Annotated in this window: 53 protein-coding genes (1 of these 53 running past the window's edge); 17 read left to right on the plus strand and 36 right to left on the minus strand. The window is 30.2% G+C overall.

Annotation, left to right across the window (positions count from 1 at the left end; genetic code table 11):
• From Q1A46_RS17495 to murQ, 4 genes are all read right to left on the minus strand, one after another.
• A partial coding sequence (locus tag Q1A46_RS17495) for a hypothetical protein (protein ID WP_299681940.1) occupies positions 1 to 4,176 on the minus strand: 4,176 nt, incomplete at its 3' end.
• Positions 4,177 to 4,432: 256 nt separating this feature from the next.
• Positions 4,433 to 5,479: a D-alanine--D-alanine ligase gene (locus Q1A46_RS17500; protein WP_299681943.1), complete on the minus strand. Its 1,047-nt coding sequence runs from the start codon at positions 5,477 to 5,479 to the stop codon at positions 4,433 to 4,435.
• Positions 5,479 to 5,715, minus strand: a complete 237-nt coding sequence (locus Q1A46_RS17505; protein ID WP_299681946.1) for a DUF6095 family protein — start codon at positions 5,713 to 5,715, stop codon at positions 5,479 to 5,481. Before Q1A46_RS17505 ends, Q1A46_RS17500 begins: the two co-directional genes overlap by 1 nt.
• Positions 5,708 to 6,526, minus strand: coding sequence for an N-acetylmuramic acid 6-phosphate etherase (gene murQ, locus Q1A46_RS17510; protein ID WP_299681949.1), 819 nt, complete (start codon positions 6,524 to 6,526; stop codon positions 5,708 to 5,710). Before murQ ends, Q1A46_RS17505 begins: the two co-directional genes overlap by 8 nt.
• An 88-nt stretch (positions 6,527 to 6,614) precedes the next feature.
• Between murQ and Q1A46_RS17515 the strand changes: the two genes are divergently transcribed.
• On the plus strand, positions 6,615 to 7,445 hold the full coding sequence (locus Q1A46_RS17515) for a mechanosensitive ion channel family protein (protein ID WP_299681953.1): 831 nt from the start codon (positions 6,615 to 6,617) through the stop codon (positions 7,443 to 7,445).
• Between the two features lie 72 nt (positions 7,446 to 7,517).
• Here the strand turns inward: Q1A46_RS17515 and Q1A46_RS17520 are convergent, their stop codons facing one another.
• On the minus strand, positions 7,518 to 9,743 hold the full coding sequence (locus Q1A46_RS17520; RefSeq protein ID WP_299681956.1) for an NADP-dependent isocitrate dehydrogenase: 2,226 nt from the start codon (positions 9,741 to 9,743) through the stop codon (positions 7,518 to 7,520).
• A 174-nt stretch (positions 9,744 to 9,917) separates the two neighbouring features.
• On the minus strand, positions 9,918 to 10,265 hold the full coding sequence (rplS, locus tag Q1A46_RS17525; protein ID WP_299681959.1) for a 50S ribosomal protein L19: 348 nt from the start codon (positions 10,263 to 10,265) through the stop codon (positions 9,918 to 9,920).
• Between the two features lie 260 nt (positions 10,266 to 10,525).
• Between rplS and Q1A46_RS17530 the strand changes: the two genes are divergently transcribed.
• Together Q1A46_RS17530 and Q1A46_RS17535 are read left to right on the plus strand one after the other, a co-directional pair.
• Complete coding sequence (locus Q1A46_RS17530; protein ID WP_299681962.1) at positions 10,526 to 11,206, plus strand: phosphatase PAP2 family protein; 681 nt, start codon at positions 10,526 to 10,528, stop codon at positions 11,204 to 11,206.
• Positions 11,206 to 12,699, plus strand: coding sequence for a glycosyltransferase family 39 protein (locus Q1A46_RS17535; RefSeq protein ID WP_299681965.1), 1,494 nt, complete (start codon positions 11,206 to 11,208; stop codon positions 12,697 to 12,699). Before Q1A46_RS17530 ends, Q1A46_RS17535 begins: the two co-directional genes overlap by 1 nt.
• On the opposite strand, the gene trmD is transcribed toward Q1A46_RS17535, so the two are convergent.
• Positions 12,700 to 13,380 (minus strand): tRNA (guanosine(37)-N1)-methyltransferase TrmD, encoded by a 681-nt coding sequence (trmD, locus tag Q1A46_RS17540; protein WP_095071036.1) that lies wholly within the window; start codon positions 13,378 to 13,380, stop codon positions 12,700 to 12,702.
• A 275-nt stretch (positions 13,381 to 13,655) separates the two neighbouring features.
• Between trmD and Q1A46_RS17545 the strand changes: the two genes are divergently transcribed.
• Positions 13,656 to 14,015, plus strand: a complete 360-nt coding sequence (locus Q1A46_RS17545) for a hypothetical protein (RefSeq protein ID WP_299681980.1) — start codon at positions 13,656 to 13,658, stop codon at positions 14,013 to 14,015.
• Positions 14,016 to 14,086: 71 nt separating this feature from the next.
• On the opposite strand, the gene Q1A46_RS17550 is transcribed toward Q1A46_RS17545, so the two are convergent.
• Together Q1A46_RS17550 and Q1A46_RS17555 are read right to left on the minus strand one after the other, a co-directional pair.
• Complete coding sequence (locus Q1A46_RS17550; protein ID WP_299681983.1) at positions 14,087 to 15,361, minus strand: hypothetical protein; 1,275 nt, start codon at positions 15,359 to 15,361, stop codon at positions 14,087 to 14,089.
• Complete coding sequence (locus Q1A46_RS17555) at positions 15,361 to 16,266, minus strand: RimK family alpha-L-glutamate ligase (RefSeq protein WP_299681986.1); 906 nt, start codon at positions 16,264 to 16,266, stop codon at positions 15,361 to 15,363. The genes Q1A46_RS17550 and Q1A46_RS17555 overlap by 1 nt, the downstream gene beginning before the upstream one ends.
• Between Q1A46_RS17555 and Q1A46_RS17560 the strand changes: the two genes are divergently transcribed.
• The gene (locus tag Q1A46_RS17560; RefSeq protein ID WP_299681989.1) at positions 16,265 to 17,563 is read left to right on the plus strand and encodes a hypothetical protein; all 1,299 of its coding nucleotides are present in this window, start codon (positions 16,265 to 16,267) and stop codon (positions 17,561 to 17,563) included. The genes Q1A46_RS17555 and Q1A46_RS17560 overlap by 2 nt on opposite strands.
• Positions 17,564 to 17,742: 179 nt before the next feature.
• Here the strand turns inward: Q1A46_RS17560 and Q1A46_RS17565 are convergent, their stop codons facing one another.
• From Q1A46_RS17565 to Q1A46_RS17580, 4 genes are read right to left on the minus strand one after another with little or no spacing between them, the layout of a single operon-like run.
• Positions 17,743 to 18,402 carry a pyridoxamine 5'-phosphate oxidase family protein gene (locus Q1A46_RS17565; RefSeq protein ID WP_299681992.1) on the minus strand — a complete coding sequence of 220 codons (660 nt, stop codon included), beginning with the start codon at positions 18,400 to 18,402 and terminating at the stop codon, positions 17,743 to 17,745.
• Between the two features lie 3 nt (positions 18,403 to 18,405).
• Positions 18,406 to 18,948, minus strand: coding sequence for an N-acetyltransferase (locus Q1A46_RS17570; protein ID WP_299681995.1), 543 nt, complete (start codon positions 18,946 to 18,948; stop codon positions 18,406 to 18,408).
• A gap of 4 nt (positions 18,949 to 18,952) precedes the next feature.
• Positions 18,953 to 19,543, minus strand: coding sequence for a DJ-1/PfpI family protein (locus tag Q1A46_RS17575; protein ID WP_299681998.1), 591 nt, complete (start codon positions 19,541 to 19,543; stop codon positions 18,953 to 18,955).
• Position 19,544: 1 nt separating this feature from the next.
• Entirely contained in the window at positions 19,545 to 20,063 is a 519-nt protein-coding gene (locus Q1A46_RS17580; RefSeq protein WP_299682001.1) for a DinB family protein, read from the minus strand.
• Between the two features lie 82 nt (positions 20,064 to 20,145).
• Here Q1A46_RS17580 and Q1A46_RS17585 point away from each other — a divergent pair, with 82 nt between their 5' ends.
• A complete protein-coding gene (locus tag Q1A46_RS17585; protein WP_299682004.1) occupies positions 20,146 to 21,636 on the plus strand; it encodes a PLP-dependent aminotransferase family protein in 1,491 nt (496 codons plus the stop codon).
• On the opposite strand, the gene Q1A46_RS17590 is transcribed toward Q1A46_RS17585, so the two are convergent.
• The 3 genes from Q1A46_RS17590 to Q1A46_RS17600 all read right to left on the minus strand — a co-directional run bounded on the left by Q1A46_RS17590 (position 21,596) and on the right by Q1A46_RS17600 (position 26,315).
• Positions 21,596 to 22,468: an RluA family pseudouridine synthase gene (locus tag Q1A46_RS17590; RefSeq protein WP_299682007.1), complete on the minus strand. Its 873-nt coding sequence runs from the start codon at positions 22,466 to 22,468 to the stop codon at positions 21,596 to 21,598. The genes Q1A46_RS17585 and Q1A46_RS17590 overlap by 41 nt on opposite strands.
• A 222-nt stretch (positions 22,469 to 22,690) precedes the next feature.
• Positions 22,691 to 23,035 (minus strand): 5-carboxymethyl-2-hydroxymuconate Delta-isomerase, encoded by a 345-nt coding sequence (locus Q1A46_RS17595; RefSeq protein ID WP_299682010.1) that lies wholly within the window; start codon positions 23,033 to 23,035, stop codon positions 22,691 to 22,693.
• A gap of 19 nt (positions 23,036 to 23,054) precedes the next feature.
• Positions 23,055 to 26,315, minus strand: coding sequence for a S41 family peptidase (locus Q1A46_RS17600; RefSeq protein ID WP_299682013.1), 3,261 nt, complete (start codon positions 26,313 to 26,315; stop codon positions 23,055 to 23,057).
• 270 nt (positions 26,316 to 26,585) lie between these two features.
• Here Q1A46_RS17600 and Q1A46_RS17605 point away from each other — a divergent pair, with 270 nt between their 5' ends.
• On the plus strand, positions 26,586 to 28,832 hold the full coding sequence (locus Q1A46_RS17605; RefSeq protein ID WP_299682017.1) for an IPT/TIG domain-containing protein: 2,247 nt from the start codon (positions 26,586 to 26,588) through the stop codon (positions 28,830 to 28,832).
• A gap of 32 nt (positions 28,833 to 28,864) precedes the next feature.
• Positions 28,865 to 29,914, plus strand: a complete 1,050-nt coding sequence (locus tag Q1A46_RS17610) for a hypothetical protein (RefSeq protein WP_299682020.1) — start codon at positions 28,865 to 28,867, stop codon at positions 29,912 to 29,914.
• Between the two features lie 74 nt (positions 29,915 to 29,988).
• Here the strand turns inward: Q1A46_RS17610 and Q1A46_RS17615 are convergent, their stop codons facing one another.
• From Q1A46_RS17615 to Q1A46_RS17660, 10 genes are all read right to left on the minus strand, one after another.
• Positions 29,989 to 30,408 carry a VOC family protein gene (locus tag Q1A46_RS17615; RefSeq protein WP_299682023.1) on the minus strand — a complete coding sequence of 140 codons (420 nt, stop codon included), beginning with the start codon at positions 30,406 to 30,408 and terminating at the stop codon, positions 29,989 to 29,991.
• 65 nt (positions 30,409 to 30,473) lie between these two features.
• Positions 30,474 to 31,037 (minus strand): TVP38/TMEM64 family protein, encoded by a 564-nt coding sequence (locus Q1A46_RS17620; RefSeq protein WP_299682026.1) that lies wholly within the window; start codon positions 31,035 to 31,037, stop codon positions 30,474 to 30,476.
• Between the two features lie 445 nt (positions 31,038 to 31,482).
• Positions 31,483 to 31,812, minus strand: a complete 330-nt coding sequence (locus tag Q1A46_RS17625; protein WP_299682029.1) for a YbjQ family protein — start codon at positions 31,810 to 31,812, stop codon at positions 31,483 to 31,485.
• A gap of 55 nt (positions 31,813 to 31,867) precedes the next feature.
• A complete protein-coding gene (gene ggt / locus Q1A46_RS17630; protein ID WP_299682032.1) occupies positions 31,868 to 33,547 on the minus strand; it encodes a gamma-glutamyltransferase in 1,680 nt (559 codons plus the stop codon).
• 38 nt (positions 33,548 to 33,585) lie between these two features.
• Positions 33,586 to 34,170 carry an acyl carrier protein phosphodiesterase gene (locus Q1A46_RS17635; RefSeq protein ID WP_299682035.1) on the minus strand — a complete coding sequence of 195 codons (585 nt, stop codon included), beginning with the start codon at positions 34,168 to 34,170 and terminating at the stop codon, positions 33,586 to 33,588.
• Positions 34,171 to 34,223: 53 nt separating this feature from the next.
• Positions 34,224 to 35,882, minus strand: a complete 1,659-nt coding sequence (locus Q1A46_RS17640) for a hypothetical protein (RefSeq protein ID WP_299682038.1) — start codon at positions 35,880 to 35,882, stop codon at positions 34,224 to 34,226.
• Positions 35,883 to 35,898: 16 nt separating this feature from the next.
• Positions 35,899 to 37,107 (minus strand): DUF4249 domain-containing protein, encoded by a 1,209-nt coding sequence (locus tag Q1A46_RS17645; RefSeq protein WP_299682041.1) that lies wholly within the window; start codon positions 37,105 to 37,107, stop codon positions 35,899 to 35,901.
• A 3-nt stretch (positions 37,108 to 37,110) separates the two neighbouring features.
• Entirely contained in the window at positions 37,111 to 39,837 is a 2,727-nt protein-coding gene (locus Q1A46_RS17650) for a TonB-dependent receptor domain-containing protein (RefSeq protein ID WP_299682044.1), read from the minus strand.
• 3 nt (positions 39,838 to 39,840) lie between these two features.
• Positions 39,841 to 40,530 carry a hypothetical protein gene (locus Q1A46_RS17655; RefSeq protein ID WP_299682047.1) on the minus strand — a complete coding sequence of 230 codons (690 nt, stop codon included), beginning with the start codon at positions 40,528 to 40,530 and terminating at the stop codon, positions 39,841 to 39,843.
• Positions 40,531 to 40,737: 207 nt separating this feature from the next.
• Entirely contained in the window at positions 40,738 to 42,201 is a 1,464-nt protein-coding gene (locus tag Q1A46_RS17660) for an aminoacyl-histidine dipeptidase (RefSeq protein ID WP_299682050.1), read from the minus strand.
• Between the two features lie 123 nt (positions 42,202 to 42,324).
• Between Q1A46_RS17660 and recR the strand changes: the two genes are divergently transcribed.
• On the plus strand, positions 42,325 to 42,942 hold the full coding sequence (gene recR / locus Q1A46_RS17665) for a recombination mediator RecR (RefSeq protein WP_299682052.1): 618 nt from the start codon (positions 42,325 to 42,327) through the stop codon (positions 42,940 to 42,942).
• Between the two features lie 60 nt (positions 42,943 to 43,002).
• Here the strand turns inward: recR and Q1A46_RS17670 are convergent, their stop codons facing one another.
• The 10 genes from Q1A46_RS17670 to Q1A46_RS17715 all read right to left on the minus strand — a co-directional run bounded on the left by Q1A46_RS17670 (position 43,003) and on the right by Q1A46_RS17715 (position 49,498).
• Positions 43,003 to 43,395, minus strand: coding sequence for a lipocalin family protein (locus Q1A46_RS17670; RefSeq protein ID WP_299682055.1), 393 nt, complete (start codon positions 43,393 to 43,395; stop codon positions 43,003 to 43,005).
• 190 nt (positions 43,396 to 43,585) lie between these two features.
• Entirely contained in the window at positions 43,586 to 43,975 is a 390-nt protein-coding gene (locus Q1A46_RS17675; protein ID WP_299682058.1) for a lipocalin family protein, read from the minus strand.
• Between the two features lie 135 nt (positions 43,976 to 44,110).
• Positions 44,111 to 44,473, minus strand: coding sequence for a lipocalin family protein (locus Q1A46_RS17680; RefSeq protein ID WP_299682061.1), 363 nt, complete (start codon positions 44,471 to 44,473; stop codon positions 44,111 to 44,113).
• Between the two features lie 11 nt (positions 44,474 to 44,484).
• The gene (locus Q1A46_RS17685; protein WP_299682064.1) at positions 44,485 to 44,970 is read right to left on the minus strand and encodes a lipocalin family protein; all 486 of its coding nucleotides are present in this window, start codon (positions 44,968 to 44,970) and stop codon (positions 44,485 to 44,487) included.
• Positions 44,971 to 45,013: 43 nt separating this feature from the next.
• A complete protein-coding gene (locus Q1A46_RS17690; RefSeq protein ID WP_299682067.1) occupies positions 45,014 to 45,610 on the minus strand; it encodes a CopD family protein in 597 nt (198 codons plus the stop codon).
• A 3-nt stretch (positions 45,611 to 45,613) separates the two neighbouring features.
• Entirely contained in the window at positions 45,614 to 46,633 is a 1,020-nt protein-coding gene (hemH, locus tag Q1A46_RS17695) for a ferrochelatase (protein ID WP_299682070.1), read from the minus strand.
• Between the two features lie 10 nt (positions 46,634 to 46,643).
• The gene (locus Q1A46_RS17700; RefSeq protein WP_299682073.1) at positions 46,644 to 47,240 is read right to left on the minus strand and encodes a hypothetical protein; all 597 of its coding nucleotides are present in this window, start codon (positions 47,238 to 47,240) and stop codon (positions 46,644 to 46,646) included.
• A 12-nt stretch (positions 47,241 to 47,252) separates the two neighbouring features.
• Positions 47,253 to 47,771, minus strand: coding sequence for a TrmH family RNA methyltransferase (locus Q1A46_RS17705; protein WP_299682076.1), 519 nt, complete (start codon positions 47,769 to 47,771; stop codon positions 47,253 to 47,255).
• The gene (locus Q1A46_RS17710) at positions 47,772 to 48,614 is read right to left on the minus strand and encodes a serine aminopeptidase domain-containing protein (protein WP_299682078.1); all 843 of its coding nucleotides are present in this window, start codon (positions 48,612 to 48,614) and stop codon (positions 47,772 to 47,774) included.
• A gap of 2 nt (positions 48,615 to 48,616) precedes the next feature.
• Positions 48,617 to 49,498 (minus strand): helix-turn-helix transcriptional regulator, encoded by an 882-nt coding sequence (locus tag Q1A46_RS17715; protein ID WP_299682081.1) that lies wholly within the window; start codon positions 49,496 to 49,498, stop codon positions 48,617 to 48,619.
• 212 nt (positions 49,499 to 49,710) lie between these two features.
• On the opposite strand from Q1A46_RS17715, the gene hemA reads away from it, so the two are divergent.
• The 8 genes from hemA to Q1A46_RS17755 form a co-directional block, all read left to right on the plus strand.
• The gene (gene hemA / locus Q1A46_RS17720; RefSeq protein ID WP_299682084.1) at positions 49,711 to 50,979 is read left to right on the plus strand and encodes a glutamyl-tRNA reductase; all 1,269 of its coding nucleotides are present in this window, start codon (positions 49,711 to 49,713) and stop codon (positions 50,977 to 50,979) included.
• On the plus strand, positions 50,963 to 52,549 hold the full coding sequence (gene hemC, locus Q1A46_RS17725) for a hydroxymethylbilane synthase (protein ID WP_299682087.1): 1,587 nt from the start codon (positions 50,963 to 50,965) through the stop codon (positions 52,547 to 52,549). The genes hemA and hemC overlap by 17 nt, the downstream gene beginning before the upstream one ends.
• A gap of 3 nt (positions 52,550 to 52,552) precedes the next feature.
• The gene (gene hemB / locus Q1A46_RS17730) at positions 52,553 to 53,536 is read left to right on the plus strand and encodes a porphobilinogen synthase (protein WP_299682090.1); all 984 of its coding nucleotides are present in this window, start codon (positions 52,553 to 52,555) and stop codon (positions 53,534 to 53,536) included.
• 210 nt (positions 53,537 to 53,746) lie between these two features.
• The gene (hemL, locus tag Q1A46_RS17735) at positions 53,747 to 55,036 is read left to right on the plus strand and encodes a glutamate-1-semialdehyde 2,1-aminomutase (protein WP_299682093.1); all 1,290 of its coding nucleotides are present in this window, start codon (positions 53,747 to 53,749) and stop codon (positions 55,034 to 55,036) included.
• Positions 55,037 to 55,046: 10 nt separating this feature from the next.
• A complete protein-coding gene (locus Q1A46_RS17740; protein WP_299682096.1) occupies positions 55,047 to 55,511 on the plus strand; it encodes a protease complex subunit PrcB family protein in 465 nt (154 codons plus the stop codon).
• A 1-nt stretch (position 55,512) separates the two neighbouring features.
• Positions 55,513 to 56,538 carry a uroporphyrinogen decarboxylase gene (hemE, locus tag Q1A46_RS17745; protein WP_095071101.1) on the plus strand — a complete coding sequence of 342 codons (1,026 nt, stop codon included), beginning with the start codon at positions 55,513 to 55,515 and terminating at the stop codon, positions 56,536 to 56,538.
• Positions 56,539 to 56,565: 27 nt separating this feature from the next.
• Positions 56,566 to 57,165, plus strand: coding sequence for a thioredoxin family protein (locus Q1A46_RS17750; protein ID WP_299682107.1), 600 nt, complete (start codon positions 56,566 to 56,568; stop codon positions 57,163 to 57,165).
• 68 nt (positions 57,166 to 57,233) lie between these two features.
• On the plus strand, positions 57,234 to 57,671 hold the 5' end (the start) of the coding sequence (locus Q1A46_RS17755; RefSeq protein ID WP_299682109.1) for a hypothetical protein. It continues 537 nt past the right edge of the window; only the first 438 of its 975 coding nucleotides appear in the window; its start codon is at positions 57,234 to 57,236; its stop codon lies beyond the right edge, outside the window.

The raw sequence follows: 57,671 nt of genomic DNA on the forward strand, positions 1-57,671 counted from the left end.
ATTTACTTGGAATGTTGTATTGACCTCATTAGTTACTGATCCATCGACTTCTGTAGCCGTTATGATATAAGGGTCAGTCGCAGTTCCTGTTCCTGATATTGTGTTAATTCCTGCAACATTAATTACAGATTTCAGAGAAGAAAGATCTACAGTAATAGGTGCTGCTCCGTCATCTTCTAGCGATATGGTTAGTTCGTTACTAGTTGAGTTGAATGTAAACTGATCTACAGTTTGATCATCTGTTCCAAGGGCTGTAAGCGGTACCGATAAAGTCCCATTCGAATCCGTAATTTCTAAGTTTCCTGCATTTACTTGGAATGTTGTATTGACCTCATTAGTTACCGATCCATCTACTTCTGTAGTCGTTATGATATAAGGATCAGCTGCAGTTCCTGTTCCTGATATTGTATTAATTCCCGCAACGTTAATAATTGTTTCAGAACCATCTGCCACTAAAGAAGAAAGATCAACGATTAAAGGTGCTGCTGCATCATCTTCTAAAGAAATAGATAACTGATTATTAGTTGAGTTAAAAGTAAACTGATCTACGGTTTGATCATCTGTTCCCAGAGCCGTAAGCGGTACAGATAAAGTACCATTCGAATCCGTAATTTCTAAGTTTCCTGCATTTACTTGGAATGTTGTATTGACCTCATTAGTTACGGATCCATCGACTTCTGTAGCAGTTATAATATAAGGATCAGCTGCAGTTCCCGTTCCTGATATTGTATTAATTCCCGCAACGTTAATAATTGTTTCAGAACCATCAGCCACTAAAGAAGAAAGATCAACGATTAAAGGTGCCGCTGCATCATCTTCTAAAGAAATAGATAACTGATTATTAGTTGAGTTAAAGGTAAACTGATCTACAGTTTGATCATCTGTTCCCAGCGCTGTAAGCGGTACTGATAAAGTACCATTTGAATCCGTAATTTCTAAGTTTCCTGCATTTACTTGGAATGTTGTATTCACCTCATTAGTTACTGATCCATCTACTTCTGTTGCCGTTATGATATAAGGATCAGCCGCAGTTCCCGTTCCTGATATGGTATTGATTCCCGCAACGTTAATAATTGTTTCAGAACCATCTGCCACTAAAGAAGAAAGATCAACGATTAAAGGTGCCGCTGCATCATCTTCTAAAGAAATAGATAACTGATTGTTAGTTGAGTTAAAGGTAAACTGATCTACAGTTTGATCATCTGTTCCAAGCGCTGTAAGCGGTACAGATAAAGTACCATTCGAATCCGTAATTTCTAAGTTTCCTGCATTTACTTGGAATGTTGTATTGACCTCATTAGTTACGGATCCATCGACTTCTGTAGCCGTTATGATAAAAGGATCAGCTGCAGTTCCCGTTCCTGATATTGTATTAATTCCTGCAACGTTTATTACAGATTTCAGAGAAGAAAGATCTACAGTAATAGGTGCTGCTCCATCATCTTCTAAAGATATGGTTAGTTCATTACTCGTTGAGTTAAAGGTAAACTGATCTACAGTTTGATCATCTGTTCCAAGCGCTGTAAGCGGTACAGATAAAGTTCCATTCGAATCCGTAATTTCTAAGTTTCCTGCATTTACTTGGAATGTTGTATTGACCTCATTAGTTACTGATCCATCGACTTCTGTAGCTGTTATGATATAAGGATCAGCTGCGGTTCCCGTTCCTGATATTGTATTGATTCCTGCAACATTAATTACAGATTTCAGAGAAGAAAGATCTACAGTAATAGGTGCTGCTCCGTCATCTTCTAGCGATATGGTTAGTTCATTACTAGTTGAGTTAAAGGTAAACTGATCTACAGTTTGATCATCTGTTCCCAGAGCCGTAAGCGGTACTGATAATGTTCCATTCGAATCCGTAATTTCTAAGTTTCCTGCATTTACTTGGAATGTTGTATTGACCTCATTAGTTACTGATCCATCGACTTCTGTAGCAGTGATAATATAAGGATCAGCTGCAGTTCCCGTTCCTGATATTGTATTAATTCCCGCAACGTTTATTACAGATTTCAGAGAAGAAAGATCTACAGTAATAGGTGCTGCTCCGTCATCTTCTAAAGATATGGTTAGTTCATTACTAGTTGAGTTGAATGTAAATTGATCTACGGTTTGATCATCTGTTCCCAGAGCAGTAAGCGGTACTGATAATGTTCCATTCGAATCCGTAATTTCTAAGTTTCCTGCATTTACTTGGAATGTTGTATTGACCTCATTAGTTACGGATCCATCTACTTCTGTAGCCGTTATGATATAAGGATCAGCTGCAGTTCCCGTTCCTGATATTGTATTAATTCCTGCAACGTTAATAATTGTTTCAGAACCATCCGCCACTAAAGAAGAAAGATCAACGATTAAAGGTGCCGCTGCATCATCTTCTAAAGAAATAGATAACTGATTGTTAGTTGAGTTAAAGGTAAACTGATCTACAGTTTGATCATCTGTTCCCAGCGCTGTAAGCGGTACCGATAATGTTCCATTCGAATCTGTAATTTCTAAGTTTCCTGCATTTACTTGGAATGTTGTATTGACCTCATTAGTTACCGATCCATCAACTTCTGTAGCCGTTATGATATAAGGATCAGCCGCAGTTCCTGTTCCTGATATTGTATTAATTCCCGCAACGTTTATTACAGACTTTAGAGAAGAAAGATCTACAGTAATAGGTGCTGCTCCGTCATCTTCTAGCGATATGGTTAGTTCGTTACTAGTTGAGTTGAATGTAAATTGATCTACGGTTTGATCATCTGTTCCAAGGGCTGTAAGCGGTACAGATAATGTTCCGTTCGAATCTGTAATTTCTAAGTTTCCTGCATTTACTTGGAATGTTGTATTCACCTCATTAGTTACGGATCCATCGACTTCTGTAGCCGTTATGATATAAGGATCAGCCGCAGTTCCGGTTCCTGATATGGTATTAATTCCCGCAACGTTGATAATTGTTTCAGAACCATCTGCCACTAAAGAAGAAAGATCCACGATTAAAGGTGCCGCTGCATCATCTTCTAAAGAAATAGATAACTGATTGTTAGTTGAGTTAAAGGTAAACTGATCTACAGTTTGATCATCTGTTCCCAGAGCCGTAAGCGGTACTGATAAGGTTCCGTTCGAATCTGTTATTTCTAGGTTTCCTGCATTTACTTGGAATGTTGTATTGACCTCATTAGTTACCGATCCATCTACTTCTGTAGCCGTTATGATATAAGGATCAGCTGCAGTTCCCGTTCCTGATATGGTATTAATTCCCGCAACGTTGATAATTGTTTCAGAACCATCAGCCACTAAAGAAGAAAGATCAACGATTAAAGGTGCCGCTGCATCATCTTCTAAAGAAATAGATAACTGATTGTTAGTTGAGTTGAATGTAAACTGATCTACAGTTTGATCATCTGTTCCCAGCGCTGTAAGCGGTACTGATAAAGTACCATTCGAATCCGTAATTTCTAAGTTTCCTGCATTTACTTGGAATGTTGTATTGACCTCATTAGTTACGGATCCATCTACTTCTGTAGCCGTTATGATATAAGGATCAGCCGCAGTTCCTGTTCCTGATATTGTATTGATTCCCGCAACGTTAATAATTGTTTCAGAACCATCAGCCACTAAAGAAGAAAGATCAACGGTTAAGTTATTCCCGTTTTCTATTCCGATTGTTAATTCATTAGTAGTTGAGTTGAATGTTAGAATATCTAAATTTTGATCATCAGAATTATTAAGTAAAACAGATAAATCAATTGCTGTAGCTGTAGCATTGTTGGTTATGGTAAGAATGTTACCTGTCAATGATAAATCTTGTATTTCATTGGTAGGATCACTGTCATTATCATTTATAAGTGGTGAAAGATCAACTGAATTACCATCAGATAGTGTTAAAATATTAGTGGTTGAATCAAAAAGGAGTTGTCTAAAACCTCGTGTTGTACACAAACTGGTCCAATCAGTTCCAGTGTATTGATAAACACATTTTTCGTCAGTATTATAGACTAGAGCACCTTCTAAAGGGGTAATTCTATCCATTTGAATGTTTGAAACTCTAGTAAGTACGAAAACTTTATCTGAACTTTCTAACTCTAGTAAAGAGTTGATATCTATTGTATTGGGATTATCACCAACTTTTACTTGAGAATAACTAGAAAATCCTATTATAGCTATTAAAATAGAAATGACTTTCTTCATAATCGGGGTAATTTTCTATTGCATAAATGTAATAAAACGTTATTGTATATTTAAGACACACGTGCCATAATTTAGTCACAAAAAACTGATTTACAGCATGTGTTTGGGATGGAAAGACGTTTTTGTTCTTTTATTGGGGATTTTTAATCGACGAAATGTAACTTTTAAATTTAAACATTTTTTTAGTAATTATTTTTTGCACTTGATTTGGGGATTAAGTTAGATGAATTGTTGAATATTAATTTATTTTAAACTATTATTGAAGTTTTTTTATTGAAGAAATGTAGTTTTTTAATTCAAACATTTCTAGTATAAATTTTCTTGTACTTTTATATGGGATTTGATTGTTTTTATGATTTTCAACAGCTATTTGGAATAATGATTTCCAGTGGGTTCTAATAGCTTTCAGAGCCTGAAAATAAGAAAATTTTTTGGAATCATAAATATGAGTAGGCTCAGCAATAATTCCATTTATTTCTAGAATTTTAAAATCACTACCGTTTTCTAAGTTTTTGAAATCATTGTATTTTAAATCAACTCTTCCGTAGTACCAACCATTTATAGATTTACTTAAACTATCAAATGTTTCTTCTAATTTTCTTGATATTAAATGATTGCCGTTGATAAATTGTGTTCCCTTGGAATGATTTCCTATTACGGTAAGTTTAATTTTTTTTTCAGATTCAGGTATGTTATCTAACTTACAAGAGTGAATTTTCTCCAGTAAATCTATATATATCGTAGCTCTTTCATCATTTAAGATTAATTCTCTTAAGGACGAATTTCCGTCCCCCGTAACCGTTAAAAATTTTTTAAGCGTGATTGAGCTAATGTATCCTTTATTATTATTGGGGTTTCTATGATAAAACACTCCACACTCATTATCATGAGTTAAAAATTCTTGAATAATAATATCAATAGGATAATTAATTAAGTATTGTTTTAAATCACTTTTAGTATTAATTTTTTCAACTAGTAAACCTCTAAAACCAATATCTGGTTTGGCGATTAACGGAAAAGTTATTTTTTTAGAATCTAATTTTTTTAAAACTATATTGAAATCTGTATTGGGTTTTACTAAAATTGATTTAGGACGATATTTTTCAGGAACTAATTGAATTGTATGAAATTTACTCTCTGTTCCATTACCTGAACTCTTAATAGCTGGATTTGCAGCACTGAAAAATGCAGGATGTTTAGCTCTAATTGCTAAATAAAAAGCATAAGGAAGATTAGGAACATAAAACATAGATGAAGGCCAATATTCCCAGTTTCTTATTTTTTCAAATTTAGTTTTAGTCATTAATCTTCAAATAAAGTATCTAATAAAGATTTAAATGTTTTAAATCCAAAATAAACCGTGTATAATATTAGTAAAATACCTAAAATTAATAAAACATATGCTATAATTATTTTAGGCATCTCCTTAAAAGCTCGTTGAGCTCTGAATGCTAAACTTAAAACAACTGGAGAAACGACTAATAAAGATAATAAAATTAGAAATTTCTTTACAGGTTTTTCGTAAGATTTATCAGTCATTTTCTTTAAAATTATTTATTGCTTCTCTAACATTTCCGTACTTTTCTAATAATACTTTTGCAGTATTTTGGTCTACATTTAGTTCTGAAACTAACATTTTTTCACCTCGTTCTACCAATTTCTTGTTAGAAAGTTGCATATCAACCATTTTGTTTCCTTTGACTTTACCTAGTTGTATCATTGAAGTCGTAGAAATCATATTTAAAACTAATTTTTGTGCTGTACCAGCTTTCATTCGTGAACTTCCCGTTACAAATTCTGGCCCTACAATTACTGTAATAGGTAATTTAGCAGTTAAAGCTAAAGGACTTTCTTTATTACAAGTAATACACCCTGTTATTATATGATTATCGTTACATTTTTTTAATGCATTAACTACGTATGGAGTGGTACCTGATGCTGCTATACCAATAACAACATCTTTTTCTGTGACTTTATAATCTATAATATCTAACCATCCTTGTTCAGTAGAATCTTCTGCAAATTCTACAGCTTTTCGAATTGCAGTATCACCACCAGCAATTAAACCTATAACAAGATCATGAGAAACACCAAAAGTAGGGGGGCATTCAGAGGCATCTACTACACCTAATCTACCACTGGTACCAGCGCCAAGATAAAATAAACGTCCACCATTTTTTAGTTTATTAACAACTACTTCCACCAATTGTTTTATCTGTGGAATTGCTTTTTCAACTGCATTAGGTACAGTTTTGTCTTCATTATTAATATTAACTAATAATTCATTGAGATCCATTTTCTCAAGATCTTTATAGTTAGATTCTTGCTCTGTAGTTTTAATAAAATTCATACATCAAATTTACAACTTATTATTATTTGCTTAGTGACTAAAATGAATTAGTAGTGTCTAATCTTTTGAATCAATAAAAAATCAAAATATGGAAACATTAACACAATCACTTTCAAATTTTTATAATTCTGTTGCTTCAGGTTTTGGAGATTGGGGATTAAAATTATTAGGAGCTTTAGCAGCTTTAATTCTTGGTTTATGGATTATAAGAATGATTATGAGAGGAGTTTCAAGAGTATTTGAAACAAAACATGTAGATGAAACTTTACGTCCGTTTTTAATAACACTTATAGGATTTGCATTAAAAGCATTATTATTAATTTCTATCGCTGGAATAGTTGGTATACCAACAGCATCTTTTGCGGCAGTAATTGCAGCAGCTGCTTTTGCTATTGGAAGTGCATTTAATGGATCTCTTGGTCATTTAGCATCTGGTGTAATGCTTTTAATTTTCAGACCATTTAAAGTTGGAGATTTAATTAAAACAAATGGAGCTTTTGGATTTGTAAAAGAGATTTCTGTTTTTGTTACGGTAATAGAAACTTTTCAAAATGAAACTGAAATTATTCCAAACTCAGCAATTACATCAAATAAAATAACAAACTTAACAGCAATAGGAAGTCTAAGAGTAGATATGCCTTTTGCTATTAGATATGGATCTGATATTGAAAAAGCAAAGCAAATCGTTCTTGATGTATTAAGAAATGATGTAAATGTTTTAAGTGGAGAAGGGAAGGAGCCAAGAGTTGCAGTAAACAATTTAGGAGTTAATAGTGTTGAGTTGTTAGCTTTACCTTATGTAGATTGTAATAATTATTGGGATGTATATTGGGATACTCGTCAGAAGATTGTAGAAGCTTTAGGTGCAGCAGGATATGAAGCTCCGTTACCGCAAAGAATAGTAACTATGAATAAATAACTTTAATGTTTTTTACGTAACAAAAAAGCCGGTCATAAACCGGCTTTCTTTATATTTTAAAAAGTATAAAATTTACACTTCTGCTAATATTGTATTTAAAGTTTCATTAGGTCTCATGAAATTATCAGCTGAATTATCATTTGGTACGTAGTATCCACCTATTTCAATAGCTTTACCTTGTACTTCATTTAATTCACTTACAATTTTATCCTCGTTAGCTTTCATTTTTTCAGCTACAGAAGCGAATTGTGTTTTTAATTCTTCGTTTTTATCTTGAGAAGCTAATTCTTGTGCCCAATACATTGCTAAATAAAAATGACTACCTCTGTTGTCTAATTCTCCAGCTTTTCTAGAAGGAGATTTTTTATTATCTAATAACTTCTCAATAGCATCATCTAAAGTTTCAGCTAAAACTAATGCTTTATCGTTATTATTAGTTTGTCCTAAGTGTTCTAATGAAACAGCTAAAGCTAAGAATTCACCTAAAGAATCCCAACGTAAGTGATTCTCTCCAACAAATTGTTGTACATGTTTAGGAGCAGATCCACCAGCACCAGTTTCAAATAAACCACCACCATTCATTAAAGGAACAATAGATAACATTTTAGCAGAAGTACCTAATTCTAAAATAGGGAATAAATCTGTCAAGTAGTCACGTAATACGTTTCCTGTAACAGAAATAGTATCTTCTCCGTTTTTAACTCTTGCTAAAGTATATGAAGTTGCTTCAGAAACAGATTTGATTAAAATTTCTAATCCAGTTGTATCATGTTCTGGTAAATAAGCTTCTACTTTTTTTATTAATTCTGCATCGTGAGCTCTGTTTTTGTCTAACCAAAATACAGCAGGAGCTTGCATTGCTTTAGCTCTAGTTACAGCTAACTTTACCCAATCTTTAACTGGAGCATCTTTAGTTTGACACATTCTCCAGATATCACCTGTTTCAACAGTGTGTTCAATTAAAGTGTTTCCTTCACTATCGATAACAGAAACTTTTCCATCAGCAGCGATTTCAAAAGTTTTGTCATGAGAACCATATTCTTCAGCTTTTTTAGCCATTAATCCTACGTTAGGAACAGTTCCCATTGTTGTTGGATCAAAAGCACCATTTTCTTTACAGAAATCAATAGTAGCTTGGTATAATGCAGCGTAAGAACTATCTGGAATTACAGCTTTAGTATCTTGTTGCTTTCCTTCTTTATTCCACATTTGACCAGAAGTACGAATCATTGCCGGCATAGAAGCATCAATAATAACATCTGAAGGAACATGTAAGTTTGTAATTCCTTTATCAGAATCTACCATTGCTACATCAGGATTGTTAGCGTAAACAGCTTCAATATCGGCTAAAATTTCAGCTTTCTTTTCAGGAGAAACTTCTTCTAAATTGCTTAATAAGTTTCCAAAACCGTTATTAACGTCCACTCCAATTTCTTCAAAAGTTTCACCATGTTTAGCAAAAACGTCTTTAAAGAAAGTTCTTACTGCATGTCCAAAAATAATTGGATCAGAAACCTTCATCATTGTAGCTTTCATGTGTAAAGAAAATAAGATACCTTGATCTTTAGCATCTTTTATTTCTTTGTCTAAGAAAGCTAATAAAGCTTTTTTATTCATAACAGAAGCATCAATAATTTCTCCTGCTAATAAAGTAGTGCTAGCTTTTAAAACGGTTTCAGAACCACTAGCATCTGTGTGTACTATTTTAACATCTGTAGCATTAGAAACTGTTACAGACTTTTCGTTGTGAGCAAAGTCATTTTCTCCCATTGTAGCTACGTGAGTTTTAGAGTCTGAACTCCAAGCTCCCATAGAATGTGGATTTTTCTTTGCATAATTTTTAACAGCTTTAGGTGCACGACGGTCAGAATTTCCTTCACGTAATACAGGGTTTACTGCAGAACCTTTTACTTTATTATATAAAGCTAAAACTTTTTTGTCTTCTTCAGTTTCAACTTCTTCAGGATAATCAGGTAAAGCGTAACCTAAAGCTTGTAATTCTTTAACTGCTGCTTTTAATTGAGGAACAGAAGCACTAATGTTAGGTAATTTAATAATGTTTGCTTCTGGTTTTGTAGCTAATTCTCCTAAAAATGCTAATGCATCTTCTACCTTTTGATCTTCTGTTAAGTATTCAGAAAAGTTTGCTAAAATTCTACCAGCCAAAGAAATATCTTTAGTTTCAATTTCTATGTTAGATGATTTTGTATATGCTTTTACGATAGGCAAAAACGAACGGGTAGCAAGTGCTGGAGCCTCGTCTGTTTTTGTATACATAATTTTTGCAGTTGCGCTCATAAATTATCTAGTTATTTTAATTTGAAGTGATGCAAATTTAAGTATTACAATTGGTTTTTTTAAAGTTAATTTCTTATTAAAAAAAAAGTTAACTCTTATTTAGGATTTGTTATATATGAAACAAAAAAAAAGCAATGCTTTAAGCATCGCTTTTTAATATTTTTAAAAGACAGATTAGATTCTTCTTTCTTTGATTCTTGCTTTCTTACCAGTAAGACCTCTAAAGTAATAGATTCTAGCTCTACGTACTTTACCTCTTTTGTTAATTTCAATCTTTTGGATTGATGGTAAGTTAATTGGGAAGATACGCTCAACTCCAACAGTTCCAGACATTTTTCTAATAGTAAAAGTCTCAGAAGAACCGTTTCCTCTTCTTTGAATTACAACTCCTCTAAAGAACTGAGTACGAGTTTTGTTTCCTTCTTTAATTTCGTAGTATACAGTGATTGTATCTCCTGCTGCGAATTCTGGTAAATCGTTTTTTGTTACGAATTCGTCTTGAACAAATTTAATTAAATCCATTTGTTTAAAATCTTGTAGTTTTAACAAAACAACATTCACGATTCTCGTCAGAGGTTGATTTTGCGAGTGCAAATATAGAACATATTTTTAAGTAATTATGAAAAAAATGAAATTAAATTACTGTAAAAAAAGTTTCTTAATGTATTAATAAACTATTGATTAATAGTTAAAAGAGGTTTTTTAAATGATGATTTTTTAAAACCTTCTTAAATTCTAGTATAAGCTTTCAAAATATATTACAGTGCTTTAAAAAACTATTGATGGAAACTGTAATTTATAAAGAAAGACTTTTTAATTCTGGATTAAAAAGATTCTTGAGCTCTTTTATGTCCTTTATTAAAACGATTAGAAAAGAAGTATCTATTACTTATTTAATATTCTTTTTTGCTTCCGTACTATTAGTTGTATTGTATAATAAAGCAGACTTACATTTAAAGTTAAATAAATATCATTCGTCTTTTTTTGATGTGTTTTTTAAATATTCTACTTTTTTAGGAGATGGAGTTATGTTTGCTGTATTGGCGTTTATTTTTTTGTTTGTTAAACGAAAAATGACTTTAGTATTCGTTGTAGGAGGTTTGTTTACATTGGTAATTACTCACTTTTTTAAAAAGATTATTTTTAAAGGAGTACCAAGACCAGCAGAGTTTTTAGGTTTAGAAAATTTACATCTTATTAATGGTGTTAAAATGGCTTTTTGGAATTCATTTCCGTCAGGTCATACTATGACAGCTTTTACAATTTTTGCGATACTTTGTTTATATTTTAGAAAGTGTGTTTCACAGTATGTTTGGATATTGCTAGCTATTATTGCTGGAATTTCAAGAGTATATCTTTCTCAGCATTTTTTGATGGATATTTTTGTTGGTTCAATTTTAGGAATTGTAATCGGTTTTGTTAGTATGAGTTTGTTTTTTCCAGAAAGAAAAAGAATTCATTAATGCAAAACGATTATAAAAAGATTACTATAATTACTATTGTAATCAGTACAATTTTAAGACTCTTTTTAGCTGGAAATTTAGAGTTTGGTAATGACGAAGTATATTATTGGTTATATGCAAAGTATCCAGATATAAGTCATTTTGATCATCCACCAATGGTTGGTTTTTTTATACAGTTCTTCACTTTAGATTTATCATTTAGTTCTGAACTAGCTATTAGGTTAGCTGCTATTATTCCTACAAGTTTTACTATGTACGTTCTTTTTTTAATAGGAAAATACTTGAGAGGAGAAAAAATAGGTTTTATAGCTGTTTTATTATACAATATTCATATTTACGGATTTGTAATCGCAGGAACTTTTATTTTACCAGATTCACCTTTAGTATTTTTTTGGTTGTTGAGTTTCTATTTCTTTATTCAAGTTTTACCGAAAGATCCAGATCAAAAATTATATCTAAAATTAATTCTAGCTTTTGTATTTGCCGGTTTAGCAATTTATTCTAAATATCAAGCTATTTATTTACTTTTTGGAGTTACTCTATTTGTTGTTGTTAAAAATAACGTATGGCTAAAAAAGCCTATTTTCTATTCTGGTTTTATATTTCCAATTATAGCCGTAGGAATTATTTTTTATTGGAATTATTTAAACGACTTTATCAGTTACAAGTTTCATGGAAATCGAGTTTCATTTTTTAGTCTGAAGTTCAATAAAGATTCATTCTTAAGAGAAGTGCTAGGACAGTTTGTTTATAATAATCCTTACATAGTTGTAATGTTAGTTATTATGTTTCTTGCATTAAGAAAGAAGAAGTTTATTATCGATAGTAAAGTTTCTTATTTTTTTCTTAGTTGCTCACTACCTTTAATTTTAACTACAATTTATTTGTCATTTTCAAGAAATACATTACCGCATTGGTCTGGAGTTTCATATTTAACTTTATTGCCATTATTAGCAGTTTTTCTTTCTGAAAAGAAGCGAATCATTAAAAAGCTTACTATTGGAATGTCGAGTTTTTTTATGTTATTGATTTTCGCTTCTGTGATAATTACTACAGGATTTTTATTGCCTAAAAACACCACTAAAATTAAAGAAAGTTTAGGTAGAAAAGATGCAGTTTTAGATATGTATGGATGGAAGCAAGCTTCAGAAAAACTGACTTTATTTTTTGAGAAAGAAGAATTAAAAAGTTTGCCTATTGTATCAAACAGATGGTATCCTGCTGCTCATATTGATTATTACATAGCTCAACCAAATAAAATGAGAGTTTATGGGGTAGGAGAGTTGAGAGATATTCATAAATACTATTGGATTAATAAAACATATCCTAAACTCGGAAATAGAGTTTTATACATTACGGATAGTAGAAATTATAAACACCCTAAAGAAGTTTATAAGAATGAATACTCAACTATAAAAAAACTAAAAGAAATTCCTATTGAAAGAAAAGGAATAGTTGTAAAATATGTTTTTCTCTACATCTTAGAAAAATAATTATTCTTCATCTAGTAAATCTGGACGTATAGCTTTAGTTCTTTCGTAAGCTTTTTCTGAACGCCATTCTTCTATTTTAGGAAAATTTCCCGATAATAATACTTCTGGTACTTTCATGCCTTCATATTCCGAAGGTCTTGTGTAAACTGGTGGTGATAATAAATTATCTTGAAAAGAATCAGTCAATGCAGAAGTTTCATCTCCTAAAACTCCAGGGATTAAACGGATAACAGCATCGCACAACACAGCGGCAGCTAATTCTCCTCCTGTTAAAACGTAATCTCCAATTGAGATTTCTTTGGTGATATATTTATCTCTTACACGTTGATCTACACCTTTGTAATGACCAGTAAGAATAATAATATTTTCTTTAAGTGATAATGTATTTGCAGTAGCTTGATTTAAAGTTGGTGCATCTGGAGTCATGTAAATAATTTCATCGTATTTACGTTCAGCTAATAATCCTTCGATACATTTTGCAATAGGTTCAATCATTAATACCATTCCAGCACCACCACCAAATTGATAATCATCGATTTGACGATAATTTCCAAATCCAAATTCTCTTAAGTTATGAAAATGAACTTCGGCTAATCCTTTATCAATGGCTCTTTTCATCATTGAATTTTGAAAAGGACTTTTAATTAAATCTGGCTCAACTGTAATAATATCTACTCGCATGCTGCAAAAGTAGGATTTTATAAACGAACAAGTAAGTTTAGTTTATTTATATTTGCTGATGTTATGAAAACAATTATTGATCGTTTACTTTATTACATTGAAAAGTTCTTTTCTTATTTGGATAGAATAGGAGAATTCTTCAAGTTTTATTTGATTGGAACATTAGCAATTTATTTAGGATTTCAATTACTGAAAATCATTTTTTGGTTATTGTTCAAGATTTTTTAGAAGTTACTATGATTAAAAAATTGAATAGGTGGTTGAGTTTTTATTAAATGGTTATAATTATTACAATTATCATCTTGATGTTTTCTTATGAAGGAGATTGGATCATCAATTTTTACAGATTATTATTAGGGATTTTTCTTTTTCCTTTTGGTGTAGTTTCTATTCTTTCAATATTAAAAAGAGAAAAAAATATAACTTCTTTTATCTTAATCACAGTAGCAAGTTTATTTATCGCTTCTTGTATTCTTCCTCTTTTTTATGAATTAACTGGTTTTATTATAGCTTTATTTTTTGCATTATGGTTTGCTATATTATGGAAGAATAAAAATAAACTAGACCATTTGTTATTGTCATTTAATATCATCGGCGGAATAGCTTCAACAACTTTATTAATACTATTTTATTAGCATTTATTGTAAATAAAAACCTCCATATCTAAAAGATACAGAGGCGTAAGATTATTTATGTTTTACTATTGCTAGTACCCTTTAACTTCTCCCATACTTAACTCACCATTTTTTCCAAAACGATGCATTTTAGGTAATAAAGTTCCGCTTTCGGTAGTAATCCAATCTTCCCAAGTGGCAGGAACACCTTCCATTTTCATACTTGGTACATACATTTTATAACTTGTTGGAATGTAGTTTTCATCTAAAGCCCATAAATAAGAATCACCAGGAGTTGTTCCACCAGTTGTATATTTTACAAGTAAAGCTTCTTTTCCATCTACTTCTTTTACAGTACGAATTATTCCAGGTTCAAATAACTTATGAGGAGCAACTAACCAAAAACTATCGTTATTAAAGTAATCTTCAGCTTTTTTAATGATTGCTTTATCTTTAGATTCAGATAATTTTCCATTAAAATAAATTGTACTTTTTTCAATATTATTTGGATGAAGTATCACCATAGTAGAATCCCACGTTACTTCAGCAATATGCTCTTTTTTATTCCATTTATAAGCTCTTCTACCACCAAAACTCCATTCTAAAGTATTTGTTGTTTTGTAAGCGTCGTGTTTAATAGCTTTTAAGATCTTATTTGCTAATCTATCAGATTTTGGATTAGAAGCTTTTGGAGTTCCCATGTTGATTTCAAATCCTAATACATCTAACTTATGTTTTGTTGGAAGTTGTAAACCAGATTCAGTAGTGGTCCAATCATTCCAAGAAGCTCCAAGACCACCAATAGGAATAATTTGAGTCCACATTTTATAATGCGTAGGAAAACCATTATCATTTAAAATCCATAAATAAGAATCACCAGGAGTTGTTCCACCAGAAGTATAAGTTACAAGTAAAGCATCTTTATCGTTATGTTTTACTATTCTTCTTTCAACTCCATTATCAAAAACTTTATGCGGAGCAATTAACCAAAAACTATCGTTATTAAAGAAAGCTTCTGCTTTTTCAATTAGTGTTTTGTCATCGGATTTTTGTCCGTTCACAAAGATTTCACTTTGGTCAGAATTTTTAGTGTTTAATATTACTTTATTGTTCTCCCAAGAAACTTCAACTTTATTTTCTTGTTTGTACCATTTGTAAAAATGTTTTCCTATAAAAGACCACTCTAAAATTTCAGTGTTTTCAAAAGCTTCATGTTGTAGAGTTACTAACATTTTATTGGCTAAAGCATCAGCTTCTTCACCTTGTTTCCCAGTAGGTAAAGCTTCATTATATTTAAAGTATAAAAATGTAAGCACTCCAATAATTAGTAGTAATAGAATTCCTATAAATTTTAAGAATTTTTTCATTAGTTAGGTGTAATTAATTGTTTGATAGGTTGTGAAAGTTTTACTGCAGCTTCAGGGTGATTTCTAAACCAAAGTTCAGGTTCAATCAACTCTAATTCTGCAATAGCTAATTTGTTATTATTATCTGTAAAAATATCTACTCTAGCGTATAACGGTAATTCGTCACAAGCTTTAATGGCTTTCTCAGCAAAAGCAATTTCTTCAGAAGTAGGAGTGTAATCGTGAACAGTACCTCCAAAATCGTCTTGAACTCTAAAATCACCAGGTTTAGCGATTTTTAAAACAGCATGAGTAAATTCTCCATTGATAATAATTAACGAAATTTCTCCTTTTTCAACAATATTTTTTTGAAATGGCTGAACAATATAAGCTTCCTCTGCGATTAACTTTTGAAAAGTGTTTTCGTGTTCAGCAATTGTTTCTGAAGTTATTTTATAAGTATGTCTTCCTCCTCCAGAAATACAAGGTTTTAATACAAAATTTTTTAAATTATGTTTTGTAGCTATTTCTTGTAAACTAGCAGTTTCGCCTTTTTCTACAAAGTAAGATTCACAAATATGAACTCCTTTGTTTTGAAGATCTAAAAGATAATGTTTGTCTAAATTCCAACGGATAATAGCTTCTGAGTTAATCAGTTTTGTTTGCATACTTACCTTTTTCAACCAAACAGAAAATTCTGGAAATCGATCAAAATAATCCCAAGTTGTACGAAAAAGAATATATTTTGTATCAGACCAATTAAAATCAGGATCGTCCCAAGATAGTCGAGTAACTTTTAGTCCTTCTTTTTCTAATGCTTTTTTTACTAAATCATCTTCAAGTAAAAGGTTTTTGACATAATCATCTACTTTTAGAGGATTCACATATCTTCTTTCAGAAAGAATTACAACATCGAATTTTTTCATGCTGCAAATTACTGAAAAAACTGTGTATTTTAGCTTTATGGTAAGTGATAAATTAGGATATTCTATTATTAGAGTTCTAAATTTAGGGTTAACGTTAATTATAAAAATGATTATGAAAAAAACATTCTTTTGGTTTTTAGGAGTTATTATATTTTTTCTTGGTTGTAATTCAGATAAATTAGATGGACATTATCATCTTATTTGGAATAAGAATAATAAACAATTTCAGACATGGAATATTCGTAATAATAGAATGAAAATTAATAAAGAAGTATGTTTGAATGTTGATAGTTGTTTTGCTTCTAGAATTAATTTTAAAGGAAACATTATAACAGTAAATCCGTGGGTAGACTTTAAGTTTACAGCTAAATATAAAATTGATAAGCAAGGTATTGTTACTATGATTGAAAGTAATAATGACACTTTATGGTTAATCCCAAGTTATAAATGCATAACAACTAAAGAATACCTTGAAGATAAAACTAAAAATTTTACTGATCCATTGAATTTACTTTCTGATATAATGGTAGGTGAAGTAGCTTTTCCTAAAAATTATGAGAATGAATTGATGGTTTTAAATTCTAAAGATGAAATTTTATATATTTTAAACAATGAAATAATTAAAAGTTCAAAAAGTGAAGGTTTTAAAATTAAAAAAGTTAATAATGAAACTGTTTGGGTTTATGTAGATAATTTAGTACCTGTACAGTCTGTTATACCAATTATTGAGGAGTTATTTGAAAAAGGGTATAAAATTCAATATGCTTCAATTCAAGAAATAGAAAATAATGAACAAATAAAACTAATAAATAGATCTTTTAAAAATTTCAATACTTCTAAAAAACAATTTGAAATTGATTATTGTGAGTTTTGTGATAAATATGAGAAAAGTAAAATAGATTCTGTTATAAATATTAAAATGCTTAAAGCAGATAAATATATTATGAATGGAAAAACTGATGATCTTTTTCAAATAAGAAATAGTTTAGTTAGGTATATAATTAAAAATAGAACTACACGTTTAAATTCACAGATAGAGATTGAAATTAATGGAAATACACCATTTGCTGATTACTTAACTCTAATAGATGAATTGAATTGGGTTCATGTTGAAACAAGGGGAACTAGATATAAAGGAAAAAATGATCCAGATGCTGAATGGATAAGAGAAAGACAATGGGGAATAAAAGAACAAGAAATATTCAATGAATTTCCAATTAGAATAAAAGAAAATATTAAGATAAGAAATCTAAAAGATTCTTCTCCTAAGGAAACATATAGAGAAACTAAAAACTAACTGTTTTTATTGACCAAAATACTATAATTAATGTAACGAACATCTTAATTTTAACTGTGGAAATTAAAAAAAGTATATTAAAAATAAGAGCTAAATTTTTTATTTTTAATATACTTTTTCTTCAATCTATTTCTTAAAAATCCTCAAATTGACTGTGTTTGAAATAAGACACAACGAGTTTACTTTTTTTTATTATAATGCGCTGTTATATGTTTTGGAATTGCTATTGTAGAAGGATAACCTTTATCAGCAACAGGTGCTTCTAAAACTTGTTTCACTGGTATAACACCAGCCCAATATGGTAAATCGTAATCTTCTGGTTCATCATTAACACCTTCGGCTCTTACTTTTGCTGAAGCAGAGCTAATAGTAAATTCAATAACCATAGTACGATCTAATTCTTTTTGATGCATCGGACGTAAAGTATCCCAGTGATTAGGAATCATTTGATCTACAATATCTTTTATAAATGTTGTCTTTAGGTGATCGTCAGTAATTTCTTTTACTTCACCAAATAGTGTTACAGAACGATAATTTACAGAATGATGTAATCCAGAACGAGCAATTACCAATCCATCTAAATGCATAATGTTGATAGATGTTTTCCCAAAATCGAGAATAGCTTTTAACATTCGGTTTGCTGTTGATCCGTGTAAATATATTTTATCGCCTTTTCTAGCGTAAGCCATTGGAATACTAATCGGATATCCATCATAAATGTACCCAACATGTCCAATAAATCCTGCATCGATAATTTGATGAATTACTTCAGTATCGTAAATAGCTCTATTCTGACCTCTTTTTACTCTATTAAGTTTTGTTTTTTCAAAAGTTCCCATAGTTTATAATTTTTTGGCTAAAATTGGATTTTCATAACCTTGTTTACTGATTTTAAAAGAAATACTACCGACTTTTTCAAAACCATTTTTTTCATAAAAGTTAATTGCTCTTGTATTTTTAATATATACTGTAAGCCACATAACATCGAATTGTAATTCTTTTGCTTTTGCAACAGTTTTCTTAAAAAGTTCTAATCCGAATTTATGAGTGATAAATTCATCTAAAACATAAATACGCTCTAAACGACAACAATTCTGATTTTCTATAAATTCTGAAGGAGCATTTAAAACTAATTTTACATAACCAACAGGCAGTTGATTTCTGTATAGTATAAAATATACGTTGTTACTATTTTCTAATTCTTTTTTAGTAGTTTCAATAGAAAAAGCTTTGTCTAAATAAGCATTTAAGTTTGTTTTATCTTCAATATACTCACCATGAGATTCTCTAAATGTAACTCTACCTAATAAGGCTAAAGTTTCTAAATCTTTTACTGTTCCTTGTTTTATTTCTATTGTATCTGTTTGTGATATTGTCGCATTCATAATGCTAAGCTTCGTTAATTATATATTCCATGTACTTTGCCGTTTTTTCTACTGTTTTCTTACCAAGAATTTTTTCAACGATGTAAAAAGATAAATCAATACCAGCTGAAATTCCGCCAGAAGTATATGTTTTTGAGTTCGATTGAACATAACGTTTATCGGTAACAGGTTTTCCTGAAGGAACTAATTTTTCCATGTCTCCATAAACTAAATGATGTGTGCAATACTGGTTGTCATCTAAAGCTCCAATTTTTGCTAAGAATCGAGAACCAGAGCAAATACTCATTGTAATTTCTGTTTCTTGATCTGTTTTAGCAATCCAATCGATAATTTCTTGATCTTGTATAGCTTGATTAGTTCCGTCTCCACCAGCTAAAATTAGAATGTCAACTTTTGGACAATCATTAAAATCGTATTTCGGATTTACAGATAATCCGTTTACAGCAGAAATAGCTTCTTTGGTTTTTGCTACGGTGAAAACATTAAATAATTCAAAATTATTTAATTCCGAAGTCACTGAGAAAACTTCAAATGGTCCAGCAAAATCTAATACTTCTGCATTATCAAAAATAAATATACCTACTGTTTTTTTCATGTTATAAATATCGTTCTTTAATAATTTCTATATGCCAAATATCATGACCAGGAATTACAAATGCAGCAGCTCTGGCAGACATTTTAGTTCCGTTAGCATTTCCTATAAAAGATAAATCTTCGTTGTCTAACGATTTTAATAACTGTATAGAATTGGCACGAGTAATTTTAAATTCTTCTAATAAATAACCTATGCTTTTATGACTTGCATTTGATGGTGATATGTAAATATTTTGATCAAATCCAGCTAAAGGAGTAGTGTCTCTTCTAGCAATTCGAAAGCATCTATGCATAAATACACGTTCAGAATCTATCAAGTGTTGAAAAATCTCTTTAATACTCCATTTTTCTGGTTGATATTTATAATCTAGTTTCGCGTTAGCTATATTCTTAAAGAAATCATAGGTTTTAAGAGCACCTTCAGAAAAGCTATCAATTAAAGTAATATCATCAGAAAGTTTATGAATATATCTTCCGTAGTATTCGTCGTATTCATTAGATGAAACTTCTAATTTTTTCATGGATTTTAACTTATTTTCATTCAAAAATAATACATTTATGGTGTGTTGTATTAGTCCAGAATTAATTTAATTGGTAGTCCAGATGTTTCCTTACAAAACAAGTTTACATATTAATAGAAAAAGCAAAGAGCCTTTGTTTTTACAGTTAACGAATCAGTTCATTCATTTAATAAAAGAGGGGAAAATTCCGTCAGGAACTAAACTTATAGGAACTAGAAGTTTAGCTGAATTATTACAAGTGCACAGAAAAACTATTGTAGCATGTTACGAAGAATTGGCAATGCAAGGTTGGTTGGAAACGATACCTAAAAAGGGAACCTTTGTGCCTGAGAATTTACCGCTTTTAAAATCTGAGGATTATAAAGGAAATAAAGTTTCAGATAATATAGATCAAATAGGTTTTTCGTATTATAAGTCTAATTTACCTGGAAAAACTATAGAAAAAGAAGAAGGTTGGTTATATGTTAATGATGGTGTTTCAGATGGAAGATTAACACCAACAGAAGATTTAGCTAAGATTTACAGAAGAATTTCAGCTAGAAAAAATATTACTAAACATTTGGGATATATATCTACTCAAGGAAACGAACAACTTCGAAGTGTTTTAGCTAATTATTTAAATGAAACTAGAGGTTTAACTATTAGCAAAGATCATATTTTGATTACAAGAGGTAGTCAAATGGGAATATGGTTATCCGCACAATTACTTTTAAAAGAAGAAGATATTATTGTAGTTGGAGAAACAAATTATGCTTCTGCAGATATTACTTTTTTACACCAAGGAGCAAAAGTTTTACGAGTTCCTGTTGATGAAAATGGGATAGATACGGTTGCTTTAGAAAAAATTTGCGAATCTCAGCAAATAAAAGGAGTGTATGTAACTTCACATCATCATCATCCAACTACAGTAACATTATCAGCTGAGCGTCGTATCTGTTTATTGAATTTGGCGAAGAAGCACAGTTTTGCAATCATAGAAGACGATTACGATTATGATTTTAATTATAATCATGCACCAATTTTACCATTAGCAAGTCACGATGTACATCACAATGTAATTTATATTGGTTCTGTCTGTAAAACAGTGGCACCAGTTTTTAGAGTTGGTTACTTAATAGCTGATAAAGAATTTGTAAATGAAGCTTCGCAAGTTAGAGGTTTTGTAGATCGACAAGGAGATGCATTACAAGAATTAACTTTTGCTGAATTTATTAAATCTGGAGATTTAGATCGTCATATTCGAAAAGTGCTTAAGGTATATGAAAAGAGGCGCGATTTATTTTGTAATTTATTAAAAGAAGAGTTGAGCGAGTTTTTCAGCTTTAATAAGCCGAAAGGAGGAATGGCTGTTTGGTTAACTTTAAATAAAAAATATACATGGAATCAAGTATCTGATATAGCAAAAAAATATAAGTTAGCAATAGGAAATGTTTCTCGTTACGATATGGCAAAAACAAATCATAATGCAATACGAATGGGATTTGCTACATTTAATGAAGAAGAACTTTATGAATTAATTAAACGAATGAAGTTTACAATGAAAGATTTAGTAAATCAGGAAAAATCCGTTTAAATTTTTTAGGAAGTTCTTTTTCAAAAAGAACTTTTTGATTGGTAAAAGGGTGTATGAATTCTAATTTTGAAGCATGTAAATACAATCCATTTCCATAAGAAAGTAATGTTTCGATATAATAATCTTTATCACCTAAAATCGGATTGCCAATAGCATGTAAATGTTTTCGAAGTTGATGTCTTCGTCCTGTTTTTGGATGTAATTCTACAAGGTTTAAAAATGTATATTTTTCTGAAGGAATACTCTGTAAAACAGTGAATAATGATTTAGATTCTTTTTCATCTACTGGAATTGTAATTTCTCCTGATGATTTCATGTTACCAATAGTTATAGCATGATATGTTTTTTCGATTTCTTTTTCTTTAAAAAGTTTCGTCAACTCTATAGTTGCTGTATTCGTTTTACCAATAAGTAATAATCCACTTGTAGGATAATCTAAACGGTGTACAGGTCGAGGTATTACAGCATCTTCAAGTATACTTTTTTTTAAGTTTTGTTCTAAAGCATTGGCAATAGTAGCGAAAGAATTTCCACTAACTAAAACTCCAGCAGGCTTAAAAATTACAGCAAGATATTCATCTTCAAAAATAACTTCTAAAGGAAAATTAAATGTTTTTTTATTCGATGCTTCTTGATACAATTCAATTAATTCACCTCCGTTTATAAATAGAGCAGTAGTTGCAGTTTTTCCATTTACAAGAACTAATCCTTTTTTAATGGCTTTTTTAAAACCAGATCTAGTCGGATTTGTAGTAAAAATACCAATTCCATATTCTTGTAAACGTATAGGTTGTTCTAGTTGAGGTACTTTATGTTGCTCTTTTAATTTCAAGTAGAATTAATTTTATGGCAAGATGGTATAAAAAAACGAAGCTGAAAAATAGTTTTTCAACTTCGTTTATATTTTAGTTTTAAATCTCATTTAAAATTTTACGTCATTCCGAATTTACTTGTGCTGAATTTATTTCAGTATTTCGGAATCTCATACTCTTATTAATCATTCTTATGAGAACCTGAAACAAGTTCAGATTGACGATAATTGAAAAGATTTTAATTATACCATAGTTTTATTACAGTATGTCGCTTTTTCAAAATCTCTGATATTAATCGAGATAATTGGAACATCTGGAAACATTGATTTTAATGTTGATACAATACTTTCAGAAAGCTTTTTCTTTTGGTCTGCAGTTCTTCCTTCCATAATATTTCCAAACACATGGATAAAATCATCAGAAGTATTTCCAACGGTAAAATATTGAAAAGGATGTATTCTCACTTTAATATCTCCTTTAGCAAACAAACCTGAAGCATCTGCAGTATTGTAAACTTGTTGTATAATCTCTTGAGGAGATTTCAATTTTATAATATGCTCTGAACAATCAATTACAAAATGTGGCATAATAATATTCTTATATAATTTATTTTTCTTTCTCGTATCCTTTTGGTCGCTTTGAACGAATTGGAGCTTTAGGCTCTGGTTTTAATTGGAATTCGTTTCCTTTTAATAATCGTAAAGCTTCTTGAACTGCTCTTTCTAATTGTGGATCATTTCCTTGTAATACTTTCTTAGGATCTTGAATTACTTCAATATCTGGAGCAACACCTTCGCCTTCTACAGCCCACTTTCCATCAACATCAAAGAATCCTCCACGAGGCGCAACCATTCTACCACCATCAATAAAACGAGGAGTATCCCAAGTTCCAACTAATCCACCCCAAGTTCTAGTTCCTACTAAAGGTCCGATTTTCTTAAATTTAAACATATACGGAAGTAAATCTCCACCAGAACCAGCACGTTCATTAATAATCATAACTTTTGGACCCCAAATTCCAGCCATTGGAGTAGTCCAAGGTCTACGATCATTAGCTTTACTGTTGAAATATCCCATTAAATCACGAGACATAATATCAATCATGTAATCAGCAGCAGATCCACCACCATTATTTCTTTCATCGATAACAGCACCTTTCTTATCTTGTTGAGAGAAGTAATAACGGTTAAAAGATGTAAATCCAGGCCCAGAAGTATTTGGAACATAAACATAAGCAAGTTTTCCGTTCGATAATTTATCTACTTTTCTTCTGTTGCTTTCAACCCAATCGATAGATCTTAAGAAACGTTCACTAAAAGTAGGCTTTACTAAAATAGATCTAGCTCCATCTGAACTTGGTTTAGAATTTACTTTGATATAAATTTCTCGTCCCGCTGTTTGTTCTAATAATTGATAAGGATTCATATCATTAGTTAATTTTACTCCATTAACTTCGATAAGATAATCTCCTTTATTTACGTTTATTCCTGGTAAACCAAGTGGAGCAGAAACATTAGGATTCCAACGTTCTCCTTTGTAAATTTTTGCAAAACGGTACAAACCTTTATTTTGTTCTAAATCTGCACCTAATAATCCGACAGGAACTCTATCAACTCTTGGAGTATCTCCACCAGAAACATAAGAATGTCCGATAGCAACTTCACCACTCATAATATCTACTACATAATTTAAGTCTGTACGATGTCTTACGTGATCAATCCATTCAGAATACCATTTGTAAACATCGTCCCAAGGAGCACCGTGAACATTATCAACATACAAGAAATCGCGCATATATCTCCATCCTTCTTTAAAGATTTGATGTGCTTCAGCTTTAGGATCTACTTTTACTTTAAGATTGGTTTTTAACCTTCCTTTTGTTCCTTTTACAGGTGCTTTGCTACTTACAATACTCCAACTTCCTCTTTTAGATAATAATACAGAGTTTCTATCTTCTGTTGTTACCATTCCAGATACACCTTTTGAAAATATAGTAGCTTTTTCCTTAACAACATCGTATGTATGCATAGTAATACCAGGAGTATTCGGTACAGCTTCAGCAATAAAAACTTTGTTTTTAGGACCTTTTGTTAAACCTAAGTAGTTTCTAGCAGGTAATTTTAAAGCAACAGCTCTATTAAAAATACCAGCTTCGTCAATAGTCACTGTGACTTTTTTACTGTCCTTTTTATTAGGTTTTTTAGTTTCTTTTTTATTTTTAGAAGCCGATTTTTCTTTTTTAACAGCTTCTTCATCTGTTTTCGGAAGATTAGGAGCTTTGTCTTTTGAGTTTAAAACAACAGCGTATAAGCTTCTAGATACACTAGGATCGTAAGAACTCATATCTAACCAACCAGATTGTAAACCGTAATCAGTACTTGCTAGTGTATAAATATATTTTCCAGAAGCATCCCAAACAGGTGAAATAGCATCAGCGATCGGATCTGTAATTTGAACTTTCTTTTTTGTACTTATTTGATAGGCGAAAATAGATTTGAAATGACTGTCATTTTGTTTTGCATAAGCAATCCAGTCACTATCTGGAGACCAAACAGGATTCATAGATCTGTTCGGATGTGCATAACGATCTGTATCTACTTTAAAAGTCTTTTTTGTGTCTAAATTAATTACCCAAATATTAAAATCGGTATCGGTATAAGCGATATGTTTTCCATCTGGAGACCAATCTGGTTTAAAGTAGAAAGTAGGATTAGGTAATGAAATGTACTGTTGATTTTGTCCGTCTTGATCAGCTAAAACTAATTCGTATTCTCCATTTTTATCAGAAAACCAAGCAACTTTATCACCTTTTGGAGACCAAATAGGTGAGCGATCTGCAACTCCAGGAGAGTTGGTAAGGTTTCTCCAAGTACCATTTTCTTTTGGTACTGTAAAGATTTCTCCACGATGTTCAAAAATGGCTCTTTTCCCTTTAGGAGATACATTTGGGTTGGTTAGGCTTCTACCAGAAACATTCATCCAGCGGGTTCTAGAATAATTTAAATCACCTTTTACATTGATTTTTATTTGTCTTGTAGCTTTAGTTTCAGGATTTAAAAAGTGAATATATCCACCTTGTTCGTAAACAATTCCATTAGTATTTGCATCTAAACTTTTTACATCAAATTTTTTATGAAAAGTAATCTGACGCTCTTGTTTAGTTTTTAGGTCATAAGACCAGATGTTACTTGTATAATCTCTTTCAGATAAATAGTATACAATTCCCTTGTGCCATACAGGGTCTAAATGTCTTTCTTTATCTCTTTGCGGAGTAGTTTGTAAAGCTTTAGTCTTTAAATTTACAATCCAAATAGGCATTGCTTGTCCACCTCGATAGTTTCTCCATTCTGCATCCCAGCTTGTAATAGGAGTATAAGCAATATATTTCCCATCAGCAGAGATTTCACCATAAGCAGCTCTTGGAATTTCAACAGCTGTAGGCATTTCACCTTTTGGAGAAACTGTGAAAAATTTATTGGTTTGAGTTGGTCTTGATTCTCTACCAGAGCGGAATAAGATTTTATTATCTGGAGTCCAGCCTTGAACAAAATCACCAGTAGGATGATATGTAAGTCTTTTAGGTTCTCCACCTTCAGCAGGAATTACATAAACATCAATATTTCCATCATATTGAGCCGTAAAAGCAATCATTTTTCCATCTTTAGAAAAATGAGGATTAGACTCATATCCTTCATGACTTGTAAGTCTAATGGCATCGCCTCCATTTAAAGAAGCTTTCCATAAATCGTTTGCATAAACAAAAACTACATCATTTTGTGAAAGTGTAGGTTGTCTTAATAGTCTTGTGCCTTGAGAATTTCCAAAATAGAAAATCGACAAAGCCATAACTATGAGAATTTTTTTCATGATATTTTATTTGGTTAATGAAGTAAATAAAGGTACACAAAAAGGAAAACGGAAAGCGTGAAGAATTTGTTAAAGCGATTTAGATCTCTATTAAAGTTTTAAATATTCAAATGGATAGAGATAATTGATTTTTCGTTCCAAAAAAATATACTTTCATGCCAATTCTATTTGCGTTAAAGGAAAATCATATCTAAAAATTATGACTTGCTATTTAATTTAGCGATTGATTACAGTATTGTAATCCAATAAACTATACTAAACATGGAAATAATGAATTATAGAAACTTAGTAAGTGTATGTGTTTTCTTTTTACTTGGAATGATTTCAATTACAAGTCAAAGTATAACTAGTATGAGTCCGTCTAAAGGTTCTTTAGCAGGAGAAACTTTAGTGACATTAAAAGGAAGTGGATTTGACAAAAATAAATCTGTTGGAGTCTTTTTTAAAAATGCAAAATATCCGAATGGAGTAGGAGTTTCAAATATTACTTATGTAAATGACTCTACTATAACCTTTAAAACATCAAAACGATCAAATCCTCAGAGTTTTTCTGTGTATTTAGAATTAAAGAAAGATGCTAATAAGGTTTATGCTCCAATTAATTTTGAATATAAATTGCCAGAAGTAAATACAATGAGTCCAGATACTACTTCAGTAAAAGGAGGGAAAACTATTACTATAAAAGGAAAGTACTTTTCAGGAGCAACTTATGTGAAGTTTGGAAAATCGGGTAACAAACCAATATCTGTAAACGATTCTGTTATTAAAGTTGTAAATCCCCCTCATGTAGCTGGTAATGTAACTGTAGCTGTAGATGTTCAAGCTCAATATGTATCAGTACCTTTTCAATTCAATTATAAAAATAATTCTGTAAAAAACACTTATGAATTATCTCTAGAAAATCTTACTGGATTGAGCTCAAATTACAAAGTTTATGTATTAGGTTACAGTACAACTTCTAAGAAATATCTTGCTCTTGATGAAAACACGAAAGAAGGAAGCTTTAAATCGTTTTCAATTAAAAAAGGATATGTAGAATCTTATGAATTAGGAAAAGATATAACAAGTATCAATCTATCGAATAAAAATGAAATTAATGGAGCACGAATTTATTTTTTCGTAAAAGATACTAGTAAAACATATCAAGATAATTCAAGTAAAACACCAAATGGAAATTTAGGATTTAAATTTAATGCATCGGGAGCTAATGTATTTCAGGTAAACAACCCGCCTCAAGACCAGTTTCCTCAATATAGTTATATAGAAGCAACATTCTTGAGTAAACAAAACCTGTATATAGATGCTTCTTTTGTGGATGGATTTTTCTTCCCAGTTTCTATACTTGCTGAAGATAAATCAGGAAAAGAATTAGATAGAGTAGGGCAAACTTCAGGAATAAGTGGAAATGAAGTAATTGAAGCATACCAAACATTTTTAAACCAAAAAGATGTTTCTAAGGGATATAAAGATTTAGTGTATACACCTCAAGGAGAATCATCTGTTTTGTTAAATCCAGGTATGTATTTAGATAGTAATACAAATGATTTAGATATAGTATTCAATAAAGCTATAGAACAATTATTTACAGATGCTAATATGAAAATGAATATTTGGCAAAACGGAAATGGAAAGTTTGCTAGAAACTATGCTGTAACTCCAATAAAAAATATGGTTTTTCCAGGTACTACTAATACACATTCAGCATTAGAGTTCAAAAGTTCTAATGCAACAACATTACATATATTTAATCCAGTTGGTTTTTCTGTAGTTTCTTACAAAGATTCAAAAAGTGGAGATATAAAACCGATTTTTGGAAAAATAAGTAATAATGTATTAACATTTAAAAATCCATTACCATCTGATTGTGGTTTAGTAACAGGAATGTATGTAAGTTCTGGAGGAGGTTCTACAGATGGAACAACGCGAATTACTGCAATTACTAAATTAAATAATACTATCACATCTGTTACTTTAAATTCAAGTACAGATTACCCTAGTTACTTTCAATACAAATTTTCTAAAGCACCAACGAATTATTATTATTCACCTGGGCACATGACTTTCGCTGGAATAGGTTTATTTGCAGATGGAGTTTTTAGATACTCAAATGCCAATGATCAAGTTGTAGTAAAAGGATTAGAAAATCAAATAAGTACAGCATTAAATAGAGGTGTAGCATTATTAAGTTTTCCTGATACTACTTCCGCTGGTAGAACAACTAAAAATTGGGGGGATGAAACAAAATGGTATCCAGCAGGACAACCACAAAATATGTTTTCATATTTTATGCATACGGCTAAAGTTGGTACAAAAACTATTTTTTCACTACCTAAAAACGCAGTAAAATCGGCGAGAGGAACATATATGGCAAAAGCATATGGATTTGCATATGATGAAAATCCTATTGGAGGAAATCAAGGAAATCAACCACAAGTTCCTTCAGAATTTCCAGGAGTTTTCCCTAAGAAAACAGATAAACTTAAATTAATTTTAGGTGTTTGGAAGAAAACAAAGTAGACTAATGAACCTTAATTAAAACTAAATATATCATGGAAACTAAAAATCAAACCATTTTAAATATTCCAGCTGGCTGGGTTGGAGGCTTTGCAAATTCTAATCCAGAATTTGCTTATCCAAATCCAAATTTAACTTCGTTACCAATGCCTGATAACATGTTAAATATTGGAAGATTACAGCGTCAGCAAGCTGTAAAATGGCCAGAATTTAGCTGGGAAACAAAAATGGGGGCTGCAGATCCAAAACGATGCTATCAAATGTTTGCACCAGATATTTCAAGAATTGGGTATACAAATGAAGGTAGAGTATATTCTATTATTTGTCCGCAACAAGGTATTACATCACCACTTTTTGGGTCATTAAATGTAGAAGTAACTGTTACTGGAACAAGAGGTTGGGTTAATGAAGATAACCGAGAATTAGCGGCAGAAATGGGTGTTGTAGGAAAAATATGGTTTAGTCCACCAAAATCGAAAGAAGGTTGGATAGTTTCTGGAATTCAGAAGTTATTATGGGATAAATTACAAGATGCTCGTTTTCCATTTCCTTTTACTAAGTCTCAAGCAATAATGGTTACAACTCATAAAAATGGAGATCCAGATCAGCCGGTATTTCCAGTGAGAAAAGGTTTAAGTACAGGTTTTCCTATACCAGATTTTGCTAAGCACGAAGCTGAAGCTTGGACTGTAGGGAATTTAGAAGTTCAAATAGGCCCAATTGTAAAAACAGGATATCCAATAGTTGACGAATTTAATGCATTGGTTATGGATGTTTTCAACTTAGGTTCTGGTAATATGTTACAAGAAAAGAACGTGCTAACATGGAATGTTTGGTTTACAGAACCAGAACTTGTAGATCAGAATGAATGGGCAAGTCATGCTTGGAGATGGAGACAATCTATAGATGCAGATCATGGTTCTCCAGACGGACCAGGAACTGAAGCTAGATATTACGACGGAACTCCATTTAGTGTTGATTTTGATTTAATAAAAAAGCAAGAAGAATCAAAGTTAATGAGTTTTTTAGAGCATTTTGATAGTCAAGAAAAAGACAAAATTTTAAAAGCTGTAGAAAGTATTTAATTTCTAATACAGCATATTATTCAAAAATATTTTATACCATCATTTCTTTTATTTTTTGAAAAAATGATGGTGTTTTATTTAGCAAAAAGTTGACTCATATCTTTAAAAGCTTTAAACTCTAAAGCATTATTTTCAGGATCGTTAAAAAACATAGTAGCTTGTTCTCCAACTTTTCCTTTAAACCGAATCGTTGGCTCAATAACAAATTTTGTATTTACACTTTTTAAATGATCTGCTAATTTATGCCAGTCATCCCAAGATAATACTACACCAAAATGCGGAACAGGAACATCATGTCCGTCAACTGGATTTGTAATTGATTTTGTTGGAATAAAATTTTCTTTTTGATGAATTACCAATTGATGTCCAAAGAAGTTAAAATCAACCCAATGTTCAGCACTTCTGCCTTCTTCACATTGTAAAATATCTCTGTAATAAGAACGACATTTTTCTAAATCTTGAACAGGTATGGCAATGTGAAAAGGTTGTATCATTTTTTTTGTCTAATATTGAATAGTTTCAAAGATACTATTCTTCAGTTTTTAAATCAATAATAGATTTATAAACCTAACATAGAACCAGAATATACATAAAAGGTAACTAAAACTAATTCGCCAATAAATACGCCAGTAAACATATATTTAAAAGGCATTTTAATAATTCCTGCAACATAACAAATAATATCAGTTGGAACTAAAGGGAAAAAAGACCATCCTAAAACTAAATATGTAGCTTTTGAACTTTGGAGTTTACTTTCCCACTTTTTAACTTTTTTAGGATATTTTTTTTCTAAATATTCACTAAAACCTAAAAGATCTGCAAAGTAATAAAGAGATGTGGCAGATAACATAATTCCTACCATAGATATAACTAATACCAAGAGTAATTGATCTGGAAATAATAAAACGCCAGTAATTACAAAAGGAGTACTCGGAATTAAGAAAAAACCTCGTATAAATGATAGTAATATATATACAGTCATAATTTGTCCTTTATAAGAACTAATAAAATCTTTAATATACTCAACAGAGAATATTTCTGGATTTTGAACATAGCGATATAAAAGATAAATAAGTAATACTCCCCAGAGTATATAAAAGATCTTTTTTCCTGTCTTTAACATAGTTTTCTTCAAAAAGGTTAATAGTGCAATTATTATTCTATTTCTAGAATTTACTTGATAAGACGACCATTTAAAAGAAATGTTACTTCTGTTTTAAAAATAAAGAGATTGTAGTTAAAAAGTGTAAACTGATTTAGTTATCAGTTAAATAATAATTTAGGAGCGAAGAATACCAATAAAATAGAAAGTAGTATTAAATAAAAACCATACAAAACAATTTTACTTTTTATTCCATTTGTGATCAGTAAAAACAAGAAAAGCATAGCGATTAAAATTAACCCTAAAGGTGAGTATATGAAAATTAGAAAGAATAAGTAAAAATCAAGCAGAGGTAATAGATTGAGGTAGATTAAGATTAACAATATATTATAAAGAATAAAAAAGCCAATAATTAATTTATTAGCCTTTCTTCTTTTACGTTCGTATCTGGTTGACATTAATATTCTTATTGAGGAGAAATTCGTACAGCAGTTCCGGTAATAGAAACAACCAATACTGTTGAACTTGATACAGTTTCAATATCAATTTTAATTCCTACGACGGCATCTGCATTTAGTTTTTCAGCATTGCTTTTGAGTTTTTGAAAAGCTTCTTCTTTAATACCATCTAAACCTAATTCATAAGCTTCGTAATATTTTTTCATACTAAACATATCTTTAAAAGACATTTTAGTTCCGTTGTGGTTGTATGAAGAGTTGTAAGAAATACCGGTTACAATTCCTTTGTATTCAGTTATTTTGTATCCTTCAATCGAGTTAGTTGTTGTTAAAATCATAGTTAATATTTTTAATATTAGTAGTAGAAAAGAATCTTTTGTTACATTCTAATATTTAGAAACCAACAGCTTTATCATCACCTCGATGATCTGCTCCACCTTCTAGTTTTCCATCAGGAAGTACTAAAATAGCATCAACTTTACCAATTACAGGTGAGTTAGTTTCATCTAATTTATACCCTAAAGATTTTAATTTGTTTTTAATTTCTTCAGAAAAACCGTTCGGTTCCATTTTAATATCATCTGGTAACCATTGATGATGAAAACGAGGTTGATTAACAGCTTCTTGCATTCCCATCTTGTATTCGTGAACATTTAAAATTGTTTGTAAAACAGAAGTGATTATAGTAGAACCTCCTGGAGTTCCTACAACCATAAATAATTTTCCGTTTTTCTCAACAATAGTTGGTGTCATAGAACTTAACATTCTTTTTTCTGGTTCAATTTTATTTGCTTCAGCACCAACTAAACCAAACATGTTTGGTACACCAGGTTTACTGCTGAAATCATCCATTTCATTATTTAAAAAGAAACCTAGTTCGCTACAATATAATTTAGAGCCAAAAGCAGCATTAATAGTTGTAGTTACAGAAACTGCATTTCCGAATTGATCAACAATAGAGTAGTGGGTTGTTTCATTACTTTCTGAAAATGTAATATTACCATGAGAAACATCACTAGAAGGAGTAGCTTTATCAAAAGTAAAGTTCTCCATTCTAGAAGTACTATAAGGTTTACTAATTAAAGTTTCCTTTGGAATTTTTACAAAATCAGGATCACCTAAGAAAAAACTTCTATCGGCATAAGCTCTTCGTTCAGCTTCAGTAATTACTTGAATAGATTTAGCAGAATTATGTCCATATTTATCTAAATCATAAGGTTCGATAGCATTCATAATTTGTGCTAAACAAATTCCTCCACTAGAAGGCGGGGCCATAGAAATAATTTTTAATTCATCGTAATTAAATACGATCGGAGTTCTCCATTTAGCTTCGTATTTAGCTAAATCTTCTTCAGTAATATATCCTCCGTTTTCCTGCATGAATTTAGCTAATATTTTTGCTGTTTCACCTTTGTAAAATTCATCTCGACCATTTTTTTGGATTCGAGTTAATGTTTCAGCTAAAGACATATATTTTATAGTGTCACCTTTTTTCCAATTGTTATCTAATAGAATAGTTTCAGTATTTGCTTTTCTGAAATCTGGGGTATGCTTTTTCAAACGATTTTCTTGTTTTTGAGTTACAACAACACCTTTTTTAGCCAAATTGATAACAGGTTGTATAATTTCTTCGATAGGAAGCGAACCGAATTTTTTATGTGCAGCAAAAACTCCAGCAACAGTTCCAGGAATACCAACAGCAGTAGCTCCTACAGTGCTTTTTCCTTTAATAACATTTCCAAGAGAATCTAAATACATATTTTGAGTTGCTGCCATTGGAGCTTTTTCTCTATAGTCTAATGCACCGATTTCACCATCATTTTTTCGATACACCATAAATCCGCCACCTCCAATATTTCCGGCATAAGGAAAAGAAACAGCTAAGGCAAGTTCAGTTGCAGCCATAGCATCGAAAGCATTACCACCTTTTTTAAGAATATCAGCTCCAATTTTAGAAGCTTCTTCTCTTGCAGAAACAACCATGGCTTTTTCGGTGATTAATCCTATTTCTGGTTGTTTTTTACAATTAAATAGTAGTATGATGCATAAAAGTAAGGCAAAACTTTGTTTCATTTGGTTGAAGGTTTATAGAGTTTTTGGTTTTTATAAAATTAGATTTTATCAATTTCTATAGCTACAAAATTGATCAATTCAAACATAAAGGTTTGAAAATCATTTTCAAGATCTGTGTAATATAATTCCAGATCTTCAATAGCTAAATTCATTTTAGATTTTCCTTTGGTTCGTCTATTCATTCCGTTTAAAACATCTTGAATTCCATCTGTAAATTGGTAATTATATAACCAATTGTATTGTATCATGTAAGGAAGTAAATGTTGTGTTTTTTCAGGAAGAATCTCTTTGTTTTTCTCTAATAATTGATAAATACTGTTAGTGTAAATATCTAAAGGAATTTGAGAGTAATTGCTCCAGTTTTTAGCAAGAAAATGGTCGTAAAAAATATCAATAATAACACCATCGTAATGCCCGTAACGTTCATGTAAACGACGTTTACTTATTCGAACAATTTCATTAGCATCAGTAAATGTGTCAATAGCTCTATGGAGATATATTCCTTTTTGAATGTCTTCTGGATAATGTTTGAATTTATTTCCTCTAACATGATCGGCAATAAAATTACCTATCATGATTTCATTATTGTTTGGGGATAAATACAAATGGGCTAAAAAATTCATTGTTTAAAAGTAAGCAAAAAACATAAATTCATCTAACGATGAAAAAATGTATTTTACTTTACAGAAAACTCATGTGTAAAACGTATTGATTTACCACTATTTGAATATCCTTCAATTATAATTTCATAATTACCTGAAACATCTGATGTATAAAAATTAATTTTCTTTTTAGAGTCTATATTAGGATTCCAATATAACTGTGTTCTGAAATCGGGAATTCTATTTTTTGATGAGGTGTTATAATTTTCAAAATAGTATTCTTTCTTCGGTTGAATATTCATTACAGAAACTTGTTTGATGTTATCTGTAGGAATAAAATCTTTCTTAAATGTATCAATAAATGTTATTCCTTGATAAATCGAATTTCCGTAGCAATATTTACGATTTACTATAGATATTTTATTGATTTTAGAACAGTCAAAATCCATAAATTGGTCATGGTCAAAAACAATATGACCATCAACAATTAATAATGAAGGAATATTTCCGATAAATCCGGTTGTTTTAATATCCTCTGACGGAACTATAATTCTATATTTTTTATTTTGAGATCTAATTCTTGCCTTTGTAATAATTTCAACAAAAGTTTCCCGTAGTGATTTAAATCTTTTGTAATCATCCAGAACATAGGTTGTCTTTCTTTTATCTAATAAAATATCATTAGTGTTAAAAGAAGACGTAGTATCTTTTTTAACTTCATAATAAGCATTTTTTATCTGTGCATATATTGTACGATCTTTTATAGCATTAACTATATGTTGTGAAAGATCAATTTTAGGAAACTCTGAATTAACTTTAGTTTTTGTGTCATTAGCCGTTATTATTTCATATTCTGAAGCGTTAGGAACTAGAATTTGTAAATAAATTTTATCTGTATTTAAATATGGGATATTAAAATAAAATTCACCATTATGATTTGTAGTAGCCATTAATGGTAAATGATTATTATTTATAGATAAGGAAACAGATTTGTTGGTAACGTTACTGCCTTTTTTTGATACAATTTTTCCTTGAATTAAATTTCCTCTTAATTCAGGTAAAAATTTAATGTTATTGTTTAGTTGATTTTTAAATTTTGCTTTCTGTTCGTTTTTTAAAGGAAGGTTAATATTATTTTTCCTTTTTACAGATATTGACAAATGTTCTTTAGAAGAAAGATTTAATTTATTTAAATCTAAAATTACTTTTTCTCTTTTATTGTAGTTTGATTTATTGGTGATTGAAATTTTTGATTTACTAGAAGAATGCCTATTTATTTTATAATCTATTGAAGTATTGTTTTTAGTAATAATGTCATTAGAAAAAGGATTAACAACAAATACATTCTCTTCAAAATAGTTATTATAATTTTTCATCCAATTTGTATAACAAATTAGTTTGTAAACACCTGTTTTAATATTTGTGTTTATAAAAAGATCGCCAAATCCAATACCAGATTCTAGCTTTATTTTTTGTTTTATAATAGTTTCATTTTTAGGAGATAATAATTCTAAATAAGCTATTTTACTATATTCTGAAAAATCATTATTCTGATTAAAACAGTAGATTTTATAATATAAAGTTTCACCGGTTATTAAAAGCTCGTTATTGTAATGTAATTGTATGTTTTCCGTTGGGAATTGTTCAGTGTTTTTAACTTTAAATGAATGTTCAGATTGAGCATTTACAGCTAAAAATAAAAATGTTGATATAAATAAAAATATTTCTTTCATGAATTTGCAATGTTTTTTAATCTACCCAAAAACTTGGAGCAATTGGAGGTCCGACACTTGTACAATCACCACATGTTCTACCAATTAAAAAATAAGGTCTAGTAGTTGATTGAGGATTATTAGGATCTTCCATAAAAAAGATATAACCGTTACCATTTAAAAAATTAAAAAGCGGTGATCCACCAAATTGATCTTCTAAAGCTGGATTAACTGTTTCTTGACAAGAAGATGTTCTTACGTAATTAATAAAACTAGTATCGGTAATATCTTCTCTATTCATATAAAATCTTTCAGTATACACAGATGAAACTTCAAAAAAACCTGAAACTTTATTTTCTGAAGGATTAGTTTCAGAAGTAATATTGCTAGGAATATTTCCTAGTTGTACTTGAGAAAAAATATTATCAGGATCAGAAAATTTACTTAATAATTCATAATAATCGTATGTGTTTTTATTTAAAACATATTGATTAACAAGAATACTATAACGAATTCCAATAATATAACTATCTAAAACAATTGTTCTTAAAGGAAAAGCTAATACACGATCTTCTCCTAATGTTTTTGTTTCTGTAACCATAATTTTTTTTGCCTTTTCATTTCCATAACAAAAACCAACACCATAAATGTTAGGATCTTTGTCAACTAAGCTAAAATTATATGGATTAGTAGAAACAATTTTAATTGTTTTAGGACTCCAGTATGTTGCTTTCACTTTGTAAGTTTCATCGTATGAATATCGGTAATACCCACCATCTCCACTGTTAAGAATACTATTAGCTTTAATAACCAGAGATTCTCTTCCATCGTCATTTAATTCTATATCAAAATCAAGTTTGTCAATCTCAGAAATTGGGGGTAATTGTTCTGCTGTAGAACTGTATTTTAAACCTGATGAAGTTTCTATATGTAAAGTGTAATTTTTTAAAGGTTCAGCAGCAAACTGTACATTAGAAGTATATGTTCCACTCATGTTTTCACGAAAATTATATGTAATTCCTGTGTCATCGGTAATATAAACGGTTGCATTTTCAACAGGATTAGTTCCAGTAGAATCGATATGAATGGTTTTTGAAAGAAGTATATCGTGATTCTTTAATTCATTTGTTAAGATAGCTTTTACAACAATATTTTCTTCAAATGTTATATCGTCAATTTCTAAAGGTTGTATACAACTAGTTACAACCTGAATTATAATTAAAAAGTAAATGAAATGTTTTTTCATAGTTTAAAATTTGAAATTGTAAGTAATTGTAGGAATTGGTGTAGAGAAAATAGAACTCTGATAACTTTTTACGTTTCCGTTAGAAGTTTCAAAGAAAGCAGAATAAGGGTTATTTCTACCTAAGACATTGTAAATAGAAATATTCCAGAAGCTATGAGCGAATTTTTTAATTTTATGATTTCCTTCTATATTAATTCCTATATCCATTCTGTAATAATCAGGTATTCTAAATTGATTTCTATTGCTATAGGTTAAAAATTCAATATCATCAATCACATATTTTCCAGTAGGGTAGGTGATTGGTTTTCCTGTTTGATAGGTAAAGTTGACAGATAAACTGTATCTTTTAGTGAATTTATAATTTAATACAGCATTTAAGTCGTGAGGAATATCATAATTGGTAGGGAAAAATAAGCCATTATTTACACGTTCTTCATCAAAATTACTATCTAATTGAATTAAAGATCTAGAATAACTGTATCCTAACCATCCGTTTAAACGTCCTTTATTTTTTCGGAATAAAAATTCGACCCCATAAGATTTACCATTTCCTTGTAAAACTTCGGTTTCTATATTTTCATTTAATAATAAGTTTGCTCCAATTTTATAATCAAGTAAATTTTTGTATTCCTTATAGTATCCTTCTAAGCTAAGTTCGTATGTATCGTCGCTTAAATTTTTAAACAGTCCTAAAGAAATTTGAGAACCTTCTTGAGGTTTTATATTGGTATCAGAAAGTCTCCATGTATCTACTGGTGTTGCAGTTGTATTGTTATTTAATCTATGGATATACTGAAAGGACTTATTAAAACCTGCTTTTGCAGAAAAACTATCACTAAATGAATAACGGCCAGAAAGTCTGTAACTTAAATTATGATATGTTTTAAAAATATCGTTTTCACCATGTTCAATTGTGTTAACAAGAGTTGATTCATTTTTCGGAACGCCATTTTCATAAATTCTCTCAGAAGCAGAACCTAAAGCCAAATATTGATTTAATCTTAATCCGACATTAAAATTTAGTTTCTTATTTATTTTAATTTCATCTAAAACAAAAAGACTGTTTTCAAGTGCTTTTTCATCACGAACGTTTAAAGGAATTACTTCTGAGTTGATTCCTTTAGGTGCAATTGTACCTGGATTAATATTATATAGTTTAGACTCTAATCCATATTTAAATTTATGAGTTTTCGAATGATTATAGTTCATTGAAAATTTTAAATCAGTTTCATTAACTCTGTATTTTAAATCAAAACCTTTATTGGTTTGTCCACCGTCATAATCGATGTTAAAAGCATAATTACTATTCGATAAAGTTAGATTAGCAGTATTTTTTTCATTGAATTGATGTCTCCAATTTAGAGTAACTAATGTATTTCCGTATTGGTTAATTGTATCAGAAGCAATTTGATATTCATCTTTACTGTGATACGCGGTAATTTTTAATGCATCTTTATCGCTAAATGTATGCTGGTATTTACCTATAACATCGAAAAAAGAAACATTACTATTTTGAAGTTCTTTATTATCAATTAAATTCAAAATCCAACCCGAATAAGTACTTCGACCACCTATGATAAGTCCTGATTTTTCTTTAACTATAGGAATATCTATATGTACATTTCCGGTTACAGGACCAATTGAAGCCTCTCCATTGAATTTTTTTGTGTCAGGAGCTTTGGTTTTAATATCAAAAACAGAAGATAATCTACCACCATATTCTGCAGGGATAGTTCCTGTGTAGGCTTTTAAATCGTTGGTTGTAAAAGGATTTATAGCAGAGAATAAACCTAAAAAGTGAGTCGGATTGTAAATAACTCCATTGTCTAATAAAAATAAGTTTTGATCTACTTTACCACCTCTTACGTTTACACCTTCAGAACCTTCTCCAGCAGATTTAATTGCAGGTAAAGTAATAGCTACTTTTAAAATATCTCTTTCTCCTAATACTGTAGGAATCGTTTTTATATCTTCTGCTTTTATACTACTGATACCAGCAATAGTTTGACGAATATTTTTTGTTTTATTTGCGTTAATAAATACTTCATCTAGCTGTTCAGAAACTTCGTTGATAGAAAAATTTAAACGACCGTTGTTGTATACAATTAGTTTTTGAAATTGAGTTTCAAAACCAGAAAATGCAGTTTCTAAATCGTTTTTACCATAAGGAAGTTTAATGCTGTATTTTCCTTTTTTATCAGTAGTAACATATATATTTTTATTGCGCTCTAATATAGTTACTCCTTCAATAGGTTTTCCAGTTTTATCATTTGTTATCGTTCCAGATAGCGTGTACTTTTCTCTTTTAATACTTGTTTCTTTTCCGATTTTAATAATACCATCTTTTGAATTAGGAGAGGAGTCTACAAAGATTGGAGCATCATTATTTGTATCGTTAAGTTTTGTGTTAAAAACACTATTTTTAATCAAATTACCTTTCGATAGAATAATTTTAGAATCTTCTAATATGTAATAGTTGATGTTACTAGCATCAAATATTTCGTTTAGTATTTTTTCCAGTTTTACATTTTTATAAGAGAAAGTATAGCGCTTTTCAGAAAACCAATTTTCCAGAAAGTAGAATTGATAATTTGTGTCTTTTTCTATGAGTTCAACAATTTCTAATGCTGTTAAACTATTGGCTGTGATAGTAATTTTTTTTCCTTTTTCTTGAGAATATAAAACGAGAAACAAAAAATAAGTTAGTACGAAAAGTAGTTTCTTTTTCATTTGTTACGCTTGTATTGTTTTCATTAGTTTAGATATAAATTGGCTAAAATCATTTTTGAATAATGATTTATTTTGATTGAAGAATTTTGAAATAATCTTTTTCTTTTCTGGATAAATTTTTTTGAAATCTCTTTTTGATTTTACAGTATAGTAGTTATTCTTCGTGTGTAGAATGTATCGGTCTTGTTTTTTTTGAAATGTGTGATGGATATAATTTCCATCATTATTTTCCTTACTAACTTTATAGTGTTTTCTATAAATACCGTATTGCTTTTGTTCTTCTAGTTTCTCAACAAAACCAAAATTTTTTAATTTAACAAATGAAGTAGTTCCAATATTAAAACTGCTTAGAAAGTCTTTTTCTGGAATTATGGAAACATGTTGATTCTGATGTTCAATTTTTAGAATAATAAAGTCCTCAACTAAATCATATTTTATAAATACGTTAAAGAAAGTTTCGTTTCTATAAGTAACACTTCCTTTTTTGAATAGGTCAGTTTTAAAAAAGTTATGATTATCTTTTGTTTTTTTGATGTACTTTTCTTTATAAACAGGCCCGTAGCTAAGTTTTGTATTTACATTTCCAATGGCTTTATCTAAAAAAGAATAAATAAGTCTGTTTTCTGCTTTTTCTTGGCCAAATGATATTTGTATAAATAGCAGAATACTAAAGAAAGTGATAAACTTCTTCATTTCATAGTTTTAGTTGGTTAATTAATCTTACAATGCAATTTAAAAATTGCTACAAATTAATAAACGAAAAGCAATTATTTTGATTTTTTGTTTTAAATAAATGTGAATTAACTATAAGTTTTTTCTTTATTGGAGTAAGTTTATGAAATAAATAAAGCTCTTTTAAATCGATTAAAAGAGCTTTATTTTTTTATAGTCAGACTATTATTAGTTTTTACTTGGAATATTTTTTAAAATTTCAAGTAAGAATTTCCAAAACTTTTGCATTGAAGGAATTTGTGCTCTTTCATCAGGAGAATGCGCTCCTCTAATATTTGGTCCGAAAGAAATCATATCCATTTTAGGGTAATTTTGACCTAAAATTCCACACTCTAAGCCAGCATGACATGCAGCAACGTGTGGTTCTGCATCATTCATTTCTACATATAAACTCTTAAGTACTTTTAAAATATCTGAATTTGTGTTTGGCAACCAACCAGGATAAGAACCAGAGAATTCTACATCAAATCCAGCTAATTCGAAAACAGAACGTAAAGAATTTGCTAAATCCCATTTATTAGTTTCAGAAGAAGAACGTGTTAAACAACCTATTTTAATAGCTCCGTCTTTAACAATAACTCTTGCAACATTGTTAGATGTTTCTACTAAATCTTCAATATCCGGGCTCATACGATAAACTCCGTTTAAAGCTCCGTAAATAGATTTGATTAAGCCGATTTGAACACCTAAATCCATTACAGTTTCAGGAGTTTCTACTTCTTTAAGTTCAATAGTTAAATTTTCTTCTAAAGAAGCAAACTCGTTTTTAATTTCGTTAATTAACTCATTTAATTCAAATAAGAAAGGTTCTTTAGAAACTGTATCGATAACTACAGTAGCAAAACTTTCTCTTGGAATAGCGTTACGTAAACTTCCTCCATTAATTTCAGAAATACGTAAACCATAATTTGTAAAACCATCAAATAATAAGCGATTCATTATTTTATTGGCATTACCTAAGCCTTTATGAATATCCATTCCAGAATGTCCACCATTTAAACCTGTTACAGAAAGTTCGAAAGCAGTAGTGTTTTCTGGAGTATTTTCAGATTCGTAAGTTCTAGTAGCAGTAATGTCTACACCACCAGCACAACCAATTCCAATTTCATCATCTTCTTCAGTGTCTAAGTTTAAAAGAATATCACCAGTTAAAATTCCGCCTTCAAGTCCCATTGCACCAGTCATACCAGTTTCTTCATCAATAGTAAATAAAGCTTCGATTGCAGGGTGAGGAATATCGTCTGAAGATAATACAGCCATAATAGAAGCAACTCCTAATCCGTTATCAGCACCTAAAGTTGTTCCTTCAGCTTTAACCCAGTCTCCGTCAATAAACATTTTAATTCCTTCAGTATCGAAATCGAAATTTGTGTCTGCATTCTTTTGGTGAACCATATCTAAGTGACTTTGCATTACTATGGTTTTTCTGTTTTCCATTCCAGCAGTAGCAGGTTTACGAATAATAACGTTACCTACTTTATCTACAAAAGTTTCTAAGTTTAACTTTTTACCAAAATCAACCATAAATTGTATCACACGTTCTTCTTTTTTAGAAGGACGAGGAACTGCGTTTAAATCTGCGAAGTGATTCCAAACTACTTTTGGTTCAATATTTCTTATTTCTGAGCTCATTCCTTTTAGTTTTGTTTGATGATTCAAAGGTACATCTTTTGGTGTTTTTAAAGAAGTTATTCTAGTGTTTAGATGATTTGTTTTTTACTATGTCTTTCTTTTAGATTGTTGTAATTTCGCAATATGGATTTTTCATCTAAACTTCTTGAAAATGCTGTTAATGAAGTTAGCAGATTACCTGGTATTGGGAAGCGTACAGCTTTACGTTTAGTTTTACATTTATTAAAACAACCTTCAGATAATACAAAGTACTTAACAAATGCATTAACTCAGCTAAGAACTGAAGTTAAAGAGTGTAGAAAATGTCATAATATTTCAGATACAGAATTATGTCATATTTGTAGTAATCCAAATCGTAAAGAAGAGATTGTTTGTGTTGTTGAGGATATTAGAGATGTAATGGCTATTGAAAATACAGGTCAGTTTAGAGGTTTGTATCATGTTTTAGGAGGAAAGATTTCACCAATAGAAGGAGTTGGCCCGCAAAATTTGAATATTGAATCGTTAGTTGGTAAGGTAAAGAGTGGAGAAGTTAAAGAAATAATTTTTGCTTTAAGTTCAACAATGGAAGGTGATACAACTAATTTTTATATTTATAAACAAATAGAAAGTTATGGAATTACAACTTCAACCATAGCTAGAGGAATTTCGGTAGGAGATGAGCTGGAGTATGCAGATGAGGTTACTCTTGGTAGAAGTATACTGAATAGAATTCCTTTTGAAAATAGTTTAAGACAATAGATAATAAAAAAAGAGCATTTTTTAAAATGCTCTTTTTTTATTTTACTTTTTAACAAGTCTTTATTGTTTTTTCCAAGTAGTAGCACCAAAAGTAAATTTAGTATTGTTATCTGTGAAGTTTATTGTGAAAACTTCTGGAGTAGTTTCCCCATCTTCTAAAACTTCATAAATATTACTTCCATTACTTTTCCAAGTACCTTTGTCAACGCCGTCAGAAGTACAATTAGAAGCATCTGTACCTCCAAATAATTCACTAGTAGTAGTTCCGTTACTGTTAAAAACTAAAGTAGATTGTTTTGTACATTCATTAGTTTCATCAATTGTTTGACCATTGTCAACAATAACTTGTTTTTCTAACTTCCAAGTTCCAATGATTGGATCTGATACAGTTTCTTCATCTGAACATGATACAAATAATAAGATTGCTGCTGCGATTGATAATAATTTTTTCATAATATATTTAATAATTTATTTAGGAAAGGCAAATGTAATTAAATTTGCCAGAGACTTAACGTCTTTAAAATGTAAATTATTATATAGTTTTTTGCAATTTTATTTTAGAAATTAATTGATGTATTAAAATAAAAAAAGAGACTATATAGTCTCTTTTATTGTGTTAAACTTCTCTAGTTTTAGATAGGTCTTATTGTCTTTTCCAAGTGTTTTCTCCAATAACTAATGTATTATTATTATCAGAAAAAACAACAGTAATAACGTCAGCAGTTGTTTCACCGTCTTCTGTGAATTCATAAACTCCACTTCCGTTATTTTTCCAAGTTCCTTTGTCTACACCTCCAGAAAGACATTCAGTACCATTATCACTAAAAAATTCTGAAGTAATAGTATTGTCACTATTAAAAGTTAATGTAGAGTTTTTTGAACATTCTGTAGTGTCATCAATAACTTGCCCATTGTCAATAAAAACTTGTTTTTCTAACTTCCAAGTTCCAATAATTAGATCTGATACTGTTTCATCTTCTGAACATGATACAAATAGTAAAATTGCTGCTGCGATTGATAATAGTTTTTTCATAATGTATTTAATAATTTGTTTCGGGGTGCAAATCTAATTAAATTAAAGTTACAAACTATTGATATTTAGTAAGGTGTTTTCAAAAAAAAGAGTGCTTTTGCACTCTTCTTATTTATATTGTTTGAAATGTCTTATTTACTGTTTTTTGTAAACTGTATTTCCACTGACAATTCTAAAGGTTTTATTTTCGTCAGAAAACTCAATTTTAGATTCTATATTATTAAAATTGTATAAGTCATCACCTTTATTTTCCCATGTATTTTCTCCTGTTATAGAAATACATGTACCTCCTAAATCTTGAAAAGTTTCAGAAGATGTAGTTTTATTAGAACTAAAAGTAATTGTTGATTGCTTTTCACAATCAGTAACTTCAGTACCATCTACTGAGAATAAATTCCATATTCCTACAATAGGATCGTTAACATTTTCATCATTAGAGTCGCTTGAACACGAACTAAAAAGGGCTAAAAAAAATAAAGCGTAAATAAATTTATTCATTTTTATATATTTTATTGTCTCTTATAAGTTTGGCGAACTACTACCATAGTTTTTCCGTCTTCAGAAAATTCAAAGTCTACATCAGGTCCAGAAGTGTAAGTGTCTCTTCTAAGATTATAAACATCATTACCTTTACTAGTCCATTCACCAGTTACATTTAAAATTTCATCACAGCTATTGTTCACCATGTTATATTCTATCTGGCTGTATGAATTATCTTCATTAAAGATAAATGTAGTCTTTTTTAAACAATCATTAACTTCTACACCATCTGTACCAGTAAACAAAGTCCATGTTCCTATTATTGGATCTTTAGCTTCAGTTCCGTCGCCGTTGTCGGAATCACTATCTGAATCTGTTCCACCATTTGAGTCAGATCCATCTCCTCCGTCAGTTACAACTTCACCACTAGTATCAGGATTTACCATTTCTGAGTCGTTAGATGAACAAGAGAATAAGCATAATAAAGCTAAGGAAAGAATAATAATTTTCTTCATAATATGGGGATTTAAAATTTTTCGAAATATAGGTATTTATTTTTTAAAGCGTATCCTCTGAGTTTTTATTGTTTTCAATAAGTTCTTTTTCGTATTTGTCCCAACTTTTTTTGTTTCTGATTCTTTTATATAATCGAATACTAAGCATTAAAAGAACAGAGACAAGAACGATACCAACAACACCCCAAATCCAATTGATTGCGTTTTTTAAAACAACTAAAAATACAACTGCAAAAAGAATAATAGTAGCCAACTCATTCCAGATTCTAAGTTTAAGAGAACTGTATTTTACTTGATCTCTTTGTAATTGTTTGAAAATTGAATGACAAGCCCCATGATAAAAATATAAAGCTAAAACAAAAGATAGTTTTATATGCATCCATGCTTCAGATAAATACCAAGGCCTTAAATAAAGCATCCAAAAAGCAAAAAGACTGGCTAAAATGGCAGAAGGCCAGGATATAATATACCAAAGTCTTTTTTCCATTAATTTATATTGATCTTGTAATATTTTCTTTGCTGGTTCTTCTTTTTTTTCAGCTTCTGTATGATATATAAACAGTCGAACAATATAGAATAAACCTGCGAACCAAGTAACAATAAATATGATGTGTAAAGATTTTACATAATCAAAACTCATAATCTAGTTTTTTTCAAATTCATGAATCCATTTTGCTAACGCATCTACCCATTCTTCATTATCATTTAAACAAGGAACAGTGTAGAATTCTTCACCGCCAGCTTCTTCAAATTCTTCTTTACCTTCCATGGCAATTTCTTCCAAAGTTTCTAAACAATCAGAAACAAAAGCAGGAGTTACAATGGCTAACTTTTTAATTCCGTCTTTTTCAGCTTTTTTAATAATTGTTCTATCAGTATAAGGTTGTAACCATGGATCAACTCCTAAACGAGATTGGAAAGTAGTTGTAACATTGTTTTCATCTAAACCTAACTCAGCAATAACATTTTTTGTGGTTTGAAAACATTGATGACGGTAACAATAGTTATGTGCAGCAGATTGTGTATTACAACAGCTTCCATCAATTTTACAATGCGATTTAGTAACGTCTGATTTACGAATATGTCTTTCTGGAACTCCATGATAAGAGAATAAAATATGATCGTAATCTTTATCCGATAAATAATCTTTGATACTATTTGATAATGCACTGATGTACTCTTTTTTATTGTAGAAAGGAGGAAGGTCAGTCAACGTCATATTAGGAAAATGTTCTTTTCTTAATTCTTCAGCTAATACTAAAATAGTTTCAGTAGTTGCCATTGCAAATTGTGGATATAAAGGAACTAAAAGTACATCTGTTACTCCTTTATCATGTAATTCTTGTAATCCTTGTTTGATTGAAGGATTTCCATAACGCATTGCTAAAGCTATAGGAAGATCTGTTTTGGCTTGTACTTTTTCTTGTAGACGCTCAGAAAGTACAATTAAAGGTGAACCTTCTTCCCACCAAATCTTTTTATATGCAGCAGCAGATTTTTTTGGACGCGTATTTAAAATGATTCCTTTAACTAAGAACGAACGAAACCAATATGGAAAATCAATCACACGTTCATCCATTAAAAACTCTCCTAAATATCGTTTTACATCTTTTGGATCTGTACTATCTGGAGATCCTAAGTTTACTAATAATACTCCTTTCATTCTCTATAATTTATCTAATGCAAGCTCGATCATTAAGACTAAACTTGTTTTTACCAATTGTATTTTTATTTATTTTTTTGAGAGACAATTTTTTGCCCATTACCAAGTATTTTAAGGCTTTTCTATTGTAGTTTCTAAAGCAATCAAAGTTTTTTGAATCGTTTTTACCGATTACAATATATTTGAAGTCATATTTTTCTTGAATTCTGATATCTTTTTTAGATAATTCTGCTCGAAAAACATAGAGTTTCATGTTGTTGGTTTTCCAGTCATCTCTAACACTATTTTTAATAACATTACATTCTTCAAGAAAAGAAATAGATTTATGCCTCTTTCTTTTTGTCCAAGCATGTTGATAATTGTATGTTTTTACAATACTATCATTTATATAGAAGTTGATAAGGTATTCTGATTGTTTTTTTTCTATGTTTAAATCAAACAAACCTTCTTCATTTAAAAGTTTTTTTTCTTTAAAACCATCAACACTAGCGAATACTTGAGGGAAATGTTCTGAAAAGACTTGAGAAGTATATAGCTTTCCTCTAATACTATTCTGAGAATATATTACAAAAGGTAACCATATTAAAATATGTAAAAACTTCTTCATCTTTTGAGTTTTCTAATTTTTAACTTCTGCCTCGTTTAATTGATTCGTAACTTCATATAAAGTAATAGCTAAACTATGAATAACATTCATGCTAGAATTTCTTCCAAACATTGGAATAGAGATTGTTGCATCTACCAAATCTATATGTTCTATTCCATTTCGTTCGCTACCCAAAAGTAAAACCAATTTTTCATGATTTTTAAAATCAAAATCTTGAATATTTATGCTTTTATCAGTTATTTCGATACCAACAATTGTATTTCCTTCTTTTTTTAATTGAGCAATTAACTCAGAAAAATCTGAATAGGTTTCATTATTAATCTGTTGAATTGTATTTCGTGCTGTTTTTTTTACAATTCTATTGTTTAAAGCTGGTGAACTTTCGTGCAAATAAATTTGTTGTACACCAAAACTTTCTGCGATTCTAAAACACATTCCAATATTTTCAGGTGTTCTAATGGCATCGCAAACTATAGTTATAGGAAACTCTTTTGCTTTATTTTCTATTTCGTAATGTGTCAGTTGTTTCATTTAAACTTCTAAATCTAATAAGAATTCATTCCATAAACTATCTTTAAACTTCGATTTAAAGAACCCAAAATGTCCGATATTATCAACGTTATAGTTTTTTGGAGTTAAATGTTTACGAATGATTTCTGCATTAAAGTATTTTTTAGTCATCCAATCAATTGCTTTTTTAGGAGCAAAAGTATCATTGTCTGTACTGTATGACTTGATTTTACCTTTTATTTGATGATGGTATAATTCTTCTTTTTTCTTGTAATGAAATAAATAATCTTTCTTGCGTCCCCAACTAGCAAATTCTTGCGCCATTGATTTCGGAAGATTTTCCATTCCTGTGATTTTTTTGCTTGGTAAATATCCAAATACAGTTGTGAAAACTGGAAAGATAACATGCCAGTTAAAGTACATTTGAAGTCTACCAAAACCTTTCCAATGTTTAAAATAACCAGATTGACTAGCTACTAAAACTACATTGTTAATGTATTTGTTAGCTGGAGTTAATCCTAAGATTTGCCCGCCTATACTATGACAAACACAATCTATCTTAGCTTCTGGATGTTTTTCTTTAATATAATGTAAAACACTATTAATGTCGTTAATTGCCCAATTAGTAAGAGAAATATCAAATGCTTTTAAGTTATCTTTTTTAGAAGCTCCAATTCCAGCATAATCAAATGTATATGCAGTAATTCCTTTTGAGCTCAAAAATGAAGCAAATTTCTGATAATATCCTTGTAAAACTCCAGTTGCAGAACATATCAAAACAACTTTGTTTTTATTCGAATTACTAGAGAATTTAGTAAGACTTATGGCGTGACCAAGCGGAGTTGTTATTTCAAAAACTTCCATAATTAAGAGTTAAGAGATAACACATATTGCTTCGGAGTGGTACCGAATTTCTTCTTAAAAGAAGCGATAAAATGACTTGCGGTACTATAACCAACTTGTAATCCAACTTCATTTACGTTATAACGATTACTTTCTAATAGTTTTCTTGCATGTTCCATTTTGTAATCGAATAAAAAGCTATAAACAGTATCTCCATAAACTTGTTTAAAACCTTCTTTCAATTTTTTAAGATTTAAACCTATTTCATTAGAAAGTTCTTGTAAAGTTGGCGGTTCAGCCATACGCGAGATAATAATATCTTTTGCTTTTCTAATTTTAGAAACGTCTCTTTCGTCTACTAAAAACGGACAATATTCTCCTTCAATAGATTCATCTTTTTGAAAATGTAAACTCAATAGCTCGTATATCTTTCCTTTTATATACAGGTTTCGAATAGAACTATTCACATTAGCATTAATCAATTGCTTTAAAACGATTAGTACTGTCGGTTTAATAATTGAATCATCATAATATTTTCTATTCTTATTTTCTTCACTTAAAAAAGGAATGTAACCTGCTTCTGTAGAAAATAATGAATGAAACTTTTCAATCGATACTAATAAAGATACTAAAGCACTTTTAGGTTTAATTTCAAGATTTAGTGGTAATCGTTGTTGCGGATTATACAATAGAATAGAATGTTCTTCTAAAACATCTAAAGTATAAGTGCCACCATTAAAATGAAACTTAGAATTCCCATGAATTGAAAAGTGTAATTGGATAAAAGAATTATCTATATCTCTCTCAAAACGTTGTGTTTCCATAGAATCATTTATGAATTCTAGGAGTAGAAAACCGTTCTCAAGATTGGTTTCATTAAAAGTACTTTCAGCGATATTTTTCAAACGATATTAAGTTTAAGAATAAAACATTTTTATTTAGAATGATTCTATATAAAAAAACTTGTAAACATTGATTTTACTGCAAAAATAAAGAAAATCAGGTGTTTTACGAAAAAAATAACGATAAAGACAAAAATCGACATTTTAAGTTCTTTTGGCGATACTTTTATCTAAAGTAAGTTTCTATTTTTGTCGGGATTTTAGATATTTATTGAATGTTGACGAATACAAAGCACAAGAATTTTTACAATATTGGTGTAAGCTATGTTAAGGCAGATGCAAAAACGAGAGGAAAGTTTTCTTTATCAAAAGAAGATCAAATCTCGTTATTAGAAGAGGCTAAATCAATAGGATTCGATGGTATTTTTGTGCTGTCTACTTGTAACAGAACAGAAATTTCTGGATTTGCACCAAGACCTTGTTTGCTTATAGAGTTATTATGCAAATACTCTAAAGGAACTGTAGAAGAGTTTAGAAGTATTTCTACAATTCAACAAAATCAAGAAGCAGTGAACCATTTATTCAGAATGGGAACTGGTTTAGAGAGTCAGATTTTAGGTGATTACGAAATAGTTGGTCAGTTAAAAATGGCAGTGAAGCAAGCTAAAGAAGTTGGAACTATAAATGCTTATATAGAACGTTTAATTAATTTAGTATTACAATCTAGTAAACGTGTTAAAAACGAAACAAAGTTAAGTTCAGGTACAACATCGGTATCGTATGCAGCAGTTCAATATTTAATCAAAAATCTTCCAGATTATAATTCAAAAAACATTTTGGTTTATGGTTTAGGAAAAATGGGAAAACATACGTGTAAAAATTTAGCACAGTATACTCAAAACAAACAAGTAACTTTAGTCAATAGAACAGAAGAGAAAGTTGATGAGTTTATTAAAGATTACGACTTTATTAAAAAAGCTAAATTAGAAAGCTTAACATCTGAAATTGAAAACACAGACGTTTTAATTGTTTCTACAGGAGCGTCAACAGCTACAATCACTAAAGAAAATATTACTTTAGGTAAAGATTTATTAGTTTTAGATTTATCTGTACCGGCAAATGTTAGTGAAGAAGTAAAGCAATTGGATAATGTAACATTAATTAATGTTGATGAATTATCTAAAGTTACAGATGAAACATTAGCTGTAAGAAAACAAGAAGTGCCAGTTGCAGAAGCAATTATTAGTGAGCACAAACAAGAGTTTAATGAGTGGTTAAATCACCGTCGTTTTACACCAGCAATTAATGCTTTAAAGCAGTCTTTAGAAGCAATTCAGCAAGACGAGATAAACTTTCATAAAAAGAAAATATCTAACTTTGATATCGATCAAGCAGAAGCGATCACATCAAGATTTATACAGAAAATTACTACACAATTTGTAAAACACTTAAAAGAAGAGAATACATCTGTTAATCAAAGTATTCAAGTTATGGCAAAGGTGTTTGGCACAAATTTAGAAACAATAGATGCAAAAAATAATTAGAATTGGTACTCGAGATAGTGAATTAGCACTATGGCAAGCTAAAAAAGTTCAAAAATTACTTCACCAAGAAGGTTATCAGTCAGAAATAGTTCCTATTAAATCTACAGGGGATATTATTTTAGATAAACCATTATACGAATTAGGAATTACAGGAATCTTTACTAAGAATTTAGATATCGCAATGTTGAATTATGAAATCGATATTGCAGTTCATTCTATGAAAGATGTTCCTACAGTTTTACCAGAAGGAATTGTACAAGCTGCGGTTTTAAAAAGAGCAAATCATAATGATATCTTAGTACTAAAAGACAATGAAGAGTTTTTAGCACAACCGAAAGGAGTTATTGCTACTAGTAGCTTAAGAAGAAAAGCTCAATGGTTAGATCGTTATCCAACGCATAGCGTAGAAGATTTAAGAGGTAATGTAAATACACGTTTGCAAAAGGTTAAAGATAACGATTGGAACGGAGCTATCTTTGCAGCAGCAGGATTAGAACGTATTGGAAAAAGACCAAAAGGTGCTGTTAATTTATCTTGGATGATCCCTGCTCCAGCTCAAGGAGCAATAATGATTACTGCTTTAGAAGAAAACGAAGATATCAGAGAAGCATGTTCTTATTTAAATCATAAGGATACTGAGATCTGTACAGCTATTGAGCGTGAATTCTTAAATAGATTAGAAGGAGGTTGTACTGCACCAATCGGAGGTTTTGCAAGAATTGATGAGGTAAATAAAGAAATAGAATTCAAAGGAATTTTATTAAGTAGAGACGGAAAGAAAAAAATTGAAGTTCAAAGAACTGTTCCTGTAATCAAGAGAAAATATTTAGCCAAAGATTGTGCAAACTATATTTTAGATAGAGGCGGGAAAGATTTAATGAGTGAAGATGTTGTTGTAAATAAAGATTTTTCAATTTATTCTACAAAAGCACTTTCTGAAGCACAAAAAGATCTTCTTGCAGAATCTATAAAAGTTGAGGATAGCGATTTTATCAAAATTAGATTCAATAGAATTGCTCCTAAATTAGTTAAACAAGAGTTAGAACATGTAATTATTACAAGTAAAAATGGAGTAGAAGCGTTACTTCATAATTTTACAAAAGAAGAATTACAGTTTAAAAATATCTACTGTGTAGGTAGAAGAACAAAGAAATTAATAGAGCAGAAAATAGGTAAGGTTAAAAATTCAGAAAGAAACGCTAAAAAACTAGCAGCTTATTTGTCTGAAGAATTATCTGGACAAACTGTAACTTATTTCTGTAGTGATTTACGTTTAGATACTTTACCAACAGTTTTATCAAAAAATAATATTACTGTAAATGAAATAGAGGCGTACAAAACAATGTACAGTCCAGCTAAAGTAGACGAAACAGTAAACGGAGTATTATTTTACAGTCCTTCTACTGTAGAAAGCTACATGCAAGAGAATAAAGGAGATAAAATCGCTTTTTGTATTGGCGAAACTACAGCAAAAGAAGCATCTAAATATTTTGAAGAAGTACAAGTTGCCAAAGTTCCAACAGTAGAAAGTATTTTAGAATTAGTGAATTTACACTTTGTAAAAAGTTAGTATATGTTAAATGCCAGAAGACCAAGGAGAAATCGTAAGTCCGTAGCAATAAGAGCTATGGTAGAAGAAACTACTTTATCTGTAAACGACTTTATATACCCTGTATTTCTTATTGAAGGTTCAGGAAAGAAAGAAGAAATTGTTTCTATGCCTGGTATTTATCGCTATTCGTTGGATTTACTTTTAGAAGAAATTCAAGAATGTGTAGATTTAGGAATTAAAGGATTTTGTGTATTTCCTTCCTTAGGAGATGACAAAAAAGATAAATATGCAACTGAGGGATATAATCCTGAGAGTTTATACAATACAGCATTAAAAGAAATCAAATCTAAGTTTCCTGAAATTGCTTTAATGACAGACATTGCTATGGATCCATATTCAAGTGATGGCCATGATGGAATTGTTGAGAATGGAGAAATTCTTAATGATGAAACTTTAGAGATTTTAGGGAAAATGGCTCTAGCGCAAGCAAAAGCAGGAGCAGATATTTTAGGTCCATCTGATATGATGGATGGTCGTATAGGATATATCAGAAATGTTTTAGATGAAGCTGGATATACACAAGTTTCTATAATGTCGTACACAGCAAAATACGCTAGTGCTTTTTACGGTCCGTTTAGAGATGCATTAGATTCGGCTCCTAAGTTTGGAGACAAAAAAACATACCAAATGAATCCTGCAAATACTAGTGAAGCTTTAATAGAAGCAGATTTAGATATTCAAGAAGGAGCAGATATGATTATGGTAAAACCAGCTTTAGCATATTTAGATATTATCAAGTTACTAAAAGATAACTACGATGTGCCAATTACAGCTTATAATGTGAGTGGAGAGTACGCAATGCTTAAAGCAGCAGCAGAAAAAGGTTGGTTAGATGGTGAAAAAGTAATGTTAGAAAGCTTATTAAGCATTAAAAGAGCAGGGGCTGATATTATCCTAACTTATTTTGCGAAAGAAATTGCAAAAATTCTTTTGGAAAGAAAATAAAATTGAAGATTAAATTATTAACATATCATTTTTTAACATTTTTATTATTATCAATAATTTATATTCTTTTTAGTGAAAGTATTGTAAAATTCTTATTTACTGATTTACATGATGTCTTATTATGGTTAAAAGTTTCAGTAATAGGAATTTTATTCTTGATAATTTTTAATGTTATTTCTTATAGATATTTTATAAAAAATTCAAAGTTTAATGAAATTCAAAAAATCACAAAAACTATATAATAAAGGTTTAGTTAATTTAGTTGGAGCTGTAAATTCACCAGTTAGAGCATTCGCTTCTGTTGGTGGAAATCCACTTTTTATTGATAAAGCTAAAGGAAGTAAAATTGTCGATGTAGATGGAAACTCTTACATCGATTATGTATTGTCTTACGGACCAATGATTTTAGGTCATCGTCACAAGAAAGTACAAAAAGCAGTAACGAAAGCTTTAAAAAACGGATATTCTTTTGGAGCTTCAACAGAAAACGAAATTAAACTAGCTAAAATAGTTTGTGATGCTTTTCCAGGAATGGATAAGGTTCGTTTTGTAAACTCAGGTACAGAAGCTGTATTAAGTGGAATTCGTTTAGCTAGAGCTTACACAGGAAAAGATAAAATTATTAAGTTTTCTGGTTGTTACCATGGTCACCAAGATTCGTTATTGGTTGCAGCTGGTTCTGGTTTAGCAACTTTAAGTTTACCAGGTAGTAAAGGTGTTCCAGAAGGAGCAGTAAAAAATACTTTAATCGCAAACTATAATGATTTAGAAAGCGTTAAAGCACATTTTGAAAAGCATGATGATATTGCTGGAGTAATTATTGAACCAGTAGGAGGAAACATGGGAGTTGTAGTTCCTCAAAATAACTTCTTAAAAGATTTAAAAGAATTAGCGAATAAAAACGGAGCTTTACTTATTGCTGATGAGGTAATGACAGGTTTCCGTTCTACATTTGGTGGAGCTCAGGAAGTTTTAGGAGTAGAAGCAGACATTACTTGTTTAGGTAAAGTTATCGGTGGAGGTTTCCCTGTTGGAGCTTACGGAGCTAGAAACGAGATTATGGAAAATGTTGCTCCATTAGGAGGAATGTATCAAGCAGGAACATTAAGTGGTAATCCAATTGCAATGGTTGGAGGAATTGCTACTTTGTCAACATTAAAAAAGCAAAATCCGTACAAGCAATTTGATGCAGTCGGAGCAGAAATAGAAGAAGCGATTTTATCATCAGCTCAAAAATATGGAGTAGATGTTACGGTGAATAGGTTTGGTTCTATGATGAATCCTTTTTTTACTAATAAAAAAGTTACTAATTTTGAAGAAGCACAAACTTCTGATACTAAAAAGTTTGCTGTATTTTTCTGGAAGATGATTAAAAACGGAATATTTTTACCTCCATCTCAGTTCGAGGCTTGGTTTTTATCTAGTGCTTTAACTGAAAAGAATATTAGTAAAACCAAGAAAGCTTTAGATAACGCGTTAAAAGCAGTTTCAGAAATGTAAAAAATGAGTCATGAAATTACTTAGTTTAACAATATCAATTTTCTTTTACCTGTCATGTTCACCAAAAACTACAAATTCGATGGATGTACAACAAATTATGGAAAGTTTGTATGAAGGAACTCTAACTGGAGCAGGAGAAGAAGGATTTAAAAAAGAAAGTATTGTTATTCAGTCTGTTGAAGAGTGGAAAGCTTTCTTAACTAAGTTGGATTCAACAAATAAAGTTTCTGAAGAATTTGATACCAACATAGATTTTTCAAAAAAAAGTGTAATTGTCGCCATAGATAGTGTAAGGAATACTACAGGTTTTACGATTAAGATTAATGAGGTTTCACAAAAAGGGAAAACTTTAGAAATTGTAATTAATCATAAAGGACCAAAACCAACTGATATGGTTGGCATGGCAATTACACAACCAATACATATAGTTACAATTAATAAAACAAACAAGAACATAGTTTTTGTTGAAGAATAATATGATAAAAAACGATTTATTTTTAAGGGCTTTAAAAGGAGAAACTGTAGATAGACCACCAGTTTGGATGATGAGACAAGCAGGAAGGTATTTACCAGAGTTTATGGAAATTCGTAAGAAATACGATTTCTTTACACGTTGTAGAACTCCTGAATTAGCTTCAGAAATAACAGTTCAACCAATTCGTAGATATGGTATGGATGCTGCAATTTTGTTCTCAGATATTCTTGTAGTACCTCAAGCTATGAATGTTGAGGTAGAGATGAAACCGAATTTTGGACCATATTTACCAAATCCAATTCGTGATAAAAAAAGTTTAGATCAGGTAATTATACCAGATGTAAATGAAGAATTAGGTTATGTAATGGATGCAATTAAAGCAACTAAAGAAAAGTTGAATGATGAAATCCCATTAATAGGTTTTGCGGGCTCTCCATGGACAATTTTATGTTATATGGTACAAGGCCAAGGATCTAAAAACTTCGATAAAGCAAAAGAATTTTGTTTTACGCAACCAGTTTTGGCACACGAATTGCTTAGAAAGATAACAGACACCACAATCGCTTATTTAAAAGCAAAGGTTAAGGCCGGTGTTAATGCTGTTCAAATTTTTGATTCTTGGGGAGGCATGCTATCCCCAGTAGATTATCAAGAGTTTTCATGGCAATACATCAATGACATAATTGAAGCGTTAAAAGATGAAATTCCAGTAATAGCATTCGGAAAAGGATGTTGGTTTGCATTAAATGAAATGTCAAAATCTGGAGCTTCAGCTTTAGGAATAGATTGGACTTGTTCTGCTCGAAATGCAAGATATTTAACAGGAGGAAATATTACTTTACAAGGTAATTTTGACCCTTCAAGATTGCTTTCTCCACCAAATGAAATCAAAAAAATGGTGACAGAAATGATCAACAATTTTGGAAAGGATAAATATATTGTTAACTTAGGGCACGGGATTTTACCAAATATACCTTTGGAAAACGCAAAAGCATTTGTTGATGCAGTAAAAGAATACAAACAATAAAAGAATTAAAAATTAATCGAGATTCCCATGAAAAGATTAGTAACTTTAATGTTAATTGTGATTACGTCTAGTGTATTTGCGCAAAGAAAATACTATAACCAAGCGGTGAATAGTTGTGCAGATAAGTCTTCAGACGAACTAATTAATAAGTGTATAAAAGATAGTTATTTATTAAACTACGATTTTACAACGGACACAGACAAAGTAATAAGTACGAAAGAAATTAAAAAGCCGATCGTTCTAATAGCAGCAGCTACATGGTCTGCTCCATGTTTTGGTCAAATTCCAGCTTTAAATCAAATGGTTGAAAAATACAATGATAAAGTTCAATTTGTAATGATTTTCTGGGATAAAAAAGATAAATTAGGAAGAATGCAAGAAAAGTTAGACGATAGAATCGTTTTAGTTCCTGCAGGTGAAGCTGATAAAGTAGAAAAAGGTAATTTAGATATTAGTGGTTTTGTACATAAATTAGATTATCCAACTGCGTATTTAATCGATAAGTCAAAGAAGTTTATCGATGTAAAAAGAGGAGCTGCAATTCCTACTAAAACTGTAAGTAAAGATCAAGCGACTGCAACCAATGTTTCTGAATTAGAAACTTTTATTAGCCAAGTACTAAATTAGTAGTCAAATACTCACAATATTTAAAACCTCTTTCTTAATTTTGAAAGAGGTTTTTTTATTTCTAGGCTGTGAAAAATATTTTTAAAATAATTGCATATACCTGTTTAGGGTTTATTCTTATTTCATGTGAAAAAAAACAAGAGTCATATTGGATTGATTTTTATTGGGAATCTTCTAAAATGGGAGAAAAAGTATATGAAAAATCAGCAATGTTTGTTGATTTTACATTAGGTGATAAACCTAAGTTTTCTCTTCAGTTAGATACTGGTGCTCCAACTTTTTTTAAAGATAGTATTATAAATTCTTATCTTAAATTTTATAAAAGACATGAAAATAAATTAGGAGCTTACGACCAAAATCGAACCTTGAATGAAAGAAATATTAATAATCGTAGGATATCATATCTTTTAAATAATTTACCTCTAAATTTCAAAGACACGACTCTTGTGTCAAGTGAAGTAATTTTATATCCTAATTCTGGTGTGGAATTAGATTCTTTAATTTTT

It is taken from the genome of uncultured Tenacibaculum sp. (assembly GCF_947502995.1).
Classification (GTDB): domain Bacteria; phylum Bacteroidota; class Bacteroidia; order Flavobacteriales; family Flavobacteriaceae; genus Polaribacter.

What these genes read in the sequence shown, in the direction of transcription:
- Q1A46_RS17500 (WP_299681943.1), bottom strand. Translation starts at nt 5,479, where the DNA reads ATGACTAAAACTAAATTTGAAAAAATAAGAAACTGGGAATATTGGCCT.
- Q1A46_RS17505 (WP_299681946.1), bottom strand. Translation starts at nt 5,715, where the DNA reads ATGACTGATAAATCTTACGAAAAACCTGTAAAGAAATTTCTAATTTTA.
- murQ (WP_299681949.1), bottom strand. Translation starts at nt 6,526, where the DNA reads ATGAATTTTATTAAAACTACAGAGCAAGAATCTAACTATAAAGATCTT.
- Q1A46_RS17515 (WP_299681953.1), top strand. Translation starts at nt 6,615, where the DNA reads ATGGAAACATTAACACAATCACTTTCAAATTTTTATAATTCTGTTGCT.
- Q1A46_RS17520 (WP_299681956.1), bottom strand. Translation starts at nt 9,743, where the DNA reads ATGAGCGCAACTGCAAAAATTATGTATACAAAAACAGACGAGGCTCCA.
- rplS (WP_299681959.1), bottom strand. Translation starts at nt 10,265, where the DNA reads ATGGATTTAATTAAATTTGTTCAAGACGAATTCGTAACAAAAAACGAT.
- Q1A46_RS17530 (WP_299681962.1), top strand. Translation starts at nt 10,526, where the DNA reads ATGGAAACTGTAATTTATAAAGAAAGACTTTTTAATTCTGGATTAAAA.
- Q1A46_RS17535 (WP_299681965.1), top strand. Translation starts at nt 11,206, where the DNA reads ATGCAAAACGATTATAAAAAGATTACTATAATTACTATTGTAATCAGT.
- trmD (WP_095071036.1), bottom strand. Translation starts at nt 13,380, where the DNA reads ATGCGAGTAGATATTATTACAGTTGAGCCAGATTTAATTAAAAGTCCT.
- Q1A46_RS17545 (WP_299681980.1), top strand. Translation starts at nt 13,656, where the DNA reads ATGGTTATAATTATTACAATTATCATCTTGATGTTTTCTTATGAAGGA.
- Q1A46_RS17550 (WP_299681983.1), bottom strand. Translation starts at nt 15,361, where the DNA reads ATGAAAAAATTCTTAAAATTTATAGGAATTCTATTACTACTAATTATT.
- Q1A46_RS17560 (WP_299681989.1), top strand. Translation starts at nt 16,265, where the DNA reads ATGCTGCAAATTACTGAAAAAACTGTGTATTTTAGCTTTATGGTAAGT.
- Q1A46_RS17555 (WP_299681986.1), bottom strand. Translation starts at nt 16,266, where the DNA reads ATGAAAAAATTCGATGTTGTAATTCTTTCTGAAAGAAGATATGTGAAT.
- Q1A46_RS17565 (WP_299681992.1), bottom strand. Translation starts at nt 18,402, where the DNA reads ATGGGAACTTTTGAAAAAACAAAACTTAATAGAGTAAAAAGAGGTCAG.
- Q1A46_RS17570 (WP_299681995.1), bottom strand. Translation starts at nt 18,948, where the DNA reads ATGAATGCGACAATATCACAAACAGATACAATAGAAATAAAACAAGGA.
- Q1A46_RS17575 (WP_299681998.1), bottom strand. Translation starts at nt 19,543, where the DNA reads ATGAAAAAAACAGTAGGTATATTTATTTTTGATAATGCAGAAGTATTA.
- Q1A46_RS17580 (WP_299682001.1), bottom strand. Translation starts at nt 20,063, where the DNA reads ATGAAAAAATTAGAAGTTTCATCTAATGAATACGACGAATACTACGGA.
- Q1A46_RS17585 (WP_299682004.1), top strand. Translation starts at nt 20,146, where the DNA reads ATGTTTCCTTACAAAACAAGTTTACATATTAATAGAAAAAGCAAAGAG.
- Q1A46_RS17595 (WP_299682010.1), bottom strand. Translation starts at nt 23,035, where the DNA reads ATGCCACATTTTGTAATTGATTGTTCAGAGCATATTATAAAATTGAAA.
- Q1A46_RS17600 (WP_299682013.1), bottom strand. Translation starts at nt 26,315, where the DNA reads ATGAAAAAAATTCTCATAGTTATGGCTTTGTCGATTTTCTATTTTGGA.
- Q1A46_RS17605 (WP_299682017.1), top strand. Translation starts at nt 26,586, where the DNA reads ATGAATTATAGAAACTTAGTAAGTGTATGTGTTTTCTTTTTACTTGGA.
- Q1A46_RS17610 (WP_299682020.1), top strand. Translation starts at nt 28,865, where the DNA reads ATGGAAACTAAAAATCAAACCATTTTAAATATTCCAGCTGGCTGGGTT.
- Q1A46_RS17615 (WP_299682023.1), bottom strand. Translation starts at nt 30,408, where the DNA reads ATGATACAACCTTTTCACATTGCCATACCTGTTCAAGATTTAGAAAAA.
- Q1A46_RS17620 (WP_299682026.1), bottom strand. Translation starts at nt 31,037, where the DNA reads ATGTTAAAGACAGGAAAAAAGATCTTTTATATACTCTGGGGAGTATTA.
- Q1A46_RS17625 (WP_299682029.1), bottom strand. Translation starts at nt 31,812, where the DNA reads ATGATTTTAACAACAACTAACTCGATTGAAGGATACAAAATAACTGAA.
- ggt (WP_299682032.1), bottom strand. Translation starts at nt 33,547, where the DNA reads ATGAAACAAAGTTTTGCCTTACTTTTATGCATCATACTACTATTTAAT.
- Q1A46_RS17635 (WP_299682035.1), bottom strand. Translation starts at nt 34,170, where the DNA reads ATGAATTTTTTAGCCCATTTGTATTTATCCCCAAACAATAATGAAATC.
- Q1A46_RS17640 (WP_299682038.1), bottom strand. Translation starts at nt 35,882, where the DNA reads ATGAAAGAAATATTTTTATTTATATCAACATTTTTATTTTTAGCTGTA.
- Q1A46_RS17645 (WP_299682041.1), bottom strand. Translation starts at nt 37,107, where the DNA reads ATGAAAAAACATTTCATTTACTTTTTAATTATAATTCAGGTTGTAACT.
- Q1A46_RS17650 (WP_299682044.1), bottom strand. Translation starts at nt 39,837, where the DNA reads ATGAAAAAGAAACTACTTTTCGTACTAACTTATTTTTTGTTTCTCGTT.
- Q1A46_RS17655 (WP_299682047.1), bottom strand. Translation starts at nt 40,530, where the DNA reads ATGAAGAAGTTTATCACTTTCTTTAGTATTCTGCTATTTATACAAATA.
- Q1A46_RS17660 (WP_299682050.1), bottom strand. Translation starts at nt 42,201, where the DNA reads ATGAGCTCAGAAATAAGAAATATTGAACCAAAAGTAGTTTGGAATCAC.
- recR (WP_299682052.1), top strand. Translation starts at nt 42,325, where the DNA reads ATGGATTTTTCATCTAAACTTCTTGAAAATGCTGTTAATGAAGTTAGC.
- Q1A46_RS17670 (WP_299682055.1), bottom strand. Translation starts at nt 43,395, where the DNA reads ATGAAAAAATTATTATCAATCGCAGCAGCAATCTTATTATTTGTATCA.
- Q1A46_RS17675 (WP_299682058.1), bottom strand. Translation starts at nt 43,975, where the DNA reads ATGAAAAAACTATTATCAATCGCAGCAGCAATTTTACTATTTGTATCA.
- Q1A46_RS17680 (WP_299682061.1), bottom strand. Translation starts at nt 44,473, where the DNA reads ATGAATAAATTTATTTACGCTTTATTTTTTTTAGCCCTTTTTAGTTCG.
- Q1A46_RS17685 (WP_299682064.1), bottom strand. Translation starts at nt 44,970, where the DNA reads ATGAAGAAAATTATTATTCTTTCCTTAGCTTTATTATGCTTATTCTCT.
- Q1A46_RS17690 (WP_299682067.1), bottom strand. Translation starts at nt 45,610, where the DNA reads ATGAGTTTTGATTATGTAAAATCTTTACACATCATATTTATTGTTACT.
- hemH (WP_299682070.1), bottom strand. Translation starts at nt 46,633, where the DNA reads ATGAAAGGAGTATTATTAGTAAACTTAGGATCTCCAGATAGTACAGAT.
- Q1A46_RS17700 (WP_299682073.1), bottom strand. Translation starts at nt 47,240, where the DNA reads ATGAAGAAGTTTTTACATATTTTAATATGGTTACCTTTTGTAATATAT.
- Q1A46_RS17705 (WP_299682076.1), bottom strand. Translation starts at nt 47,771, where the DNA reads ATGAAACAACTGACACATTACGAAATAGAAAATAAAGCAAAAGAGTTT.
- Q1A46_RS17710 (WP_299682078.1), bottom strand. Translation starts at nt 48,614, where the DNA reads ATGGAAGTTTTTGAAATAACAACTCCGCTTGGTCACGCCATAAGTCTT.
- hemA (WP_299682084.1), top strand. Translation starts at nt 49,711, where the DNA reads ATGTTGACGAATACAAAGCACAAGAATTTTTACAATATTGGTGTAAGC.
- hemC (WP_299682087.1), top strand. Translation starts at nt 50,963, where the DNA reads ATGCAAAAAATAATTAGAATTGGTACTCGAGATAGTGAATTAGCACTA.
- hemB (WP_299682090.1), top strand. Translation starts at nt 52,553, where the DNA reads ATGTTAAATGCCAGAAGACCAAGGAGAAATCGTAAGTCCGTAGCAATA.
- hemL (WP_299682093.1), top strand. Translation starts at nt 53,747, where the DNA reads ATGAAATTCAAAAAATCACAAAAACTATATAATAAAGGTTTAGTTAAT.
- Q1A46_RS17740 (WP_299682096.1), top strand. Translation starts at nt 55,047, where the DNA reads ATGAAATTACTTAGTTTAACAATATCAATTTTCTTTTACCTGTCATGT.
- hemE (WP_095071101.1), top strand. Translation starts at nt 55,513, where the DNA reads ATGATAAAAAACGATTTATTTTTAAGGGCTTTAAAAGGAGAAACTGTA.
- Q1A46_RS17750 (WP_299682107.1), top strand. Translation starts at nt 56,566, where the DNA reads ATGAAAAGATTAGTAACTTTAATGTTAATTGTGATTACGTCTAGTGTA.